This is a genomic window from Desulfosoma sp. (genome assembly GCF_052743555.1).
The window spans coordinates 123326-179254 of sequence record NZ_JBRAHS010000001.1; the positions used below are offsets into that span (position 1 = coordinate 123326).

Annotated in this window: 55 protein-coding genes, 2 pseudogenes and 1 riboswitch (1 of these 58 running past the window's edge); of the genes and pseudogenes, 26 read left to right on the forward strand and 31 right to left on the reverse strand. The window is 57.0% G+C overall.

Annotated elements, in window-relative coordinates:
• Positions 1-73 precede the first annotated feature (73 nt).
• Positions 74-316 carry a hypothetical protein gene (locus tag ACUVSA_RS00565; RefSeq protein ID WP_445893394.1) on the reverse strand — a complete coding sequence of 81 codons (243 nt, stop codon included), beginning with the start codon at positions 314-316 and terminating at the stop codon, positions 74-76.
• A gap of 132 nt (positions 317-448) precedes the next feature.
• On the opposite strand from ACUVSA_RS00565, the gene ACUVSA_RS00570 reads away from it, so the two are divergent.
• The 7 genes from ACUVSA_RS00570 to ACUVSA_RS00600 all read left to right on the forward strand — a co-directional run bounded on the left by ACUVSA_RS00570 (position 449) and on the right by ACUVSA_RS00600 (position 7938).
• A complete protein-coding gene (locus ACUVSA_RS00570) occupies positions 449-868 on the forward strand; it encodes a hypothetical protein (protein ID WP_445893395.1) in 420 nt (139 codons plus the stop codon).
• Positions 869-949: 81 nt separating this feature from the next.
• Positions 950-1495: a metal-dependent transcriptional regulator gene (locus ACUVSA_RS00575; protein WP_445891357.1), complete on the forward strand. Its 546-nt coding sequence runs from the start codon at positions 950-952 to the stop codon at positions 1493-1495.
• 24 nt (positions 1496-1519) lie between these two features.
• Positions 1520-1738, forward strand: a complete 219-nt coding sequence (locus ACUVSA_RS00580) for a hypothetical protein (RefSeq protein WP_445893396.1) — start codon at positions 1520-1522, stop codon at positions 1736-1738.
• A gap of 275 nt (positions 1739-2013) precedes the next feature.
• On the forward strand, positions 2014-3105 hold the full coding sequence (hrcA, locus tag ACUVSA_RS00585) for a heat-inducible transcriptional repressor HrcA (protein ID WP_445893397.1): 1092 nt from the start codon (positions 2014-2016) through the stop codon (positions 3103-3105).
• A gap of 101 nt (positions 3106-3206) precedes the next feature.
• Positions 3207-3818 carry a nucleotide exchange factor GrpE gene (gene grpE / locus ACUVSA_RS00590; RefSeq protein WP_445891354.1) on the forward strand — a complete coding sequence of 204 codons (612 nt, stop codon included), beginning with the start codon at positions 3207-3209 and terminating at the stop codon, positions 3816-3818.
• 104 nt (positions 3819-3922) lie between these two features.
• The gene (gene dnaK / locus ACUVSA_RS00595; protein ID WP_445893398.1) at positions 3923-5842 is read left to right on the forward strand and encodes a molecular chaperone DnaK; all 1920 of its coding nucleotides are present in this window, start codon (positions 3923-3925) and stop codon (positions 5840-5842) included.
• 173 nt (positions 5843-6015) lie between these two features.
• The gene (locus ACUVSA_RS00600; protein ID WP_445893399.1) at positions 6016-7938 is read left to right on the forward strand and encodes a penicillin-binding protein activator; all 1923 of its coding nucleotides are present in this window, start codon (positions 6016-6018) and stop codon (positions 7936-7938) included.
• Positions 7939-7976: 38 nt separating this feature from the next.
• Here the strand turns inward: ACUVSA_RS00600 and cobT are convergent, their stop codons facing one another.
• The 3 genes from cobT to ACUVSA_RS00615 all read right to left on the reverse strand — a co-directional run bounded on the left by cobT (position 7977) and on the right by ACUVSA_RS00615 (position 10182).
• A complete protein-coding gene (gene cobT, locus ACUVSA_RS00605; RefSeq protein ID WP_445891351.1) occupies positions 7977-9041 on the reverse strand; it encodes a nicotinate-nucleotide--dimethylbenzimidazole phosphoribosyltransferase in 1065 nt (354 codons plus the stop codon).
• Between the two features lie 102 nt (positions 9042-9143).
• A riboswitch (cobalamin riboswitch) is annotated at positions 9144-9339 on the reverse strand.
• Between the two features lie 294 nt (positions 9340-9633).
• A complete protein-coding gene (locus ACUVSA_RS00610) occupies positions 9634-9780 on the reverse strand; it encodes a hypothetical protein (RefSeq protein ID WP_445891350.1) in 147 nt (48 codons plus the stop codon).
• Positions 9781-9906: 126 nt separating this feature from the next.
• The gene (locus tag ACUVSA_RS00615) at positions 9907-10182 is read right to left on the reverse strand and encodes a DUF3303 domain-containing protein (RefSeq protein ID WP_445891349.1); all 276 of its coding nucleotides are present in this window, start codon (positions 10180-10182) and stop codon (positions 9907-9909) included.
• 188 nt (positions 10183-10370) lie between these two features.
• Between ACUVSA_RS00615 and ACUVSA_RS00620 the strand changes: the two genes are divergently transcribed.
• The gene (locus ACUVSA_RS00620; RefSeq protein WP_445891348.1) at positions 10371-10820 is read left to right on the forward strand and encodes a cytochrome c3 family protein; all 450 of its coding nucleotides are present in this window, start codon (positions 10371-10373) and stop codon (positions 10818-10820) included.
• Between the two features lie 349 nt (positions 10821-11169).
• Here the strand turns inward: ACUVSA_RS00620 and ACUVSA_RS00625 are convergent, their stop codons facing one another.
• From ACUVSA_RS00625 to ACUVSA_RS00650, 6 genes are all read right to left on the reverse strand, one after another.
• The gene (locus tag ACUVSA_RS00625) at positions 11170-11355 is read right to left on the reverse strand and encodes a ferredoxin (RefSeq protein WP_445891347.1); all 186 of its coding nucleotides are present in this window, start codon (positions 11353-11355) and stop codon (positions 11170-11172) included.
• A 271-nt stretch (positions 11356-11626) separates the two neighbouring features.
• Entirely contained in the window at positions 11627-11944 is a 318-nt protein-coding gene (locus ACUVSA_RS00630; RefSeq protein WP_123289833.1) for a TusE/DsrC/DsvC family sulfur relay protein, read from the reverse strand.
• 40 nt (positions 11945-11984) lie between these two features.
• Positions 11985-13445, reverse strand: coding sequence for a cobyrinate a,c-diamide synthase (locus tag ACUVSA_RS00635; RefSeq protein WP_445893400.1), 1461 nt, complete (start codon positions 13443-13445; stop codon positions 11985-11987).
• A gap of 54 nt (positions 13446-13499) precedes the next feature.
• Positions 13500-14600 carry a dissimilatory-type sulfite reductase subunit beta gene (dsrB, locus tag ACUVSA_RS00640; protein WP_445891344.1) on the reverse strand — a complete coding sequence of 367 codons (1101 nt, stop codon included), beginning with the start codon at positions 14598-14600 and terminating at the stop codon, positions 13500-13502.
• Between the two features lie 11 nt (positions 14601-14611).
• Positions 14612-15886: a dissimilatory-type sulfite reductase subunit alpha gene (gene dsrA / locus ACUVSA_RS00645; RefSeq protein WP_445891343.1), complete on the reverse strand. Its 1275-nt coding sequence runs from the start codon at positions 15884-15886 to the stop codon at positions 14612-14614.
• Positions 15887-16018: 132 nt separating this feature from the next.
• Positions 16019-16255 carry a dissimilatory sulfite reductase D family protein gene (locus ACUVSA_RS00650; protein ID WP_445891342.1) on the reverse strand — a complete coding sequence of 79 codons (237 nt, stop codon included), beginning with the start codon at positions 16253-16255 and terminating at the stop codon, positions 16019-16021.
• Positions 16256-16703: 448 nt separating this feature from the next.
• Between ACUVSA_RS00650 and ACUVSA_RS00655 the strand changes: the two genes are divergently transcribed.
• Both ACUVSA_RS00655 and ACUVSA_RS00660 read left to right on the forward strand, forming a co-directional pair.
• Positions 16704-17348 carry a tetratricopeptide repeat protein gene (locus ACUVSA_RS00655; protein WP_445893401.1) on the forward strand — a complete coding sequence of 215 codons (645 nt, stop codon included), beginning with the start codon at positions 16704-16706 and terminating at the stop codon, positions 17346-17348.
• A 25-nt stretch (positions 17349-17373) separates the two neighbouring features.
• Positions 17374-17877, forward strand: coding sequence for an FKBP-type peptidyl-prolyl cis-trans isomerase (locus ACUVSA_RS00660; RefSeq protein WP_445893402.1), 504 nt, complete (start codon positions 17374-17376; stop codon positions 17875-17877).
• 357 nt (positions 17878-18234) lie between these two features.
• On the opposite strand, the gene ACUVSA_RS00665 is transcribed toward ACUVSA_RS00660, so the two are convergent.
• The gene (locus ACUVSA_RS00665; protein ID WP_445893403.1) at positions 18235-18588 is read right to left on the reverse strand and encodes a hypothetical protein; all 354 of its coding nucleotides are present in this window, start codon (positions 18586-18588) and stop codon (positions 18235-18237) included.
• Positions 18585-19577, reverse strand: coding sequence for a siroheme decarboxylase subunit alpha (gene ahbA / locus ACUVSA_RS00670; protein ID WP_445891338.1), 993 nt, complete (start codon positions 19575-19577; stop codon positions 18585-18587). The genes ACUVSA_RS00665 and ahbA overlap by 4 nt, the downstream gene beginning before the upstream one ends.
• Before the next feature lie 114 nt (positions 19578-19691).
• Between ahbA and glgA the strand changes: the two genes are divergently transcribed.
• Positions 19692-21152, forward strand: a complete 1461-nt coding sequence (gene glgA, locus ACUVSA_RS00675) for a glycogen synthase GlgA (RefSeq protein ID WP_445893404.1) — start codon at positions 19692-19694, stop codon at positions 21150-21152.
• Between the two features lie 192 nt (positions 21153-21344).
• Here glgA and mgtE read toward each other — a convergent pair whose 3' ends face one another.
• A complete protein-coding gene (gene mgtE / locus ACUVSA_RS00680; protein ID WP_445893405.1) occupies positions 21345-22706 on the reverse strand; it encodes a magnesium transporter in 1362 nt (453 codons plus the stop codon).
• Between the two features lie 229 nt (positions 22707-22935).
• Between mgtE and ACUVSA_RS00685 the strand changes: the two genes are divergently transcribed.
• Positions 22936-24012 carry a 4Fe-4S dicluster domain-containing protein gene (locus ACUVSA_RS00685; RefSeq protein ID WP_445893406.1) on the forward strand — a complete coding sequence of 359 codons (1077 nt, stop codon included), beginning with the start codon at positions 22936-22938 and terminating at the stop codon, positions 24010-24012.
• A 506-nt stretch (positions 24013-24518) separates the two neighbouring features.
• Here ACUVSA_RS00685 and ACUVSA_RS00690 read toward each other — a convergent pair.
• The 3 genes from ACUVSA_RS00690 to ACUVSA_RS00700 all read right to left on the reverse strand — a co-directional run bounded on the left by ACUVSA_RS00690 (position 24519) and on the right by ACUVSA_RS00700 (position 26708).
• Positions 24519-25217, reverse strand: coding sequence for a hypothetical protein (locus tag ACUVSA_RS00690; protein WP_445893407.1), 699 nt, complete (start codon positions 25215-25217; stop codon positions 24519-24521).
• 96 nt (positions 25218-25313) lie between these two features.
• Positions 25314-25640 (reverse strand): zinc ribbon domain-containing protein, encoded by a 327-nt coding sequence (locus ACUVSA_RS00695; protein ID WP_445891333.1) that lies wholly within the window; start codon positions 25638-25640, stop codon positions 25314-25316.
• A gap of 24 nt (positions 25641-25664) precedes the next feature.
• Entirely contained in the window at positions 25665-26708 is a 1044-nt protein-coding gene (locus tag ACUVSA_RS00700) for a DUF933 domain-containing protein (RefSeq protein WP_445893408.1), read from the reverse strand.
• 101 nt (positions 26709-26809) lie between these two features.
• On the opposite strand from ACUVSA_RS00700, the gene ACUVSA_RS00705 reads away from it, so the two are divergent.
• Positions 26810-28312 (forward strand): hypothetical protein, encoded by a 1503-nt coding sequence (locus ACUVSA_RS00705; RefSeq protein WP_445893409.1) that lies wholly within the window; start codon positions 26810-26812, stop codon positions 28310-28312.
• Positions 28313-28695: 383 nt separating this feature from the next.
• Here the strand turns inward: ACUVSA_RS00705 and obgE are convergent, their stop codons facing one another.
• The 3 genes from obgE to rplU form a co-directional block, all read right to left on the reverse strand.
• Positions 28696-29772, reverse strand: a complete 1077-nt coding sequence (obgE, locus tag ACUVSA_RS00710; protein WP_445891330.1) for a GTPase ObgE — start codon at positions 29770-29772, stop codon at positions 28696-28698.
• Between the two features lie 248 nt (positions 29773-30020).
• Positions 30021-30290 carry a 50S ribosomal protein L27 gene (gene rpmA, locus ACUVSA_RS00715; protein ID WP_445891329.1) on the reverse strand — a complete coding sequence of 90 codons (270 nt, stop codon included), beginning with the start codon at positions 30288-30290 and terminating at the stop codon, positions 30021-30023.
• A 3-nt stretch (positions 30291-30293) separates the two neighbouring features.
• On the reverse strand, positions 30294-30695 hold the full coding sequence (gene rplU / locus ACUVSA_RS00720; protein WP_445893410.1) for a 50S ribosomal protein L21: 402 nt from the start codon (positions 30693-30695) through the stop codon (positions 30294-30296).
• Positions 30696-31105: 410 nt separating this feature from the next.
• On the opposite strand from rplU, the pseudogene ACUVSA_RS00725 reads away from it, so the two are divergent.
• Positions 31106-32452, forward strand: a pseudogene (locus ACUVSA_RS00725) (aspartate aminotransferase family protein).
• Positions 32453-32609: 157 nt separating this feature from the next.
• On the opposite strand, the gene ACUVSA_RS00730 reads toward ACUVSA_RS00725, so the two are convergent.
• From ACUVSA_RS00730 to ACUVSA_RS00740, 3 genes and pseudogenes are all read right to left on the reverse strand, one after another.
• The gene (locus ACUVSA_RS00730) at positions 32610-33251 is read right to left on the reverse strand and encodes an amino acid ABC transporter permease (protein ID WP_445893527.1); all 642 of its coding nucleotides are present in this window, start codon (positions 33249-33251) and stop codon (positions 32610-32612) included.
• A 35-nt stretch (positions 33252-33286) separates the two neighbouring features.
• Positions 33287-34041, reverse strand: a pseudogene (locus tag ACUVSA_RS00735) (amino acid ABC transporter ATP-binding protein).
• A gap of 21 nt (positions 34042-34062) precedes the next feature.
• On the reverse strand, positions 34063-34725 hold the full coding sequence (locus ACUVSA_RS00740; RefSeq protein ID WP_445891326.1) for an amino acid ABC transporter permease: 663 nt from the start codon (positions 34723-34725) through the stop codon (positions 34063-34065).
• A 400-nt stretch (positions 34726-35125) separates the two neighbouring features.
• Between ACUVSA_RS00740 and ACUVSA_RS00745 the strand changes: the two genes are divergently transcribed.
• The 4 genes from ACUVSA_RS00745 (at position 35126) to murJ (ending at position 40733) form a co-directional block, all read left to right on the forward strand.
• Positions 35126-36115 (forward strand): TAXI family TRAP transporter solute-binding subunit, encoded by a 990-nt coding sequence (locus ACUVSA_RS00745; RefSeq protein ID WP_445893411.1) that lies wholly within the window; start codon positions 35126-35128, stop codon positions 36113-36115.
• 105 nt (positions 36116-36220) lie between these two features.
• Positions 36221-38278, forward strand: coding sequence for a TRAP transporter permease (locus ACUVSA_RS00750; protein WP_445893412.1), 2058 nt, complete (start codon positions 36221-36223; stop codon positions 38276-38278).
• 30 nt (positions 38279-38308) lie between these two features.
• Positions 38309-39157, forward strand: a complete 849-nt coding sequence (locus ACUVSA_RS00755; RefSeq protein ID WP_445893413.1) for a 3-keto-5-aminohexanoate cleavage protein — start codon at positions 38309-38311, stop codon at positions 39155-39157.
• A gap of 31 nt (positions 39158-39188) precedes the next feature.
• Positions 39189-40733, forward strand: coding sequence for a murein biosynthesis integral membrane protein MurJ (gene murJ / locus ACUVSA_RS00760; RefSeq protein ID WP_445893414.1), 1545 nt, complete (start codon positions 39189-39191; stop codon positions 40731-40733).
• Here murJ and ACUVSA_RS00765 read toward each other — a convergent pair.
• Genes ACUVSA_RS00765 through ACUVSA_RS00775 form a run of 3 tightly spaced genes read right to left on the reverse strand, consistent with a single transcriptional unit; the run spans position 40678 to position 44267 of the window.
• Complete coding sequence (locus ACUVSA_RS00765) at positions 40678-42639, reverse strand: molybdopterin biosynthesis protein (RefSeq protein WP_445893415.1); 1962 nt, start codon at positions 42637-42639, stop codon at positions 40678-40680. The two genes, murJ and ACUVSA_RS00765, sit on opposite strands and share 56 nt — an antisense overlap.
• A gap of 19 nt (positions 42640-42658) precedes the next feature.
• Positions 42659-43471, reverse strand: a complete 813-nt coding sequence (locus tag ACUVSA_RS00770; RefSeq protein WP_445893416.1) for a carbon-nitrogen hydrolase family protein — start codon at positions 43469-43471, stop codon at positions 42659-42661.
• Positions 43472-43481: 10 nt separating this feature from the next.
• Positions 43482-44267, reverse strand: a complete 786-nt coding sequence (locus ACUVSA_RS00775; protein WP_445893417.1) for an endonuclease/exonuclease/phosphatase family protein — start codon at positions 44265-44267, stop codon at positions 43482-43484.
• A 339-nt stretch (positions 44268-44606) separates the two neighbouring features.
• Between ACUVSA_RS00775 and ACUVSA_RS00780 the strand changes: the two genes are divergently transcribed.
• Positions 44607-44732 (forward strand): hypothetical protein, encoded by a 126-nt coding sequence (locus tag ACUVSA_RS00780; RefSeq protein WP_445891458.1) that lies wholly within the window; start codon positions 44607-44609, stop codon positions 44730-44732.
• Between the two features lie 111 nt (positions 44733-44843).
• Positions 44844-45206 carry a hypothetical protein gene (locus tag ACUVSA_RS00785; RefSeq protein WP_445891457.1) on the forward strand — a complete coding sequence of 121 codons (363 nt, stop codon included), beginning with the start codon at positions 44844-44846 and terminating at the stop codon, positions 45204-45206.
• Positions 45207-45272: 66 nt separating this feature from the next.
• Here the strand turns inward: ACUVSA_RS00785 and ACUVSA_RS00790 are convergent, their stop codons facing one another.
• Positions 45273-45464, reverse strand: coding sequence for a hypothetical protein (locus ACUVSA_RS00790; protein WP_445891456.1), 192 nt, complete (start codon positions 45462-45464; stop codon positions 45273-45275).
• Positions 45465-45721: 257 nt separating this feature from the next.
• Between ACUVSA_RS00790 and ACUVSA_RS00795 the strand changes: the two genes are divergently transcribed.
• The 3 genes from ACUVSA_RS00795 to ACUVSA_RS00805 all read left to right on the forward strand — a co-directional run bounded on the left by ACUVSA_RS00795 (position 45722) and on the right by ACUVSA_RS00805 (position 47473).
• Positions 45722-46336, forward strand: a complete 615-nt coding sequence (locus ACUVSA_RS00795; protein WP_445893418.1) for a YceI family protein — start codon at positions 45722-45724, stop codon at positions 46334-46336.
• Positions 46337-46383: 47 nt separating this feature from the next.
• Positions 46384-47067, forward strand: coding sequence for a transglutaminase-like domain-containing protein (locus ACUVSA_RS00800; protein WP_445891454.1), 684 nt, complete (start codon positions 46384-46386; stop codon positions 47065-47067).
• A gap of 88 nt (positions 47068-47155) precedes the next feature.
• Positions 47156-47473 (forward strand): AF1514 family protein, encoded by a 318-nt coding sequence (locus ACUVSA_RS00805; RefSeq protein ID WP_445893419.1) that lies wholly within the window; start codon positions 47156-47158, stop codon positions 47471-47473.
• 15 nt (positions 47474-47488) lie between these two features.
• Here ACUVSA_RS00805 and ACUVSA_RS00810 read toward each other — a convergent pair whose 3' ends face one another.
• The 5 genes from ACUVSA_RS00810 to ACUVSA_RS00830 all read right to left on the reverse strand — a co-directional run bounded on the left by ACUVSA_RS00810 (position 47489) and on the right by ACUVSA_RS00830 (position 52816).
• Positions 47489-48280 carry a S1 family peptidase gene (locus tag ACUVSA_RS00810; RefSeq protein ID WP_445891452.1) on the reverse strand — a complete coding sequence of 264 codons (792 nt, stop codon included), beginning with the start codon at positions 48278-48280 and terminating at the stop codon, positions 47489-47491.
• Between the two features lie 89 nt (positions 48281-48369).
• On the reverse strand, positions 48370-49155 hold the full coding sequence (locus ACUVSA_RS00815) for a histone deacetylase family protein (protein ID WP_445893420.1): 786 nt from the start codon (positions 49153-49155) through the stop codon (positions 48370-48372).
• Positions 49121-50098, reverse strand: coding sequence for a sugar phosphate isomerase/epimerase family protein (locus tag ACUVSA_RS00820; RefSeq protein ID WP_445893421.1), 978 nt, complete (start codon positions 50096-50098; stop codon positions 49121-49123). The genes ACUVSA_RS00815 and ACUVSA_RS00820 overlap by 35 nt, the downstream gene beginning before the upstream one ends.
• A gap of 2 nt (positions 50099-50100) precedes the next feature.
• Complete coding sequence (xth, locus tag ACUVSA_RS00825) at positions 50101-50901, reverse strand: exodeoxyribonuclease III (protein ID WP_445893422.1); 801 nt, start codon at positions 50899-50901, stop codon at positions 50101-50103.
• Between the two features lie 13 nt (positions 50902-50914).
• Complete coding sequence (locus ACUVSA_RS00830) at positions 50915-52816, reverse strand: ATP-dependent helicase (RefSeq protein WP_445893423.1); 1902 nt, start codon at positions 52814-52816, stop codon at positions 50915-50917.
• A 177-nt stretch (positions 52817-52993) separates the two neighbouring features.
• On the opposite strand from ACUVSA_RS00830, the gene gatC reads away from it, so the two are divergent.
• The 3 genes from gatC to ACUVSA_RS00845 all read left to right on the forward strand — a co-directional run.
• A complete protein-coding gene (gene gatC / locus ACUVSA_RS00835) occupies positions 52994-53281 on the forward strand; it encodes an Asp-tRNA(Asn)/Glu-tRNA(Gln) amidotransferase subunit GatC (RefSeq protein WP_445891447.1) in 288 nt (95 codons plus the stop codon).
• A 28-nt stretch (positions 53282-53309) separates the two neighbouring features.
• On the forward strand, positions 53310-54761 hold the full coding sequence (gene gatA / locus ACUVSA_RS00840; RefSeq protein WP_445893424.1) for an Asp-tRNA(Asn)/Glu-tRNA(Gln) amidotransferase subunit GatA: 1452 nt from the start codon (positions 53310-53312) through the stop codon (positions 54759-54761).
• Between the two features lie 137 nt (positions 54762-54898).
• Positions 54899-55929, forward strand: the 5' portion of a protein-coding gene (locus ACUVSA_RS00845; protein WP_445893425.1) for a flagellar assembly protein A. The gene runs 1054 nt beyond the window's last position; 1031 of the gene's 2085 nt are visible here — the first part of the coding sequence; its start codon is at positions 54899-54901; the stop codon falls past the right edge of the window.

A 55929-nucleotide genomic window follows, 5' to 3' on the forward strand; every position in this document is an offset into this window, starting at 1 on the left:
TTGAAGGAAGGGAGCACGGCGCGCCCGATGGCGGCTTAGGCCGATTCGACAAAAGACATTGTCGATGACGCGCCTAAACCTTCAGGGCTCCTTGGCGTTTCAGATCTTTCCATTCCCGGCGCGTGATGGGACGAAACTGGGCGCTCTTGCAGCGAGGACAGCCCATGTAGCGCCCGTCACTGGACAGGCGCCACAGGGTGTAGAGAAGTCCGGGTAGGAAAAGACAGCACCACAGGGCAATTTCTTTGGACCGCGAACCCTTCTGAAGCACAGCGGCTTCACCGACATAGTCACACGCAGCGCATTTGATCTTCATCGATTCTCCTTCCTTTGACGCATTGGCGCCCCTTTATAATTCCTGTTCACTGTGATATCAACCGCCAAATGGTTTTTTCGATGACCTCGAGCCCCCACGGAAAGGACAAAAACCCAAGACGGGAGAAAACGGATGCGGTCGGCCCTGCAGAGGCTCAGCGCGGTTTTTGCCGGAGGATGCCTGGGCGCTTTGGTCAATTCATGGCTGGCCTGGTATGCGGGCCAGGCAGGCGTTCCTCAGAAACTGGGTGTGGCCATGGCTCCCGTGTGGAGCAAGGCTTTCGTATACCCTCGAATTGTCTGGGGCGGTCTGTGGGGTTTTCTGTTTCTCCTGCCCCTGTTGCGAGGAGGCTTTCTCGTGGGGGTTTTTAGCCGATGCATTCTGTGGAGCCTGGGACCGACGGCCGCTCAACTGCTGTATTTTTACCCTTTCGTTTTTCATAAGGGATGGCTCGGCTTAGGCCTGGGATCCCTTACGCCTCTGTTCGTCTTCGCCTACAACGCCGTGGGGGGACTGTGCGCCGCATGGTGGATCTGGACGGCGGAAAAATGACTTAAATGCTCCTGCGTTTCTTGACCGGAATGTCTGTGCAAGGTATTTTCGGGCAAAAAACCAGGTGAGGATTGATGACCCATGTCCAACGACGCCGTGGAGGGGCTCTCAGCGAGCTTGGAAGACTACTTGGAGGTGATTTTCCATCTGGAAAATGCCCATCAAGCCGCTCGAGCTAAAGACATCGCTGATCAAATGAGCGTCCAACGCGCCTCCGTGACAGGGGCCCTGCGCGCTTTGGCGGGCCGAGGCCTTATCAATTACAGCCCCTACAGCAACGTGACCTTGACAGCCAAAGGGCGCCACGTGGCCCAGCAGATCATTCGGCGTCATGAAATCCTGAAAGATTTCTTCACCATGGCTTTGCGCCTTAGTCCCGAACAGGCGGAAGCCAATGCATGTCGCATTGAACACGCCATCGGGCCCGTAGCCTTTGAGCGGCTCGTGCAGTTTTTGGAATTTCTTAGGACCTGCCCGAGAGCCGGCCAGGACTGGCTTCAAGCCTTTGCCTCCTTTTGCCAAAAGTCGAAAAATGCGCCGGATTGCCCGGCCTGCGTGGCAAGATGTCTGGAAAAGCTGCGTGGGGAACAGCCCCCTCACGACCATGAACCTCTAAGAACCCCTTGAGACCGGTCGCCCAAAGGAGCTCGTATGAAAAAAATGTGGATTCAGCTGAAGCCCGATTGCGATGAGAAAAGAGTCCTTCGAGATCTGGAGGAAATCGGCCGCATCGAAAAAGACGCCTCCATTCCGGGAAAAATCATTATGACTTTTCACAACCAGTCTGAAGCCGGCATCAAAATGAGCAGTTTCAAGTTGCAGGAAGATTTCATTCACCTTTTTGAAGATTTCGATATGGTGCGACCGTAACAGCTGCAAGGCCCATAGCCGGTTTTGGTACCCCCTATTTCGGCCGCGGCGTGAGATCACCGCCTCCTGTAAGGTCCGGATTTCCGCCTTCCGTAGAGGCCATGAACACGCCTTGCGGAAATAAGACGGTATCTGCGTTTCCCCGCCATGCCTCGTACAATGGCTTCGCACAGGTCAAAGCTCCCTTCCGCCTCGCGCTTCTCGGTGATCTTACCTTGACAACATCACGCGATAACTCTATGTTCGTTTAGCACTCATTGACATGGAGTGCTAACATGAAACGGGATGCGCCAAAGATGAAGCTCAGCGAAAGAAATCAAAAGGTCCTCGAAGCCGTCGTTTCGGGCTTCATTCGCAGTGGGGAACCTGTGGGGTCCCGCACGGTTTCCAAGCACTACGGGCTCAACGTCAGTTCGGCCACGATTCGCAACATCATGGCCGACCTGGAAGACCTGGGCCTCTTGCACCAACCCCATACGTCCGCGGGGCGCGTGCCCACGGACAAGGGCCTGCGCCTGTACCTAGATTCCATCTTGAAGATCCGCAACCTGGAAAAGCGCCAGCAGGCTTTGATTCGCAAGGCTTTCAGTCCGGGGCGCGTGGACATCGAGGACCTGTTGCGCCGCACCAGTCAAGTGCTCTCGAGGTTTTGCCGACAGGTGGGCATCGTGTTGTGGCCCAGGTTGAGCGCCACACGCTTCAAGCACATTGAATTCGTGCGGTTGCGAGCCCGGCAGATTCTGGTCATTCTCATCACGGCCTCCGGGCTGGTGCAACACACCCTTGTGGAATGGGATGAGGACATCCCTCAGGACAACCTGGACAAGTATTCTCGTTACCTGAACGAGATCCTTGAGGATATTCCGTTAAGTCGCGTCAAGGAATGCATCCTTAAGGAAATGGAAGGGGAAAAGGCCCTGTTCGATCAGTTGTTCACTCGAGCATTGGAAATGAGTCGAAGGGCCTTGCAAGATGCCTTGGAAAACACGGATCTCCATATTGAAGGGCATAAGCATTTGCTGAGTAATCCCGAGTTCGCCGATGTGGAGCGTATGCGGCGCATTCTGGAAGCTTTCGAAGACAAGTCGCGCATTGTGCGATTGTTGGATCGCACTCTGGACCCGTCTCGGCAGGTGCAGATCATTTTGGGAACCGAAAGTGACATCAGTGAACTGCGTGAAATGAGTGTGGTGTCCTCGCCTTATGGTAAAGGCGAAACGGTACTGGGCGTGCTAGGAGTCATCGGGCCGACGCGGATGGATTATTCGCGCATTATTCCCGTGGTGACTTTTACGGCATCTTTGCTGAGCCGTTTCTTGGAAGAACCGGAGGACACTCACTTTTCCCAACACAGCGGCTCTTCGTAAAAATCTCAACACACACCGGCATCGGGTGCTGACAGGCGCCATGGGCATGATTAGACATAAGGCATCGTGGAATGCCGGGTATGGATGGAGGATGAAGCTTTATGAAGGAAGAACAGAAGTCGGGGACTAAGGACGAACCCATGGTGGAGACAGGTGCTGACACAACGGTGCCCTGCCATGAGGAATCAGCCCAAGAGGCCCCGGGCGACGGCGATCTAAAGGCTCTCTTGGAAGCCAAGGAAGCGGAAATTCAATCGCTAAAAGACAAGATTCTCCGCCAGGCTGCCGACATGGAAAACACGCGTAAGCGTTTGGAGCGGGACCGCTCCGAAGCCATCGCTTATGCCAATGAGAGCCTCATTCGCGAGCTTTTGTCGGTGGTGGACAATCTGGAACGGGCCATTCAGCACGCGGAACAAGACAGCGACAGCCAAACGCTTTTGGAAGGGGTCAGGATGACCCACAAGCATTTCCTGGATACTTTGGCACGGTTCGGATGTAAGCCCTTTGAATCGAAAGGCAAGGATTTTGACCCGTGTTTTCATGAGGCGATCCTTCAGCAGGACTCCAAGGAATTTCAACCCAACACGGTGATTCAGGAATTTCAGAGGGGCTACACGCTGCATGATCGGCTGCTTAGGCCGGCGCTGGTGGCCGTGAGCAAGGGCACACGAACGGCATCCTGTTCTCAGGAATCGGATAGTTCCGCTTGAGACTCCTGCACGGTTCGTGATGGAAAAGAATTTTTTCTCAGCCATAGTATTTCTTTACCAAATGCATTGGATGATATCGATCTTTCCTCAAGGAGGCACAGACAATGGCAAAGGTTATTGGTATCGATCTCGGCACAACCAACTCCGTTGTGGCCGTAATGGAAGGCAAAGAACCCAAGGTGCTGACCAATGCAGAAGGGGGCCGCACGACGCCATCCATGGTGGCTTTTACGGACAGCGGTGAGCGGCTTGTGGGCCAGGTGGCCAAGAGGCAGGCCATCACCAACCCGGAGAATACGGTCTTTGCCGTCAAAAGGCTCATCGGCCGCAAGCATAAGTCCAGAGAAGTCCAGCGGGATCTGGAGATTCTACCTTACAAGATTGTGGAAGCCAATAACGGGGACGCGCACATCTTGATTCGAGGGCGCCAGTACAGCCCCACGGAGATTTCCGCGTTCATCCTTATGAAGATGAAGCAAACGGCGGAAGATTATTTGGGCGAAAAAGTCACCGACGCGGTCATCACCGTCCCTGCCTACTTCAACGACAGTCAGCGGCAAGCCACCAAAGATGCTGGTAAAATCGCAGGGCTGAATGTGCTGCGCATCATCAATGAACCCACAGCTGCGGCATTGGCCTACGGCCTGGACAAGAAGAAAGACGAAAAAATCGCCGTCTTTGACTTGGGTGGCGGCACATTCGACATTTCCATTCTGGAAATCGGCGACGGCGTCTTTGAGGTCAAAGCCACCAACGGGGACACGCACCTGGGAGGGGAGGATTTTGATCAACGCATCATTGACTGGTTGGCGGACGAGTTTCGAAAAGACCAGGGCATTGACTTGCGCAACGACAAGATGGCCCTGCAGCGTCTGAAGGAAGCGGCCGAAAAGGCGAAAATCGAACTGTCGTCCACAACTGAGACCGATATCAATCTTCCCTTCATCACCGCGGACGCCAGCGGCCCCAAGCACCTCAACATGAAGCTGACGCGCGCCAAGCTGGAGGCGCTCACGGAGGACCTCATCGATAAGCTGGTGCCGCCCATGCGTCAAGCTCTTCAAGACGCAGGCCTCACGGCCTCGGACATCGACGAGGTGATCCTGGTGGGCGGCATGACACGCATGCCTCGCGTGCAACAAAAGGTTCGCGAATTCTTCGGCAAGGAGCCTCATAAGGGGGTCAATCCGGACGAAGTCGTGGCTGTGGGTGCCGCCATTCAGGGAGCAGTACTTTCTGGCGAAGTCAAAGACGTGTTGTTGTTGGACGTGACCCCGCTTTCGCTGGGCATCGAGACGCTAGGTGGCGTCATGACCAAACTCATCGAACGCAACACCACGATTCCCACCAGAAAGAGTCAGATTTTTTCCACGGCCACGGATAATCAGACAGCGGTCTCCATCCATGTGCTGCAAGGGGAGCGGCCCATGGCCGCGGACAACAAGACCCTTGGACGCTTTGACCTTGTGGGGATTCCGCCGGCACCCCGCGGCGTGCCGCAAATCGAAGTGACTTTTGATATTGACGCCAACGGCATTGTGCACGTCTCGGCCAAGGACCTCGCCACGGGCAAAGAGCAGTCTATTCAAATCACCGCCTCCAGTGGTTTGTCCCAGGAAGAAATCGAAAAGCTGGTCAAGGAAGCCGAGATGCACGCCGAAGAAGACAGAAGGCGTCGCGAATTGGTGGATACGCGCAACCAAGCCGATGCCCTGATCTACAGCACCGAAAAAACGCTGAAGGATTTGGGCGACAAGGTGGATGCGGCCACACGCAGCCAAATAGACACCCAGATCGAAAAGCTTCGCAAGGCCATGGAAGGCGACGACAAACGCGCCATCGAAAAGGAAATGGAGCAGCTGACGCAGGTTTCCCATAAGCTTGCCGAAGAAATGTACAAAAGAACGGCTGAGCAGCAAGGCCAGGCAGGCTCGCAGGAAGCCGCCGCAGGTTCTTCCGCTTCAGGTCGCAAGGCCGACGACGACGTGGTGGACGCCGATTTTGAAGAGGTCAAGGACAAGTAAGAGGACTCGCGGGGCCGGGTAGGCTCTTGTGCTACCGGCCGAATTTTGATAGAGAGCCAACGGCACAAGGGGCACGTGAAGACCGCGTGCCCCTTGTGTTATTCAGAGTTCAGAGCGTCGCAGGGATTTTTCGCCATTTCCCCTTGCACCATCTCTTCACATGAAGGTGGACCATGACCGCCACACACGCGTCACGCTTCCTCGCCTGCATGTTTGTGCTTTCCACTTTTGTGCTGAGCTGCGCCCCTCGACAACAGGTGCGCGTCCAAATTCCCGAAGCCGTCTTTCATCAACCGCCCCCGGCGGAAGCCCAGGCCCTGTGGAAAGAAGCCGTGGCCCTACGAAATGCCGGGCGCTTGGATGCGGCCCTGGCCGCTTTCCAACGCATCGCAACCTTTTTCCCTTCCAATGCCATTGCCCCCGCAGCCCTTACGGCTCAAGGCGACATCTGGCTTCAAGCCCAGAATCCCAAGGCGGCGCGCCAGACTTACGAAGCCGCCCTTAAGGAATTTCCCCAATGGCGGGAGGCCGTCACGGCCCGCATCGGGCTTCTTGAAGCCCGGTGGTCTGAGGGCGAAAACCGCAAGAGACTCATTGAAGAAGCCCAGGCCTTGTGGGAGGCCACGGCGCCACAACCCGCATGGAGACAGAGACTGATTCGCCTCTTGGTGGGCCTGAATCGAGACGCCGGCCATGTGGACGCCGCCGTTTTCTGGCTCGACAAAGGCTACGCCGCACAACCTGCCATTGAAGATCAGAGACTGCTCGACCAGGAAGCCTCTTCCCTGATCTTGACCTTGGACGGCCCCACCGTGGAACGGGCTCTGCACACCTATGGAGCGGAACGCTTGGTGCCCTTTTTGCTCTACCGTCGCATGCAGCTGGCGCCTCCGGAAGGGCGTCGCGACGCGTTGCTCAAGCTGATGGCCCAGTATCCACAACATCCCATAGCCCGCAGCATTGAAGAAGAACTGCGAGGAGTCATGGGACCTTTACCTCAGGCGGATCCTGACAAATTGGGGTGTATGGTTCCTTTGAGCGGGCCGCACAGCGCCCACGGCCGGCGGTTGGTCAAAGGTGTGGCCCTGGCTCTGCGGCACTGGGAAAAGCTCTTTCGAGGAACTCCGGCTCGATTGGTTCTGGCGGACACTCAAGCCAACCCGAACGTCGCGGTGAGCGCCCTAAGCCACCTGGTGCAGGAGGAGCGTGTTCTGGCCGTGTTGGGGCCGTTGAGTCCGAAGAGTGTCGAAGCGATTCTTGCCGCGGTCAATGAAAGAGGAATTCCTGTGATCAGCTTCACGGAAAAACGCCGCGTCACCTCCCAAACCCCTTTTCTTTTGCACGCCTTCTTGGATCACCAGGACATGATCGCGGCGCTGCTCACCTATTGTCGAAACGCTCTAGGGTTTCAAAACTTCGGCGTGCTTTACCCGGAGGAACCCTACGGCCGCGCTCTGAGAGAGATCTTTCTCCGCACGGTTCAAGAGCTTGACGGAAAAGTCGTGGTGGATACGCCCTACACTCCGGGCATGACCGATTTCAAAGGTCCCATTCACACTCTCGCGCACCACGTGCCAAAGGGATCCGGAGCCGAGGTTTCCGACACACCCTTGGATGCTCTCTTCATTCCCGACGCCGCCGAAACCATTGCCCTGATCGCTCCGCAGCTGCCTTATTACAACGTGGTAGGCGTGACGCTTCTGGGCACAAATCTTTGGGAAGAAAAGTCCCTGCTGTCCGCCGGCGGCGTTTATCTGGAAGGCGCTCTGTTTCCATCAGCCTTCCAGCACGAGACTTCCCGCATGGGGGATTCCTTTCAGGACGCCTTTACACGAGACTATCGGGAAACATACGGAGAAGAACCCGACTTTTTGGCCGCTCAAGGCTACACGGCAACCTTGCTGGCACTCCAGGCTCGAGAACAAACGCTCAAAGAGGGCCAGGTCGATCGCCTGCGCTTTCGACAATGGCTCCTTCGAGTGGAACTGCCCACGGGACCTCTCGGCCCTGTTCGGTTCGCTCCGGACGGCCACATGGAACGCCAGTATCCCATTCTTCAAATCAAGGGCGGGGCGGTGGTGCGGGTGGACCAATAGGCCATGACCACACCACACTCCATGTCGCCGTGGCCGCTTCAATGGCCGGTGTCCGTGACGCCGGCTTCTTCAAAGGTCTTGATATCCCGAAGGACGCGTGCCGAAGCTTCCACCAGGCTCATGGCCAAGGCCGCCCCCGTGCCTTCTCCCAGTCGCATGGACAGGTCCAACAGGGGGGGGCGTTCCAAAAGCTCGATCATGGCTTGGTGGCCCACTTCCTGACTGCGGTGTGAGACGAAAAGGTAATCCTTGGCGAAAGGAGCCAGCTGGCAGGCAATCAAAGCTCCTGCCGTAGCAATGAAGCCATCGCAGACCACGGGCACACGCACGGCCGCGGCTCCAAGAACCGCTCCGGCAAGCCCGGCGATTTCGTAGCCACCCACTTTCGCCAGAACATCCACCGGATCTGTGGGATTCGGGCGGTTGACGGCCAAAGCCTTTTCCACGGCCCGCACCTTGCGGCACCAGGCGGCATCGTCAATGCCGGTCCCTCGGCCCGTAAGGTCCTTAACTGGCTTGGTGCTCAAGGCCGCCACAATGGCCGTGGACGGTGTCGTGTTCGCGATGCCCATGTCTCCTGTCCCCACAAGTTGAAAGCCTTCCTCCTGAACGGCAGCCATCACAAGGTGAGCCCCTTCTACAAGGCCACGGACGGCCTCGTGCCGCTCCATGGCCGCCCCTTGGGTCATGTTGCGGGTCCCTTTGCCGATCTTTCGCCGAATGACGGCCCAGTCCTCCGGAAGATCGGCCGCCACGCCGAAATCCACCACGCGCACCTCAGCTCCCACATGGTCTGCCAGGACATTGATCGACGCCCAGCCATTGAGAAAACTCCAAACCATCTGAGCTGTAACTTCCTGCGGGTACGCGCTGACACCCTCTTCAGCCACACCGTGATCTCCGGCCATGGTGAAAATGATTTTTCGGCTCACATTGGGCGTTAAACTCTTGCAAATGGCCCCCAGTCGAGCGGCCATCTCTTCCAGCCGCCCCAAAGAGCCTCTCGGGCGGATTTGCGATCGAAGTCTTTCCCAGGCAAGCTTTTCCCAATGGGAATCCACCGGCTCAATGCTCTCAAGAAGGCTTTGAAGCTCTTTCTCCATGAACATGACGCTCCTCTCGTGGTTTAATGCTTTCCCAACAAAAAAGCCTTCGTGGTCCCACGACCTCGAAGGCTCACCCTAGGCACGGGTCAACTTTCGGTCCGCTCAACGTCCGGGTGGCAGGTCTTCTGACTCGCGGATCCCTTGCCTCTTCGGGCCTTCCCATTTCCCACGCGGAAACAGTGGCTCTGCTCCGAAGGCATCCCCGCTTACAGCGCCGGCCCAGCGTAGCGGCTTTGCACCGCCTTCCCTATTCTCCCCGCATGCTCTTCAGGGCACCACCCCGGACCGCACCCAATGATAGCTTCGTAAACGACGGTTGCTGTCGCTCCTTTCTTGCTTCTTCAGGTCAAGTCTCGCCCACGCACCATTTTTCAAGCAGGTTTTTCCTACCTGCATCAACTTCATTTGTTCAGGCGGACCCCCATCCGTCCGATGCCATGACGCAACATGCGCGGCTCCAGCAGCCTCCCCTAGCCGCTATGCCTGCCTGTCTAAAAAAGCTCAGGCTTTATTCCGCAACGATCCCGCACGGCCCTGTCCTCTTTCGCCCATGGCGCCCCTCCCGCACGTTGCCCGCAGGCACAAACTCTCAGAGCATGACCACGAATGGCTTTTCTTGGCCTTCCTGCGGGTTCCATTGTCCCAGAAGAAGGACCGCTTCCCAGCGCTCCGCCAAATGGCGCAAGCGCCGCAGGGTGTCCTTTTCCATGCCCGCGCTTCGATCCCCAATCCCCATAGTGGGATCAGCCCCTGCAGGTCTGCGCGATCGGGGACGGCCAAAAACCCGCCCCTTCAAGAACAAGGGCCTGCATATCGTCCACGCGAGCGCCGGAACCCTCGGGCCGCATGTTCGGCCCCGCTCTCAAGCTTTCTTAGATGTTCGGCGCAGGAGCTTCAGTGCCTTTTTTGTCTCCATCACGGGCACCACCTCTGCAACCCCCAAATCGGTCCACTGAAAGACCGCAGCCGCCAGGTGCGCTTCGTCTTCGGCTTCGAAAAGCCGAAACACGCGATGCCCCGTCACATCGAACCATTCCCCCTTCAGGGCCGTTCCCGGCACTTCGGGAAGCTGTTCCGTGCGCTCGATGACGCGGTCGCGATCTTCCGGAGTGTAGCTGAAGATGGCCATAAACAGCATAACGCGCCTCCTTGTGTGAGCTCCCGCCCTGTCAACCTTTTCGATCTTTATACTCCAAGGCGTTCATCGTCTGTCAAGGGACGATTTCGCGCCCGAAAAGCCTTGACACTTTCAAGACCAGCTCACTACAACGGCTGCCGTGAATGGAATCACAATCTCAACCTGCATAACAGAAAGGAGGTGACACGGTGAGAGGTAAGCATTGGTTCGTCCCGTCGGTTTGCATCGCAGCGGCTCTGTTTGTGGGAGCCCTCATTGCCGTGGCGGCAGATGCCCCGGATGTCATCACCATGAACTCAACCCTGTGGCCCAGCCACACCAAAGCCAATGTGCAGTTCACGCACAAGAAGCACGCCGAAGAGTATAAGATCGCGTGTACCGAGTGCCATCACAAATACGAGGGCGGCAAGAACGTGTGGAAGCAGGGAGATCCTGTACAGAAGTGCCAGGAGTGCCACAACGAGCCGACCATTGAAGGCGAAAAGAAGCTGCCTCCGGAACAACAAAAGCTGAACTTGAAACTGGCCATGCACACCAATTGCCAGGAGTGCCACAAGAAGCTGAAAGCTCAGAATCCTCAAACCGCCGCTCCGACCACGTGCGTGCAGTGTCATCCCAAAAAGGAAGGGCAAAGCTAGGAAAGCCTTTCCGGCGACATGTGACGCCTAACCCTCTCCGCCGACCCTTTACGGGGGGAGGGTTTTCTGTCGGAATCTACCCTGGCAGCCGCAGGTCGTAGCCAAAGAAAAAAACCCGAGAGATGCTTCATCTCCCGGGTCTTTGAACTTGAGCCTGCTTCAGAACGCTTTAGGAGGAAAGGATAAAGCCACCGAAACGGCCATCGCGCCTCGCTGCTCCGATCTCGCTTTATGCCGAAGGTCCAGCCCCCCCCTTCAAGGGTACGGGCAGCAAAGGATTTTGACCCTTAGCCGAAAAACCCCTTGAACCCGTTCTCGGACACAATCTGGAGAAGAAATCAGCGGCGCCTTAGACTTCTTCCACCGTAATGGCGTCGTTTTCGCAAACTTCCACGCAGCTTTCACAGCCGAGGCATTCGTCTTCATTGACGGGCTCGGCCTTACCATCCACGAGTTCGTAGACGTCCACGGGGCACACATCCACGCACTCGCCGTCACCAGTGCATTTGCTCTTATCTACAGTCACTTTAAACATCGCTCGTCATCCTCCTCATGTGATCTTGTGGAATGTAACCGACAGGCCAAAGACCCGTCCATCTCGCTTGGCTCATGCCGCCAAGGCCTTTACTGACTGCCTAGGGCAAAGTCAAGAAAAAAGGTGCGCCTTGAAGCAGGCGCAACCATTCGTGCTTGTTTTCTCATGCCCAGGGACCAAATAAGCCCGCCGGAATTTCCAAGGGTTTTAAGGCGTGCGTCGAGGTGTTTCCGAGGGGGATTCAGCCCCCTCGGATCCTTCTTAGCTCGACTTACACGCAGCCCGTCGGTTTCGGCAGGCCAGCCATCTTACAAGCGCCCTTGCCCGGTCCGCTCGGAAACAGTTCATAGATGTATTTCAGCTTGTAGCCGGTCACCTTGGTCAGAATCCGCACCATGGGAGCAATGCCGTGCTTACGGTAATAGTCCTGGAGGACATGGATGACTTTCCAGTGTTCTTCGGTCAGCTCCTGGATTCCTTCCGATTCCTTGACATACTCGACCCATTCCGGGCACCAGTTGTCAAAGCTGTCGATGAATCCATCTTCATCGAGGTTAAACACCTTCCCTTTGTACTCGATTTGTGCCATGGAAACATCCTCCTTTGTTTTTTATCTTCCGCAGACACACTCATGCCGGACTCTGTCCAACGAGCGCCCGAGAAGCCTCAAGGCCACTCACTTCCTTTCTCTCCCGAGCCATTCGGTATCGCCAACCCGCACCCACAAGCCCCGGCGCCCATGTCTGGCACCCCACCGCATGGAGATGCGTGTAAGTCGCCAACACATTTCTATAGCACACACCGTCCTGACCTTCCAAGACCCCACATCCCTTTTTCACGCGAAAAGCCAACGCCACGGGGCCGTCCACATCCACCACCCGGGAATAATGAAACTCGTGCCCTTTGAGCACGATTCCCCGGGGGAAAAACGGTGTCTCGCCAACGACCTCCACAATGGTGTAGCCATGGCCTTGAGGCCTCTTGCCCATGCTGACATGAAACGGCAAGACCCCCACCATGGGGTGAAGACCCTCAGGCATTCGGATCCCGCGGCTCAAATACATGAGGCCGCCGCACTCGGCGTAGACGGGCAACCCGTCTTCCACCGCGTTGCGGACCGAGGCTCGAAAGCTCTCATTGGCGACCAGTGGGGAAAGATGCGTTTCCGGAAACCCTCCACCAATGTACAAGGCATCCAGCTCGGGCAACACGGGCGCGCGCGTGCTGTCCACAAACACGAGTTCTGCGCCGGCTTCTTGAAGAGCTTCCAAGTTTTCCGGGTAGTAAAACTGAAACACTCGATCCTGAATCACGCCGATGCGCACGCACGGCCGCAATATACCCCGGGGCCTTCGACCCTCAGCCTCAGCGGCCGGCCGCCCCAAGGGTTCTGCTGCCTGCGCGATGCGGTGCAACGCCTCCACATCCACATAGCGCAGCATGCATTCGGCCAACAAATCCAGCGTTCGCTGCACGCCCGCATGCTCATGCACCGGCACAAGGCCCATGTGCCGCTCCGGAAAGGCAATGCCCACATCCTTGGGCAAGGCCCCCAGCACCGGAACATCGCACACTTTTTCAATGGATTCGGTCAGAACCCGTTCATGACGGCCCCCGGCCACACGATTGAGGATGACGCCCGCCACACGGACCTGGATATCCAGGTGCTGGCACCCTAAAATCATGGCGGCGGCGGTGCGGGTCACCTTGGTAGCGTCTAGCACGAGGACCACCGGTGCTTTCAAGAGCTTGGCCAGTTCTGCCGATGCACACGTCCCATCGGCGTCTACACCATCGTAAAGCCCCCTGTTTCCCTCAATGACGGCCACGTCGGTCCCTGCGGCTCGATCCACAAAAGACCTGAGCAGGTCGGGGAGCGGCATCATATATGGGTCCAGGTTATAACAGGACGATGCTGCCGCGCAGCCGAGCCATCCGGCGTCGATATAGTCCGGCCCCTTTTTGAAGACCGCAACGCGCAGCCCCTTGAGGCGGCGAAAAACCGCGGCAAGGCCGGTCGAAACAAGCGTCTTGCCGGCGCCTCCTCGAAGCGCTGCAATCATGAGACGCGGTGTGCGGTGCAGCATCATAGGGTCACCAAAGGCCTCGCCGACCCTTCTCAGAGTCGGCTGGCCCGTTTACTCCTACCATTTGAACTGCGTCGTGGTCCGCCACGTGGTCATGGCAAGCCGGTAGTCGTCAATGTGCTCATGGCGGAACTCGAGTCCTGTCTTTTCAAAGAACCGTTCCCAACCGATACGCTCAATCCATTCCCCGACTCGTTCATAGCGGCGGGCATCGGAGGCGTAGGTCTGGAGGATCTTCTTGATCGTCTGCACCGTGGTGGGCCAACGCGGTGGCTCGTTGGGAATGTAAGGCACCGCGAGCTTGGAGAACATGGGCGGAACGCGGGAGTTGGACACCTTGCCGCCGACCCACAGAGCGATGCCGTCGCCTTCGCCGTCCGCCAAAGGCAACGCCGGGCACATGGTGTAGCAGTTGCCGCAGAACATGCAACGGTTTTCGTTGATTTCGACGCTTTTCAAATCCCCCACCTTTTTGGGTTTGATAGCCGCTGTGGGGCACGCCGCGATGACCAAGGGGATTTCACACACGTTTTGCACACGCTCATGTTCGATAATAGGCGGTTTACGGTGCACCCCCAGAATGGCAATGTCCGAACAATGCACGGCGCCACACATGTTCAGGCAACAGGCCAAGGAAATGCGCACCTGGGCCGGCAGTTTGTGGGAGCCAAAGTATTCGAACAGTTCATCCATAACCGACTTGACAATGCCTGAGGCGTCGATGGCCGGGGTGTGGCAGTGCACCCACCCTTGAGTGTGAACGATGTTGGTGACACTGGCACCGGTGCCGCCGATGGGAAACCAGTTGCCACGGCTCTTTAGATCGTCCATGAGGGGTTTCAGTTTGGACTTGTCGTCCACCATGAATTCCACGTTGTTGCGCGTGGTCCAGCGCACATAGCCGCCGCAGTGTTTGTCGGCGATATCGCAGATTTCACGAATGAGATCCACGGACAGAAGCCGGGCAGCGCCGACGCGGACCGTGTAGACTTCAGCTCCTGTTTCGGACACGTGGACCAAAACACCCGGTTCCAAGATTTCGTGATATTTCCACTTGCCGTAGTTGTCCTTAATAAACGGTGGGAAAAACTTATCATATTTCGGAGGACCGATGTCGGTAATGCGGTCTTTCATAATGTCGGTGGGATCGAATGGCATGGTTTCACCTCCTATGCATGATGCCGTTCACGGAAAGACTTCGCGTCGCGTTCCCAACCGCCGGGAACGTCCGCCGGGTCGTAGAAGATATACGGGTTATAGCGCGTGGTATTGATCATGCGCGGATCAGGCTGCAACTCCACGGCCTTGAGGAACTCGCGCAGACCGAGGCGCTGAATGAGCTCGCCCAGCCGCTCGCGGTTCTTGCCGTTTTCCATCCACCAATCCCACATCTTTTCCACGAATTCGTGGAACTCTTCGTACGGCGGCTCCATCTTCATGAACGGAATGATAACACTGGACAGCTGCGCCCCTTCCAGAATCGGCGCCTTCGCACCACAAAGAATGGTGGCTCCCACGTCGGTGCCCGGCCGCAAAGCGCGCGGCATCACGTTGATGCAATGCATGCACCGAGTGCAGTCTTCATCCCAAATCTTGAGATTCTTGCCGTCCCATTCCATGCACCGCGTCGGGCACAAATCGATCACTTCCTTTTGAATGTCCAGCTTGCGCTTTTCAAAACCATGGGATCCGCCGTTGGGCACCAGTTCGCCGCCCACATAGGCCCGCACGGCTTCCTGGTCAATGCGGATTTTATCCCGCCAGGTGCCGATGATAGAGCAGTCGGCACGGGCGATGGCCGCCACGCAGTCGTTGGGACATCCCGAGGCTTTAAACTTGAACTTGTAGGGGAACATGGGACGATGCAGCTCGTCCTGGTAGCGCATGGTGATATCATAAATGATGTCCTGAGTGTCCAAACAGGACCATTCACATCGCGCTCGACCCACACAGCCTTCAGGCGTCCGCATGTTGGACCCGGAACCGCCCAAGTCCATGCCCATCTCGTGAGTCAACCGATAAAAAATGGGTTCGAGTTGGTCCGTGGTGGTGCCCAGAAGAATGATATCACCCGTGGAGCCATGCATGTTGGTCAAACCGCTACCATGTTCCTCCCAGATGTCGCACAATTTCCTGAGAACTTCCGTCGTGTAGAACTTGCTGGCCGGCTGGTTTACGCGCATGGTGTGGAAATGCGCCACGTTGGGGAAAAGATCCGGACGGTCGCAATAGCGCCCAATCACGCCCCCGCCGTAACCGAACACACCGACGATGCCGCCGTGCTTCCAATGGCCTTCCTTGTGCTGGTAGGACATTTCCAGGAGCCCCAGAAGGTCTTCGCACATGGGTTTTCTGGCCGCCACTCGCTTAATGTCGCTGATAAAGCTCGGCCATGGACCCTTTTCCAGTTCATCGAGCATTGGGGTCGCATGCTTCAAAGCCATCCTTTTACCTCCTTGAAAAATGGTGAAAACTTCACTGAACCTTGTCCTTCCTCATTGGCAGGCTCCGCCGGTGCCGCTTCCCTGCGCTTAGACCTGCGACCCCACCCTAAGGAACGGACACATCCTTAAACCCTATTTCATCTTCTCCTCTTCGGCAGCCACGTCGTCCACGCCCGGCAGCATGTAAAGAGTGGTGCTTCCACTGGACCAGTATTTGACCTTCCCTTCCTCCACAAGCTCGTTAATGACCTTCTTGGCTTCTCGCATCTTGAGCTCGGGAACGGCCTTGCACAGGTCATTAAAGTAAAGCTTGGACTTTTTTTGGCTTTTCATGTACTCAAGGATCTTGGCTTTGGCCTCTTCGCTCATGGTTCTCTCCTTTGTGAATGAAACATGGCCACACCGAGCGTTCCAACACCCCCGCCGATTCGTTACCCAAGGTATGTCACATGAGAAAGTGAATCTATTCACTCGCATCGCAAACCTCTATAAACTTAGGCCTCAAGCTTTGTCAACTCAAAACCCGGCAGAGCCCCCGCGCGCCATGAGGCCCTTTCCTTGGCCTGTTGCGGGACTCCGTCGGCACGCAGCCGTCTGAAGGCCTTCGCCGTGTGGCGGAAATGTTCTCTTGACGCCTTTCTCTTTGCACTGGCACCTCACGTCCTGGCCTTTCTACTGAACGCCCCTTCTTGACACCGCCTGAAGGGCTTGTTAAGTTCCGGTCGCCAAAGGAAAAGGCGGCGTCCTGGACACATTTATCAGCGTCGTCGTCCATCCACCATCTTATGGGGGATCATCCACGGGAACGAGGACAATTATGACGGATCTTTCCAGTGACTTAAAACGGCACGAATTGGAGCTCAATCAATATATTCGATACCTTCGCGAGCGTCTTTTTTTTGAGCCCCAGTCCCCCATTTTTCATTACAACCTGGGTCTTGCCTATGCGCGCAAGGGACAGCGGGCTGAAGCCATCGCGGAGTTTCGCCAAGCCATCGCGTGCGATCCCTCCATGGCGCAAGCCTACGTCAACTTAGGAGGGCTCTATTTTCAGGAAGGGGATCTGGACAAGTGCATCGAGGCCAACCAAAGGGCTTTGGAATTGGACCCGTCCCTGGCCATGGCCTACAGTAACCTGGGCTTTGCGTATCTGCAAAAAGAAGACCCCGAGGCCGCCATTGCCGCCTGCCAGAAAGCCGTGGCTTTGATGCCCGACCTTTTGCAAGCCCACAACAATCTGGCCGTCGCCCATTTGCAACGAGGCGAATGGCAGGAAGGGATCAAGGCTTCCTTGAAAGCTTTGGAGATCAAGCCCGACTTCGCCCCCGCCTATTTCAACCTTTCTGTGGCCTATGAGGCTCTAGGGGACGAGGACCAGGCGGCCAAGTTCCGTCAACAGGCCCAGGCCCTGGGATATCCCGCGGAAGCGGAAAGCCTCTCCGAGTCATCACGAAAGTGTTGAGGCGCTACACAGAGGAGAAAGTCCTGTGATTTCGGCTATGGAAGAGCCGCTGGAAGTTTTCAAAGACCGCTGGGTCGTTTTGGAATATCGCGTGAGCCTTGAGGATGGCACCGTGGTTCTTGGTGGAGACGAGCCGGCAGCGATGAATTTCGCGGTGGGCTACAATCAAGTCCTTCCGGCTCTAGAAGCCCGCTTGCTGGGCCACAAGGCCGGTGAAACGCTCCAGTTTGTCATCCCTGCAGAAGAAGCCTTTGGGGCTTATGATCGTCGCCAAGTAAAGCGCCGCACCTTTAAAGAGTTTCCTCAAGGCCGAGCTCTGGAGCCGGGCAGATGGGTCGTGGCTTCCAACGACCGTACAGGCGCTCAATACGCTTACTTTGTCCAGTCAAAGGATGAGGACGGCGTCACTTTAGATTTTAATCATCCGCTGGCCGGAAAGGACCTTTACTATCGCCTGCGCATTGTCCAGGTTCGGGACTTAACCCCGGAGGAATTGATCGAGCTGCGCCCGTGCCGAACCTCGTCATGAGCATGCGGGCGGCCTTTTCGAAAATGAATTCGATGGAGCCTCGGGCTGGAGCATGTTCCACGCTTTCATCGGCAGAGGCCTTTGGCCTTCCGCCAATGTTTGGACCGCGGGAACGTGCTCCCTTGTCGAAACTCTCAGCCCTAAGGGGCCTTTCACGAGTGGTTGTCCGTGAGCCTGTTGGGGCCGCTTCTCCGAAAGGGGTCCTGGAGTTGATGCTGCAGGAGGCCGCACGGCGCGATGGGATTTTGCGCCCGGCAAGCTCCTCCAAGAGCAATCTTCTCACAGCAGTTGGCGGCGATATCCTATGTCGTGATGGCCCCTTGGGGCGGATTCCGTGCCTTAGCGGTGCACGGCTTCTCAGTCTTTTTTCCATGGCGTGCGTTCAAACCAACAGCAAAAAGCCTTGACGGCCATGGCTCTCGGGTCTTGGCGCAGCAAACCACGACACAGATCCATCAGTTCCTTGTGGTGGCTTCGGAGCCGTTTTTCCTGCCCTTGGCTTTGAAAGAATTCGGCCAAAATCATGCCAGCTTGCACGGCCGTAGCGCTGCGGATTTGTTCCCGAGGATCCTTAGGTTCCTGAAAAGGGTCCCAGTTTTCATAGCCCGTTTTCAAGATACGCTGTTGGCCGCGCGCCGACATTTGATCAAAAATGGCTTTCTTGCGGCGTTCGTATTCTTGGCGATCTTCCATAAACCCCACTCCTGTCATGGTTCATTCCAGAAGAGTTTGAGTCGGACTTTCTTGAATTCCCGCGTGCTGAAAAGGATGCGGTATTCGCCGATGTCAACGGCTTGTGCCAATCGTGCGGCGATTCGGCGGCAATCGTCTTCGGTTTTTCCATGGATCATGGCGTAGAGGTTATAAGGCCACTGGGGATGGGCCGGCCGCTGGTAACAATGGCTAACTTCTGGAAATGCCGCCAAAACGGTCCCGGCATCATCGATGCGCGAGGGCTCGCATCGCCAGACCACCATGCCGTTGCCACCGAAACCCACCTGCCGGTGATTCAGCACGGCAGCGAAACGCCGTATCCACTGACGAGCAAGCCATTGGCGAATGAGTCCCATGAGATTGTCGCCGCCCATGGTCAGGTCCTTGGCCAGGGTGTGGAAGGGGCGGGACTCCAGGGGCAGATCCTCCTGGAGGCATCGAACCAGCCGAATGGTCTGCTCGCAGACCTGAAAGCCTTGGGTACCTTCCAAAGAAATTGCCGACGACTCGTTGGAGACCGTGTCCGCTTCGGCATCTTCCAAGACATCCAGTACCACGGCCAATTTGTATTTTTTCACCGCAGGCAAAATGAGGGTCGGCCATTCTCCAGCCTTGCGGCTCAGGTGCGCCACCACCTGGTTCAGACGCTTTCCGGGAGGCACCGCGATGGTAAACCACAGGTTGAAGGTCGCCGGACGAAGGTAATTGTGGCTCACCCCCGGATATGCGCTCACCACTTCAGCCGCCCGTTCCACAACAGGTTCCGGGACGGCCATGGCCACTAAGCTGCTTTGGTAGCCCAGGGCGCCCGTATTGAAGATCGCGCTGATTTGCCGCACCAGCCGCCTGGCCTTGAGGGTCCCAATGCGCGAAAGAACGTCTTCTTCTCGAAGCCCGAGCCTGTCTGCCAACACGGCATAAGGGCGTTCTTCGATGGGAAAAGAGCGTTGAATCTGGTCCAGAAGGCGCCGATCGATGGTATCCAAGAAAACCCCCTTTCAGGACAAAGCTGTCGCAAAACGCACTTTGGCATCCTCAAGGATGCATGATAAACGTTTTGCGCCATTGGCGCCAAAACCTTTCACGCTCGGGAGACACCCATGCCGTTGAAAATTCTCTTCTGCGCTTCGGAAGCCACCCCTTTTGCCAAGACGGGCGGCCTTGCCGACGTAGCCGCGTCCCTACCTGAGGCGCTCAGCGCCCAGGGATGTGACGTACGGCTTTTCTTGCCACTTTACCCGTCCGTTGAGCGGAACACCCAGACGATCAAGGTTGTAGCCGAGTGGATTCCCATTCCCGTGGGTGTGCACACGTACCACGTACATTTTTGGCAGTGGTTAGGGCCTTCGTCCTACCCCGTCTACTTCATGGAAAAGGATGAATTCTTTCACCGACCTCATCTTTACGTGCATCCCCTACGCGGAGACTATGAAGACAACGCGGAACGCTTTATCACCTTTTCCCGTTCTATCTATGCACTGTGCAAGCATCTGGACTGGATCCCTGATATCCTTCACCTGCACGATTGGCAAGCGGCCTGTGGGGCCGCCTATCAGCACTTTCACTGGCGTTACGATGCCGCCTTTTCCCGCGTCCGCACCTTGCTCACCATCCACAACCTCGCCCATCAGGGCCTCTTTCCCGAAGCCTATTTCGGCCTCACAGGGCTTCCTTCGCAAGCCTACTCCATCGAGGGCATGGAATTCTTCGGCCAGTGCAACTTCCTCAAGGCCGGTATCGCCTACAGCGATCGAATTTCCACCGTGAGCCCGAGGTATGCCAGGGAAATTCTTGAACCCAAACAGGGTTTTGGCCTGGATGGCCTTTTGCGCCGTCGCCAAGACGCCCTCATCGGCATCCTCAACGGTATCGACACCACGCGATGGAATCCATCCCAGGATCCGCACATTCCGGCGTTTTTTGACGCCGAAAATTTGAGCGGCAAGGGCGTGTGCAAGGAAAAGGTTCTGAAAGCGCTCGGGTTTCCCGAAGCTGTTCGCCAAAGTCCTTTGTGTGTTGTGGTCAGCCGTCTGGTCCATCAAAAAGGCATTGATCTCATTCTGGACGCCCTGGACGATATGATGGAGCTTTCCGTGTGCCTGGCCGTCTTGGGCACCGGGGACCCTCACCTGGAACGGCTCTTGCTCCAGGCCCAATCGCGTCATTCCGACCGAGTCCGCGTGGTGTTGGCTTTTGATGAAGCGCTGGCCCATCGACTGGAAGCCGGCGCCGACATTTTTCTCATGCCCTCTCGATACGAACCCTGCGGTCTGAACCAGATGTACAGTATGCGTTATGGAACCATCCCCATTGTGGCCGCCACCGGGGGGTTGGACGATTCCGTGGAAGACGCGGTGCAAAATCCCGAAAAGGGTAACGGCTTCAAGTTTTATGAGCACACCAAGGAGGCTTTTCTCGGCGCGCTGAAGGCGGCCTTGGAGGCCTATCGGGATTCGGAAAAGTGGCGTCGGCTGCAGCAAAGAGCCATGCGCGAGGACTTCAGCTGGGATCGAGCGGCGCGGACCTACATCGCCCTCTATGAGGCCATGCTCGTGGGATAGCTTTGCCACTGACAACGGCCTTAGGCTTCATAGGGCGAGGTCGCCCCAGGGCCCCCGTGGGTTTTCCAGGCATGGCCTGTTCTTATCCGTTGGCCTTTGGCACAGGGCGCTTTTACGAGCCTGTCCAAGAATGGCTTTAGGGGGCCGTTTTCGTTTCATCCTGTGGGAAAGGTGTTTTCAGACACACTCCTTTTAGGCCCCGTGCGTCAGAATGCGGTCCATGAACAGGGTCGACAGCCCAAGAAAGAAGAAGAAGCCTCCCGTGTCTGTGGCGGCGGTGACAAAGATGCTGGATCCCAAAGCGGGATCCAGTTTGAGCTTTCGCAACATGATGGGAACAAGGGCCCCCAAGCATCCCGCAACAATCATGTTAAAGATCATGGCCAGCCACATGATGAGGGCGAGCCACGCATTATGATGCCATGCCAGAGTGATCACGGCCAGCAGCGCCCCGCACAAGGCGCCGTTGCATAGACCGACCGTCATTTGGCGCAACACGACCATCCATTTGCCTCTGTCCACGATCTCTCCCAGGGCAAGAGCACGCACCACTACAGTCAGCGACTGCGTTCCCGCATTGCCTCCAAGGCCGGCCACTAAGGGCATGAGGGACGCCAGCACGACGAAATGCGCAATGGTCTCTGAGAAGAGACTCACCGTATAGGAGGCAATGAGGGCCGTGCCCAGGTTCACAAAAAGCCACGGGGAACGCAGCTTGACGGAGCGCATGACGGGCGAGGAAACCCGCTCATCCGTGTCCAAGCTGGCCAGCAGATACATGTCTTCTGTGGCCTCTTCTGTAATGACGTCAAAGATGTCGTCGTAGGTGATGATCCCGACCAGGCGATTTTCACCGTCTACCACGGGTATGGCCAAGAAGTCGTAATGGCGCATGTCCTTGGCCACCAACTCGATGTCCATGTCCACAGGAACGGAAATGACCTGGCGGGACATGATTCGCTCCACCGTACTATCCGGGCGGGCCATAATGAGGTCTCGCAGAGACACGATGCCGATCAGATGACGCGACTCATCCACCACATAGGCGTAGTAAATGGTTTCTTTCTTAGGTGCCTGCAGGCGCAATTCATCTAGGGCTTCTCGGACCGTTTGGGTGGCCTTGAGGGAGGCATAGTCGGTGGTCATGTAGGCCCCCGCGCTTTCCTCCGGATAGGTGAGAAGTTTGAGTAAATTTTGCCGCTCCGCTTTGATCAGCAAGGACAGCAGCCGGTCTTGGAAATCCTCGTCCAGCTCCTCCACCAGGTCGGCTCTCTCGTCGGGCCGCATCAAAGAGATCAGACGAACAACGGTGTCTCGGCTTAGATGGGGCAAGGTTTCCTTTTGAATTTCAAAAGGAAGAAATTCAAAGGCGGCCAGAATCTGCTCCGGGCCCAGAATCTCCACGATGCGAGCGATATCCTGCGGTTTATATTGGGCCAGGCGCATGGCGGCATCGGCCGGATGCACGCTTTCCAGAGCCTGGCGCACCGCTTCCCAAGGCTCCCCGCTCAGTCCTTCATGCAGCAGACCGTCGGCGTTTTCTTGTAAAGTCATGGATCCACCTCTTCGGTTTTTTCCCTATCCGCGTCTTTTGTAAAAGCTCCGCTCTGCTAACAGAATCTGCGGATCTTTTCAATGGCCCTTGCACGCATCAGCGAAAAATGCTTGACAGGACTCAGGACGCCTTCTAATGGCTGCGTGTTTTGGAAGAAAGAAAATCCATCGCCAAACAACTTCGACCATCACCGCAGCCCAGAGGCATCCCGGCAAAGGAGACGTGACAATGAACGACATCAACGCCTACGAACGGCTTGCCCGTCATCTCGATCGACTACCCGCAGGGTTTCCCCGCACGGAATCCGGCGTAGAATTAAAAATCCTGCAAAAGCTCTTCACTCCCCAAGAAGCCCAACTGGCTGTATTGCTTTCCTTGAAGCCCGAGTCGGTGGAAGACATAGCCGAACGCGCCCAGATGCCGCCCGAAGAACTCGCGCTCAGACTGGAGGAAATGGCTCGCAAAGGCCTCATCTTTCGCCTGCGCAAGGGTTCGGAAGCCCGTTACATGGCGGCTCAGTTCGTCATCGGCATCTGGGAATACCACGTGAACGCCTTGGATGAAGAACTCATCGCTTTGGTCAACGAATACATCCCGGTGTTTTTCAAAAAAACCCTAGCCCTTAAAACCCCCCAGTTGCGAACGATTCCCTTACCCCGCTCCATCACGCCGGAACAGCACGTCATGCCCTACGAAGAAGCCCGCCGTATCATCGAGGAGCAGGATAAGATCGTCGTGGCCCCTTGTATCTGCAGAAAGGAGCACACGATGGCGGGAAAAGGCTGCCAATGCCCTCTGGAGACCTGCCTAGTCTTCGGCGCCGGCGCACAGTACTATGAAGACAACGGATTGGGACGCCCCATCGATCGAGAGGAAGCTCTGAAAATTTTGCACATGGCCGAAGAACACGCCTTGGTCTTGCAGCCGTCCAACGCTCAGAAAGTGATGAACATCTGTCTGTGCTGCGGATGCTGCTGCCAGGTTCTCAAGAACTTGAAGAAGCTTTCCTCGCCTGCCGAGTACGTGGCCAGCAACTATTTTGCGCGGGTCCGCCAAGAAGACTGCATCGGGTGCGAGACCTGTGTGGAGCGCTGTCAGATGGAGGCCATTGCCATGGTCGAAGCAACGGCACACGTGGATGCAAAACGGTGCATCGGCTGCGGCGTGTGCGTCCCCACATGCCCTCAAGAAGCCATCGTCTTGGAAGCCAAATCTGAGGATCAGAAAAAGACGCCACCGGCTCATCCTTTTGACTTGTACAAGATCATGGCGATGCAGCGCCTGGCCTCTAACCTCGACCCATGATCAAGGGCGCTTTTTCCTCGGGGCACGGTTCGCCATCCCCCAAAGCGCACCGGGGGTGCCTGAGCAGGCCGCCCGCAAATGTCCTTTCCAACGCCGGTGCCATGGCGTGAAGAGGTTCCGGGAGAAGAAGGGATCCTTGGCTCCGTGGACGCCGGGCATGGCCGCATGCCGGGTGGTCCACCCAGCACAAGGCGTCACAGGAAACCCGTAGCTGAGTCAGGAACGCCTCAGCCCATCGTCGATGGCGCGCCTGCCCCGCAGGCACGGAACGGCAGGACGGCCAGGTGGGTTGTCAAACGTCTTGCCTTCCGCCTGCTCGGGAAAGGGCTCATGGGCTGTTCCCCAAAGCCCGCAATCCAGAAATCGGTCTGTAAAGGTCCTTGTGGCTTAGAGGAGAAGAAGGGTTGCACGGCGCCATAGGAGTTCGCCGCTCGCGTTACGCCTCCAATGGGCCTTCCAGGGCATGCCTCACGACCTCCAAGGCCTCAAGGAACACCTGTGGCGGCTCAAAGAGGGTACACGTTTCCTGACTCGAGAATTCTCCACCCGCTTCGCGTCTCGCCCAGCAGCAGGTTGATCTGCCAGCCCACTTTGCAGTGGTCCGTAATGATCTTGGGGACCTTGACTTCCAGGGAGCCCGTTTCCAGAGTCACTCCGGAAAGAACAAGAACTCCAGGCCGAATTTCTTCCACGACAAAATAATCATCCAATTCATCGTCCCAGGTGCGGGGCGGATGGGTTTGGGAAAAGTCATAAAGGAGTCGAGCCAACCGTTCGGCGGCGGGTAGCTCCCGGGACGCCTCACCAGCCAGATCCATGGCCTTGCGAGCCTCTTCCTTGGGAGCATACTCCTTGGCCACCAGCCATTTCATAAGGGCCTTGATCACTGTTCCCGCCGCTCGCAGCAGCGATTCTGAGGCCATAACCTTGCGGATCATGAAAAAGGTCAGAAACGTGGAGACCCCGGAGGAAATCTTTTCAGGACCGAAAATGGCGCAAAAGGTCTGGTCCTTATAGTCCACCAGCCGCCGATACAAAGTGTTTTCTCCGGCCGTGGGCAGTTCCTGGTAACCGTAAAGATTCAAGGAGGTGTGAAACAGCGAGATGACCTCCTCGTAACGGCGAAAGGTCTGAGGTTTCAGCCGCCTTTTCTGCTCCGCAAGGAACTCCGCAAAAATGTCTTCAATGTTGGGTTTCGCAATCATCGGAAAGGAAATGATATTGCCTCTGGCTTCGTTTTTCTTCATCGATACCCCACACCAGCTCTGGGAAGTGACAACCTGCCCGGAAGGGCTGGCCGCTTATACCTTTTTTCCGCAATAAGGGCAATACGCAAAAGAGGGCTTCAGGGTCTTGCCGCACGATGGACACCGAACCGTAATCGGCGGTGTCACCACATCAGTCGGCCTTTCATGAAAAGTCTGTTCCGGTGGCGCCGCGTAGCCGCACCGATCACACATGAGCAAGGGTTCCCCCTTTTTAACCGGAAAAAGGGGAATGAAAAACAGGCTGAGGTAATGATCGATGCGTTTGAGGCGCGCTTGAGCCAGCCCACAGGCCGGACACAAACGCGGGGTTTCGTCCAGTGTCTTGGTCCTGGGTTGAATTCCTCCGACGAAGAAAAACACCCTCCTCCACCCTCCTAGAACTTCTCAGACATTGAAACGAAAGTGGACAATGTCCCCGTCCTTAACCGGGTAATCGCGGCCTTCGAGGCGGACCAGGCCCTGTTTTCGAGCTGTGGCATAGTCGCCGACTTTCTTGAGATCTTCGTAGGCCACCACTTCCGCGCGAATAAAACCCTTTTTCATGTCCGAGTGCACCACGCCTGCGGCCTCCACAGCGTGAAGGCCATAGGGAATCGTCCAGGCCTTGACCTCGTCTTCTCCGACCGTGAAGAAGGTCCCAAGGCCCAGGAGCTGAAAGGAGCGCCGAATGACACGGTCCATGGCCGATTCACCGATGCCATAGTCCTGACGAAAAACGGCCGCATCGGCTTCACTGAGTTGAGCCATTTCCATCTCCAAGCGTCCTCGAATGACCAGGACATCCTCCATGCCTTTCAAATCCTCAGGAATATCGGCAGTGTCATCGTCGTTGTTGACAATCACGAGGATCGGTTTGGCCGACAGGAACGTGTAGCCCTTGAGTTCCGGCGCGCTGGCCAGGCTCGGCTCGGTGCGCAAGGGTCGCTCTTGGTTAAGCAACTCGGCACACCGCTGCAGGAGTTCCATTTCCTGGGCTGCCGCTTTACGGCCTTTTTTCAGTTCCGCTTCGATGCGTTCCAGACGTTTTTCCACCGTGGCCAAATCGGCCAAGAGAAATTCCTCCTCCAATTCCCGAAGGTCTCGAGCCGGGTTTGGTGCGCCGAGCACAGGATCCGAAAAATTACGAACCACCACAAGAAACGCTTCCACCGGGCGCATGTGGGTCAGCAGCAGAGCCATGTAGTCTTTTCGCTTCTCGGCAACGCTGGCAATTCCTTGAAGGTCCGTGTAGATCACCTGGGCCGGGGTTCTCTTGCGGGGCTGATACAGGGCGGTCAGCCAGTCGAGGCGGGGATCGGGAACCGGCACCACACCCAACACCGGCACTACCTGGCCGGAAGCGGCGCCGGATTCGGCGCTGCGCTGCGTCAGCGCGTTAAAAACGGTGGTTTTTCCAGATCTGCTCAGACCCACAATGCCCAGTTTCATGTGCATGCCCCTCGGTCTTGCCCTGCCAGGTGCTTCCTTGCATAATTCTGCTTATGAAGACCCGTACTCCTTTCATACACCTTTCGTCGGACTCGAGCAATGTGTTGCTCCGAGCCGCCGCCTTGATGGAGGCGGAAGGGACCCTGGACGGCCCGGCCCGACACCAAGAATTCGATACCCTGCTTCGACAACGGAGCAAGGATGCCGGGGCCGAGTCCGAAGGGGGGTGGGAAGGCTTTTTCCGCACCGTGCCGGCCTGGTCCTCGACACCCCGAAGAATTTTTGCTAAGGCGCAAGACTACGTCCACACCTGGCAATCCCTGGGCGTGCAGGTGGTGGGCTGCCGGTTTCCCTCCGGCCATGCCTTGAAAACCTGTCCCAGATACCTCTTTGCGTTGGGAACGCCTCCAGAACCCACGACCATCCTCTGTGCAGCCTTCAATTCTCGCAAGGGCAAACACACACGCCGCCGGGATCTATGGGTGAGAGCCCTGCACCAGGCTTTTGACCAAACCGCCGACCAACCGGTAGGCTGGGTGAGCAGTCTCGGCACGCCGGTTTACGACTTGACCACCTGTTGGGCGCACGCGCAGCGAAAACCCCTGGTTTTGGTGGCCATCCCTTCCCGCTCCCGGCCGGCCGTCTTCGAAGCACTGAGCTATTTTCCGGATCTCAAAACCGCATGGATTCTAAGTTGTCTCCCTGGCCGACCAGCCTGTCCCCCCGCTCGTTACGTGGTCTGCCGGGATCGCCTCGTCGCCGCTGTGGCGGAACATTTCTTCGTCCTTGCCATCCGCCGTGGGGGCAACCTCTTTCAGGTCCTTAACGACGAATTGCAGTCCCATTCCAAGCCCACCTGGATCTTCAGCAGTGCTCAGGAATCGCCGGAAACGGAAGGAAACCGAAAACTTCTTCACAACTTTTCTCACTGTGCGCGTGTGTGGCCTGAACAGGTGACAGGCCTCGCCCACGACCACCACCCTGATCCTGTGCGCGACACCTCGCCTCCCTTAGCCTTTGAGTTCACAGCTTTTCTTTATCATTACACCCGTTCTTGTCCCGGGCCGTGGCCTGGCCAAAGCCGGTGTGCATGGGCAGAGGATCTCCTGAAAGACAGGCCGTGGGCCGATCACATGGCCCTGGACACTCTGTGGCGTATTCTCTGGGAAGGGCGTCTTCGCGCCAGTGGACGTCTGATTCGGCAAGGAATTCCCGTGGTGTCCTGGACACGGGTTCCTCCTTTGAACCTCCTGCAGCTCACTCGCTGGAACCCCGCACTCATTCGATGGACCTTTGAACCCTACGGCCTGGCGGTGAGAAAAGACGTCCTAAAAAGCCTTGGAGCCAGACCTGTTATCTATGCGTGCGAAGCGGGTTTTGCCAAGATCGCCCCAATGGACCGCTTTCGGTTTCAGCTGCACCAACCCGGCCGGGTTTCATGGAAAGCAGAGAGGGAATGGCGCCTCCCAGGGGACTTCATGCTGGATGCACTCGATCCCGACGCCTGGTGGGCCTTCGTGCCAACGGCCGAAGAAGCCCGCAGGCTTCAGGAAAACGTCGGCCGCCTCTGCCGTATCGTTCCTTTGACCACCTTGACCATCTAGTCTTCAGGATGATGACAAAGGTGGCCTTGTGCGGTTTTCTCGCCACAGCGCCAGCAGCCTCTAGCGCGATCAGCCTTCACGGCTTGCGGCGCTTCATCATGGCCATGGCCGCAGAGCCCCTGCTTTGAGCGTCAAAGCGCCGAAAAGCGCGTTCTGACTTGGTCCATCTTCGTCACACGTCAGACCCGAACCGGTTCACCTGAAAATTTTCAATGTTCTCGGCGTACGGCCTCGGTCCCTAAAAAGAATGATGAGCATCGAGTGAAACATTTGTGGTGAAGAATTAAAACCATCCTTCCAGCGATATCAATATGTTACGTAGAAAAGTGGCAAACTTTCGTTAGCGCTGGCCCATGGGTGCGAGAAAACGACCTGACGCTGAATTAAGAGATGAGCCTCGAAGGGCTGTTTTCAAGGAGTGTCTCTTGGGAATCGGGAATGTCCTTTTCAAGATCTTTTCGAGTCTGTTCCAGGACCTGCACGATGGCCTTGAGGAGATCATCGAGCCCTTGTCGGGTGAGCGCGGAGATGGCCACGGCGGAGTGCCCCAGGCTTTGATAATGCCGGAGGAGGCGTTCACGATCCTTGGGATCATCGAGCAGATCCATTTTGTTCAGGGCGAGAAGGCGTGGTTTGTGTGCAAGTTTCTCAGAGTAACGCTCAAGCTCTCTTTCGATGACTCGGTAAGGGGCCAGAGGATCTTGGCGGGGCACGGCCGCTGCGTCCACCACATGAACCAGCACACGGGTTCTTTCGATGTGCCTCAAAAAGCGAAGGCCCAAGCCCGCCCCTTGATGGGCTCCCTCAATGAGGCCCGGAATGTCGGCCATGACAAATGGGGGAGCATCCCTAAAGGCGACCACACCGAGATGGGGAACCAGAGTGGTGAACGGGTAATCGGCGATCTTCGGGCGAGCTGCCGAAACGGCGGCGATCAACGTGGATTTCCCGGCATTGGGAAATCCCACAAGGCCCACGTCGGCGAGCAGTTTCAGCTCCAGAACAAGTTCCCGGAACTCACCTTCCTTGCCTTCTTCGGCGATGCGTGGCGCCTGCCGAGTGGAGGAAACGAATCGAGCGTTTCCCCGCCCGCCTTGGCCGCCTCGAGCTGCCGTCCATCGCATGCCTGGGCGGTTCAGGTCCGCCAAAACCTCACCAGTCAGGGCATCCTTGACCAAAGTCCCCACTGGCACCATCAAGATAAGATCTCCTCCACTTCGACCGTGTCTGTCTTTCCCCTGGCCGTGGCGTCCTCTTTGAGCTCGATAGGAACGCTTGAAGCGAAAATCCAGCAGAGTCTGCTTGCGCTCCGTCGCCTCAAAAACGACGTCCCCGCCCTTGCCGCCGTCGCCTCCGTCGGGTCCGCCTCGAGGCACATACTTTTCACGTCGGAAACTCACACACCCATTACCACCGCGTCCGGCGCGCACTTCGATTCGGACTTCATCCACAAACTTCACAGTCTGCTCCTGACAAAAACACAACGGGGGAGCCATGCCCCCCCATTTGGTGTTTCTTCTTTCCAAGGGAAAATGCCGCCTTCGCGCTTCTTGAAAGCCCGTAAAGCTTCTGTCGTCGTGCCGCCGCCGTACGTTCGAGGCCGGCGCATCGTCTGAGCATGCCTTATGGAATTCGCTTGGGCTCCACAAGGCGGGAGCGGTGCAAAGCGGCCTGGCGATGTGCGCCTTGCGCCACTTCAAACCTTTCCTTAAGTGGTCTGCGCCGCCACGGGATAGACACTGACCTTTTGGCGCTGCTTGTCCTTGTACTCAAAGGCCACCACCCCGTCAACCAGCGCAAACAGGGTGTAGTCCTTGCCCATGCCCACATTTTTTCCCGGATGGAATTTCGTGCCCAGCTGCCGAACCAAGATATTGCCGGCACGGACAAACTGCCCCCCGTACCTCTTGACGCCTCGCCGTTGCCCGGCGCTGTCTCGACCGTTTCTTGAACTGCCGCCCGCCTTCTTATGTGCCATGGCTTATGCCTCCTCACTCCCGGACGCCTTCGAATCCACTCGAGCCTCCTGTGATGCCATCGGCACACGGTCTTCGATCCCCTCGATCTTCACCGCGGTGTAAGCCTGCCGATGCCCTTGCTTTTTCCGGGAATCCTTGCGTCGCTTATATTTAAAAATGATGATCTTGCCGCCCCGTCCCTGCTCTACGATGCGCGCCCGCACCACCTTGGCCTCCACGAGGGGACGCCCCACATGGATCTGGTCTCCATCGGCCACGAACAACACGCGATCCAAAAGGATCTCGTCGCCGGCTTTTCCGGGGAGTTTTTCCACCTTAAGCAACCCACCGGGCTCGGCTTTGTACTGTTTTCCTCCACACTCCACAATGGCGTACATCGGCTCGTCCTCCGCCCTGACCCTCATTCAGCGCCTCCGCTCTCAGCCTGCCGCGACAAAAAGAGCGGCCCCAGGCCGCTCGGTGACCGGCAGCCGGAGCGCCATTTTATCCTCGAGCGAACGTGCCTTTCCGTGTGAGCCTTTCCTGGAACTCTCTCAGCTTCTCACAACCTTCCAGGCACTTGTTCTTGTCCCGGTCCTTCTTGTCACAGTCCAGACAAGGGCTTCGCATGCGCATACCGTGCGGGCTCCTTCCAGAAACGACGTAATGGGGTCTTATAAATGGCCATTCGGGAAGCTGTCAAGGCTTTTCCCACAGGCAGCATGGATGACATTGGCCTTCACAAGTGCTGCGGATTAGCATAAAGAGGTTTTGTTTTCTTAAGACAACAGGGCGTGGCGGCTTTTCACTAAAAAAGGAAAGAGGGCATTTCGTGATGACTCGGTACCAGAGCTCTGAGCGCGTCTTTTACCGAAACCTTCGCAAGACCTACCCCGTGGTCGATCGCGGAGAAGGCATCTTCATTTGGGATAAGGAAGGCCGCCGTTACGTCGATGGTTCCGGTGGTGCATGCGTGGTGAGCATCGGCCATGGCGTGCCGGAGATCTTAGAGGCTATGAGGGTTCAAGCGTAACGCATCTGCTTTGCGCACAGCAGCCACTTCACCAGTGAAGCCGCCATCGAATGCGCCGAGCTTCTGACCGACATGGCCCCGGATCCTGCACTCAACCGTGTGTTTTTTCTCTCCGGTGGATCGGAGGCCGTGGAAACCGCCGTCAAGGTTGTGCGGCAACATTGGAGAGAGATCGGACAACCGGACAAATACAAGGTGATCAGCCGATGGACCAGTTTTCACGGGAACACCACCGGCGCTTTGGCCCTCGGTGGGCACACCGGCCGGCGGCGCCATTATCTTCCCCTGTTCCTGCACACGCCGCACATTGAGCCGGCCTACTGCTATCGGTGCCCTTTCGGACAAGAGCCCGAATCATGTCACCTGGAATGCGCCGATCAGTTGGAACGCACCATCAAGTATGAAGGTCCAGACGCCGTTGCGGCCTTCATCGCCGAACCCGTAGTGGGTGCCACAGCAGGCGCTCTGGTACCCAAGGACGGGTACTGGCAACGCATCCGCGAAATCTGTGATGCCTACGATGTGAACCTTATCGCCGATGAGGTCATGACCGGCGTGGGGCGAACCGGCCGACGATTCGCCTTGGACCATTGGGGCGTCGTTCCGGATGTTATTGTCACGGCCAAGGGACTGAGTTCCGGCTACACGCCTTTGGGCGCCGTGGTGGTCAAAGAAGAAATCCACGAAGCGATTCGCCAAGGGACAGGAGCTTTTGTGCACGTCCACACCTACTGCCAGAATCCCTTGTCCGTGGCCATCGGTGCGGCGGTGCTGCGCTACATTCGGGATCACCAACTCGTGGAGCGGTCGGCGGCCATGGGGAAGGTCCTGTCGGACCACCTTCAAACCCTTCGAAAACATGCCATTGTGGGCGATGTGCGAGGCATCGGCCTTTTTGCAGGCATCGAACTGGTGCAAGACCGAAACACGAAACAGACGTTTCCTCCGGCCTTGAAAGTGAACGCTCGAGCGGCCCAGGAAGCCTTTCAACGCGGACTGATCACCTATCCTGGATCCGGAGGAGCGGATGGGATTCATGGGGATCATCTTCTGCTGGCACCGCCTTTTGTCATCGACGAAGAGGGCATTGCCCAGATGACCCGCATTCTCGATGAGGCCCTCGCCGCCGTGACCTCACAGGTTCTCTGATTCCGCTCAGGCGTTGTCCACAAGAAGCGCCCAAAGGTTCACAGGGGGCACGCCACGCGTGCTCCTCGTTTCGGGCGTGTCACTCCACAGACTCGGGTCGATGAGCCTTGCTTTTCACTAGCCTTCTTGGCCGGCCCAAAGTGGTTGAGGCCGGCTGTCAGATTCGATGAAACTCGGATCCGGGAAGACTCAGGCGTTTCTCCAAGGCTTTCAGAACACCTGTGGCGAGGCTGACGAGTAAGAGATACACGAACCCCACGGCGGCAAAAACTTCGGTGTACTTGAAGGTGGAGGAGGCGATGATTTTTCCTTCGCCCGTCAGTTCGATGCACGTCACCATATAAGCCAGGGACGAGTATTTGATCAGGTAAATCCATTCGTTGCCACAGCCAGGCAGGGCGCGCCGCACAGCTTGAGGCAAAATGATATGCACGACGGTCTGCAGTCGGCTCATGCCAATGGCGTGAGCGGCCAGAATTTGCCCTCGTTTGATGGATAAGAGGGCGCCTCGAATGTATTCGGAATGATAGGCCCCGCTGCAGAGGGTAAAGCCCAGAACCGCGGCTTGATAGGGTGTGAGGTACACGCCCAGGCGAGGCATGCCGAAATACCAGATGTAGAGCTGAACCAGCAGAGGAAATCCTCGAAAGACAGCCACGTAGAGATCAGCCAACCAGCGCACGGGAGGCGTCGCGTAGACACGGCACGAACCCGCCAGCACACCACAAACAAAGCCCAAGACAGCTGAAGGAAGAATCAGCTGCAGCGATACGGCGGCGCCTCGAAGAAGCGCGGGCATCAGTTCACCGTAAAGAAAACCCAATTCCGCGGAAATCAAGGCCGCGCACCCAGTTGGTCGATTTTGGCGCAGAACTCCCGCGTGCGGGCGCATCGCGCCTCGTCAAGAATGACGTTCGGGGGCCCCTGTTCCACGATCCGGCCGTCTTCCATGAAGATCATTTCGTGAGCCAGAGCGCGCGCAAATCCGATCTGATGGGTGGCCATGATCATGGTCATGCCGGAAGCCCCCAGATCGCGAATCACCGCGTGCACCTCCCCGATCAGCTCCGGATCCAAAGCCGAAGTGGGTTCATCCAAAAGCATTACCTTGGGGTCCAGAGCCAAGGCTCGGGCAATGGAAACCCGCTGCTTCTGCCCCCCCCGGAAAGCTCCGCCGGATATTTGCCCGCGTGCTCCGCCAGCCCCACCCGGTCCAGTTCGCTCATAGCCCGCCGACGGGCTTCTTTTCGGCTCATTTTCTTCACATGCACCAAGCCGATCTCCACGTTCCCCACGGCCGTGAGATGATCAAAGAGATTAAATTCCTGAAAAATCATTCCCACCTGCTGGCGATAAGCGCACAGTTCCCTTTTTCGGCCGGGATCGATGCGGCAACCTTCCAGAAGGATGTTTCCCTGGTCGGGCATGACAAGGAAATTGATCATCTGCAACAAGGTGCTTTTGCCTGCGCCGGAAGGGCCGATGAGTACCTTGATTTCGCCCCGCCGCACCGAAAGGGAAACACCCCGGACGATTTCCTTGTCCCCGTAGTGTTTGCGAATCTCGCGCACCTCAAGAATGGTTTCCATGCTCTCTCTTCGTGCCGCTCTTTATGCATAACCTTTGAGGCGCACCCTTTTGTGCACCGCTCCCATCAAGCGCGTCCCCAACCACGTGAGAACCATGAAAAGGAGACCCGCGCTGACGTAAATGGGCAAATGTTGATAGGTGCGGGAGGCCACGTGATGGGCGCGCGCCATAATCTCAGCGACCCCCAGAGCATAGGTCACGGCGGAGTCTTTGAGAAGAATCGCATACTCATTGGACCAGCCCGGAACGGCCAGGCGCAGGGCCTGCGGCAGGACCACAAAGACCACTGCCTGCAAATCGCTCATGCCCACGGCACGCGCCGCCTGCATCTGACCCGCGGGAATGGACAAGATGGCACCTCGAAGAATCTGCGATTGATACGCTCCACTGATGCACCCCAAGACAACGACGGCGACGGAAAACGCCGAAAGTTCCAACCCAAAGAACGGAAAGATGCCGAAATAGAAAAGGAACAAGAGCACCAGCAAAGGAACGCCTCGAAAAAACCACACATAGACACCGATAAACCACCGAAGCCACTTCGGCCCATAGACCAAGCCCACGGCCAGCGGCAGCCCGACGGCGAATCCCAAAGTCAACGCCCCCGCCACCACCACAAGAGTGATCCAGGCGCCTTTGAAAACGTAGGGAAGCCCTTCTTGAAGAACCGCGATGGATTCCATCCTCTTGGCCAACCTGCCATTTAAGGGTTGCATCGCCCCCGCCGCGCCGGCGGGCGATGGATAAACTGCCGCACAAGAGCCGTTACAGATACCATTCTAAACACTTTGTTGCAAGACACCCGAATTCCCGGTGCTCCTCATCGCCCCACAGAGAGCGGCCCCGGGCTTTGGCCCCAAATCCTTTCACATAGGGTTGCGCAGAGCCAGGTTTTTTGCTAACGGCTGAAAAAATTTTGCGAGGGTTTCATGCGTGGGCGGCCTTTTGGAGAAGTTCTGGGCAGTGCGTCGTGCGCCACCGAAAGCATGCCGAGAGTGGGCCGCCCGGCCCATGTCCCTCGTCACGGGAAAAGCCACAGGTTCTCATCGTCAACGGTCTGTGGAAGAAAAAAGGAGGATTGTGATGAAGCGTACCGGATTGTTTCTTGCCACGGTCCTTTTGCTGGGAACGGTTTTGGTCGCCATGGGTTCGACGCCCTCTCAAGCCAAGACGGCTTTTGTCACCATCGGCACCGGCGGCATCACGGGTGTCTACTACCCCACCGGCGAGGCCATCTGCAAAATGATCAACGATAAGAAAGACACATACGGCATTCGATGCACTGTGCAAGCCACTAGAGGATCCGTATTCAACATCAACGCGGTCCTGGCTGGACACCTGGAATTCGGCATTGCTCAGTCGGACCGGCAATATCAGGCCGTTCAAGGCGAGGCGGAATGGAAGGACAAGGGCCCTCAAAAGGATCTTCGAGCCGTCTTCAGCCTGCATCCTGAAGCAGTGACCCTGGTGGCGGCGGAAGACGCCGGCATCAAGAACATGGCGGATCTCAAAGGCAAGCGCGTCAACATCGGAAACCCTGGTTCCGGGCAGCTGCAAAACTCCATTGACGTTCTGAGTGCCTTTGGCCTGAATTGGGAAAAAGACATTAAAGCAGAACAAGCCAAGGCGGCGGAAGCGCCGGGGCTGCTTCAAGACGGCCGCATCGATGCTTTCTTCTACACCGTGGGGCACCCCAGCGGGGCGATCAAGGAAGCCACCGCCGGTCACCGTAAAGTACGGTTCGTCCCCATTGAGGGCGCATCCGTCGACACCTTGCTCAAAAAGTATCCTTACTACGCCAAAGCCGTAATCCCCATCGCTTTATACGAGGGAGCTCTCAACAAGGAAGACGTGCCCACGGTAGGCGTCAAAGCCACTTTCGTCACTTCCGCGAAAACACCGGACGATGTAGTCTACGCCATTGTGAAGGAAATCTTTGATAACCTGGAAAGCTTCAAGACCCTGCATCCGGCTTACGCCGTTTTGACCCAGCAAAACATGCTGGAAGGCTTGTCCGCGCCGCTGCATTCCGGTGCGGCAAAATATTTTAAGGAAACCGGACTGCTGAAGTAATCCGGTATGCTGCGGCGGCGCTGGGCACGGCGCCGCCGTTTTACAGTGCCGCGATCCACTCATAGCTTTCGACGCAAAACCTGCATTGCCCTTGAAGGATGTTGCATGACATCGAATGCCAAGGTTGCGGAGCGCGGTGTGACCATCGCCCGGAAACTGGCCGAAGAAGCCCGCACAGGGCGGGTTCAACGCGGTATTTCGAAGATTGTCATCACGACCGTCGCCGTTTGCTGGTCCCTTTTCCAACTGTCCATCGCTAGTTGGCTCATTTTAGACTCCTGGTACATTCGAGCGGTTCATCTGGCCTTTGCCATTTTCATCGTCTATGCCAGTTTTCCCATGTTCCGAAAACCTCGCCTGGGAATTCGGTATTGGGCCGCCACGGACCGTGTCCCCGTGCTGGATTGGGTGCTCGCTCTTGCCGCCGCCGCTGCCGCCCTTTACGTGGTTCTGGATTACCGCGGCATCATCAGTCGATACGGTGCCCCCGTTCCTCGCGATATCTTCATGGGGTTTCTCTTGATCGTGCTGCTCCTGGAAGCCTCCCGGCGCGCCATCGGACCGGCTCTCACGGTCATTGCCACGGTTTTCACTTTCTATGCCTTTTTTGGACCCTACATGCCCGACGTCATCGCTTTCAAGGGGGTGTCCATGAACCGGTTTGTCGGGCAAATGACCATGTCCACGGAAGGCATCTACGGTATTCCGTTGGATGTTTCGGCCACCATTGTCTTCCTGTTCGTTCTTTTTGGCTCCATGCTGGAAAAGGCGGGAGCCGGTCAGGTTTTTATTCAACTGGCCCTGAGCCTTCTCGGAGGTCACAAGGGCGGTCCTGCCAAGGCTGCCATTTTGAGCAGCGGGCTAATAGGAATGGTCTCCGGATCCAGCATCGCCAATGTGGTGACCACGGGCACCTTTACCGTTCCACTCATGAAGCGGCTCGGCTATCCGCCGACCAAGGCCGCGGCCATTGAAGTGGCGGCGAGCACTGACGGCCAGTTGGCGCCTCCCATTATGGGCGCCGCCGCCTTTATCATCGCCGAGTATGTGAGCGTGCCGTATGTTGAAGTGGTTAAGGCCGCAACCATACCCGCTTTTGCTTCCTACGCCGCCCTGCTATTCATTTCCCATATCGAAGCCTCCAAGCTGGGTCTGCAGGGGCTTCCTCGCGAGGAACTGCCCCCCTTTTTCAAAACCCTTTTCGAAGGGCTCCAGTACCTCATTCCCCTTGGAATGCTCATTTACGAACTCGTCGTCTTTCGGCACACACCCCAAATGTCCGCTTTCAACGCCATTTGGGTTCTGGCCATTCTCATGGTCGCGCAGCCGTGTTTAAGGGCGGCTCAAGCCAAGCAATCCATTGGCGCCGCTTTAAAGAAAGGTTTACTAGACATCCTCGCGGCTTTGGATGCCGGCGCTCGAAACATGGTCAGTGTGGCCATGGCCACGGCCGCCGCGGGCATCATCGTCGGCGTGGTGGCCATGGGGTTGGGCGGGTTGGTCAACCAGGTGGTGGATGCACTCGCCGGAGGCAATATTTACTTGCTCTTGATCATTACCGCCATCGCCAGCCTCATTATCGGCATGGGACTCCCCACCACGGCCACCTACATCGTCATGGCGTCATTGACAGCACCAGCCATCGTCACAGTGGGAGGATCCTACGGATTTGAAGTACCGCTCATCGCCGCGCATCTTTTTTGTTTCTTTTTCGGGATTCTGGCGGATGACACGCCTCCCGTGGGCCTTGCGGCCTATGCCGCTTCGGCCATTGCCAAGTCCGATCCCATTCGCACCGGACTGCAAGGCTTCATGTATGACATCCGCACCGCCATTCTTCCCTTTATGTTCATTTTTAACCACGATCTTATTCTTTACGGTGTCACCAGCTGGTTCCAAGGGCTACTTATTTTCGCCATGGCGTGTCTCGGCAACTTCGCCTTTGCCGCCGCCACACAAGGCTGGTTCATCGCGCGAAACCGTATCTATGAAGTGCCTTTGCTGCTGGGCGTCACTCCCATCATGATGCGCCCGGATCTCATCGCGGCTTGGAGCGGCCTCGACTACGGGCACCGTCATTGGATGTACCTCGCCGGCCTAGCTCTTTTCGGCTTCATTTACTTGGTGCAGAAACTTCGAACCTCCAAACATCCAGCACAGTGAAGGTTCCTTAAGGAAGAAAGACTATTTTACATGGAAAAACTCATCATCACCGTCGCTTTGACCGGAAATGTTCCTACAAAGGCCATGAATCCCCATGTGCCCATGACACCGAAGGAAATTGCTCGGGATGTGCGCCAATGCGCCGATGCGGGGGCGGTGCTCTTTCACGTGCACGCCCGAGACAACAACCAACGCCCCACGTTGGATATCGGCCGTTATAAGGAGAACGTTCGGCGCATCAAGGAAACGGCTCCTGAGGTGATTCTGCAGTTGTCCACTGGAGCGCGCGCGGGCAGGGACTGGGAAGCTCGAGCCAACCCTGTCAGGCTGTTTCCGGAAATGGCGTCTTTTACGACAGGATCCAACAACTTGCCTGACATTGTGTATGAAAACTCTCCCCAATTCATTGAATTTCTGGCGGGCGTTTTCAAAGAAACGAGCGTCAAACCCGAGATCGAGGTCTTTGAAGCGGGTATGATTAACAATGCTCTTTATCTTCAACGCAGAGGCCTCATTTTCCCGCCGTTGCACTTTGACTTCGTTCTCGGCGCTCCGGGATCCATGCCGGGGTCCGTCAAGAACCTCATGTTTCTATCGGAAAGCAATCCCCCCGGATCCACCTGGAGCGTGGCTGGCATCGGCAAGGCGGAAATTCCTCTGGCCACCGCCGCCATTGTCATGGGAGGCCATGTGCGGGTCGGCTTGGAGGACAATCTTTTTATGCCGGACGGCTCTCCGGCCACCAATGTCAAGCTGGTGGAAAAGGTCGTGCGGATCGCTCGAGAAACAGGGCGCGAGATCGCCTCGCCGGAGGAGGCTCGAAGGATCCTTTCCCTGGACCCTGCCCGAAAGGACCGCATTGTGAGCATGCTGGACTAAGCCCATGTCCTTTTGGGGACGTCGACAAGCCATGGGTTGGGCCGCCGCTTTGCTGGGCGGCAGTATTTTGCTGTCCCGGTTCATGGGATTGGCCCGGGACAAAGTCATTTCCTACTATTTCGGGGCGACCGAGGAATCGGACGTCTATTTTGCGGCGTTCGTGATCCCGGACTTCATCAACTACCTTTTGGCCGGCGCTTATTTTTCCATCACACTCATTCCTTTGCTGACCGAACTTTTTCGAAAAGACGAGGAAGACGCCTGGCGCTTTTTTTCGGCTGTGGCCCTTTGGACCGCCGTGATGAGTTCGGCCCTGTGCGCTGCGGTCGTCCTTTGGGCTCACCCTCTGGCCCGCTGGGCCGCTCCGGGTTTGAGTCCCCAGGCGGCGCAGCGTCTCGCCTTTTTCCTTCGCATTGTCGCTCCGGCCCAAGTCTTCTTTCTTTTAGGCTCTTGCTTCAGCGCTGTTTTGTATCTTCGCAAACAATTTCAAGCACCGGCCCTGACACCGCTCATCTACAATGCCTTGATCATCGCCCTGGGCGTCCTGCTACGCGGATACGGCATGTCCGGTTTTTGTTGGGGTGTGCTGCTGGGCGCTTTCTTGGGTAACTTTGTCCTGCCGGTGATGGCCGTGCGCTCAGGAGGGGGTCTTCGGTGGCGTTGGACCTTGTGGCATCCTGCATTAAAAAGATTCCTTGCACTGGCCCTGCCCCTCATGGTGGGACAATCCGTGGTGGTCCTGGACGAACAGTTGGTACGCGTTTTCGGGTCCCTTGCGGCCGTAGGCACCATCAGCTGGCTCAATTATGCACGACGCATCATGCTGGTTCCCGTGGGCGTGGTGGCGCAAGCCGCCGGAACGGCGTCTTATCCCTTTCTGGCCGAAACCTACAGTGCCGGCCACATGGATCAATTTTTTACAACGCTCAAAACCGCCTTTCGCAACACTTTGGCCGTTCTCATTCCCTTGTCGGTCTGGATGATGCTCACCGCCAGGCCCACCATCGTGCTGATTTTTCAACAAGGCCGGTTCGGCACGGCGGACACGGTGGAAACCGTGTGGGCCCTTCGTCTTCTCTTGTCCGTGGTTTTTTGTTGGGGCATTCAGCAGATTTTGGGCCGCGCCTACTACGCCCGCCAGGACACGCTCACCCCCGCTCTTATCGGCACGCTGTGCACGGTGGCCGTGATTCCCCTTTATTACGTCGGTGCCACGCACGGAGGGGCGCGAGGGGTGGCGGCCGCGAGCGCTTTTTCCGTGGCGCTCTACACCGCGCTTTTGGGCCTGTGGTGGCAACGTCGGCTGGGGCCTCGAGCCTTTCAGGGCCTGCTGACCTCTTCCATAAAAATCACGTTCGTGACCCTCGCCGCCGCCGCGCCTTCCGCCGTGGCTCTCACCTGGCCCACGCGATGGCACCTTGCCAACGTCTACCTTCAAGCAGCTTTCGAATTGATGCTGTCGGGCGTGGTGTTCGCTGCGGCTTTTTTCGCCTTGGGCAGGCTCTGGGCCAGAGATCTCGTCATGCCCCTGTGGGATCGTCTGCCCCTTGCCACCCGTGGCCGTTCCAGACGCTGACGACAGTCCCCGAATGAGAAGGGTCGTAGCCGCCCATGGCTGCCACAAGTCGGCGAAACCTTTCGGACACGATGACCTGCAACAGGGTTTGGATCTTGGTGTCGTTCCAACAGGCCTCGGGCACCACCAAGTCGTAGCGTTCCTCACAGACAGGAAGAAAATCCAATCCCAGAGCCTTTGCGGCGGCATAGATAGCCATGCCGCAGTCGGCATTGCCGCTCAGCACATTGACCGCCACCGCCATGTGCGTGTATTCCTCCCAGTCGTAACCCTGAATGCCTTCGGAACTTCTTCCGATTTTCGCCAGCTCATAATCCAAAAGAATCCGCGTGCCCGACCCCGCTTGCCGGTTCACAAAACGCACGTCGGGTCGAAACAAGTCCTGAACGCTTCGAATGTTTTTCGGATTCCCTGGCGCCACCACCAGCCCTTGGCGACGCCGAACGAGCTCAACGAGGCGAACGGGAAGGCCTCTGAGGTAGCGTTCCACATAAGAACGGTTGTAGTCGCCCAAACTTGGGTCCAAGAGATGTACTCCCGCACAATGCGCCTGGCCTCGCTTTAAGGCCAGCAGCCCTCCCAAACTGCCCACGTTGCTGGAAGAAAGATGCAGCCGAGGGTCAGCCCGTTTGAGTTCCGCCGCCAGCACATCCAGCGTGTTGTCATGGCTGCCGATCATGACCAGGGTATGTTCCAAGTCTTCTTCAGCACGCAACAGGCGCACTCGTACGGATTCCCCTTCATTGATCCCTTCGGACTCCTGGGGAATCTGGACCAGCCCATCCGCACGAACCAATGAGGTGATGACCCCCGCTCCCTTTTGCAAAGGCATCGCCACAAGGCGGTCTTGCACACGGCCCACAATGACCCGAAGGAATTCCTCCAAGCCCAACTTGGAAGGCATCTTTCGGCCCATGACGGCGTCCACTGTGGTCCAACCCGGTTCGGCCAGGCCCTGCATCCAGTAAATCAAAGGCCGAACAAACTGCTCAAAAGCCATGATGGCCGAGACGGGGTACCCGGGCAGCCCGATAAAGGGCTTGCCCTCCAGGATTCCCAGGATCACGGGTTTTCCAGGCATCATGGTCACGCCGTGGACCAGCAGCACCCCCAAATCCTGAATCAGAGAAGCCGTGAAGTCCTCCGACCCCGCGGAAGATCCTGCATTAAAGACAATGAGATCAGCCTCGGAGGCGGCGGCATGCTGCATATGCGCGCGCAGGGTCGCCGGGTCGTCGGCAATGCCAGGCTGCAACAAGGCAAGGCCTCCTTCCTGCGTCACCATGGCGGCAATGACCGTGCCGTTGAATTCCACAATTCGTCCTGGTGCCGCCTTTGCCGCCTCTTGGGCCGGAACCAGTTCCGACCCTGTGGGTTGAATCCACACGCGAGGCTTGGCATACACAGAAACCGTGGACACACCGGCTGCCAGCAAGGCCCCTAAATCTGCCGGGCGCAGGCGATGCTGCTGAGGCAAGAGCAATTCCCCGGCTACGATGTCTTCTCCCACCTTGCGTACATGCTGCCAGGGAAAGGCCGCAGTTCGAATCTCAAGGGTGCGTTCATCCACGTGGTGCACGTGTTCAATCATGATGACCGCATCGGTCCCTTGAGGCAATGGATCACCTGTGTCCACGGCAAAGGCCTGCTGCCCGATGGTGAGGTGCTGGGGGCGCACGGCGCTGGCCCCAAAGGTTTCTGAAGCCTTGACGGCATAACCGTCCATGGCCGCCCCGTGATAGTGGGGCACCGACAGGCGGGCGGTGACAGGATGCGCCAACACGCGCCCTAGAGCTGAAAACACAGACAGTTTTTCCACCGCCGTTCGCCGCTCCTGCACCGCTCGGCGCCATTTGTCCCGCGCCTGCGCCAGGGTATGCATCTCCAAGTAAATTTTTCTTTTCATGAAAGCTCTCGGCCTTTGGTTACACGCGTTGAAAACCAAAACGATTCCAAAACTCTCGGCGATACCGTCGCACAGATCCCAGATGCACTTCGGCCACATGCACCTGTTCCAACGCGTCCAGCTCCACCGTCACCCAATCCTCCAAAGAGTCCAGACTTCGAAACCAGCGTCGAAAAGACGCCTTATCCAAGAAGCGCGGCGGTTGGATGACAAAGCTTCCTCCGCCGTGTTGATGATAGCGTCGACCACCGATCACGGCGTTGTAATCCGCCGTGTTCACGCCCACGACTGCGAGGAAATTGTCAAAGGCCCGCACCAGAGCCCCCGTTTTCCAGTGCCCCCGAAGAATAGGAAAAATGCTGATGTTAAAAACAATCTCCACGCCTTCATTGGCCAGCTGGGTAGCGGCGTCGGGTTGACCCCAAAAATCGATGCAGACAGGCAGACCGATTTTTCCAAAATCCACCGGAAAGGCTCGAAACACGCCATCGCCCGGCGTGATATGCCAATGATCCCGTTCCAAAGCCCCCACGTTGGCCTTGCGCTGCCGGCCCAGAAGCCGCCCGCAGCGGTCAAAGAGGGTGGCCGTGTTGTAAAGGCGGCCGCCATCCTGTTCCACCAGACCCGCCACGATGTAGGCTTGTAAATCGCGGGCGGCTTCGGCCAACATCTCTTCCCCGGCAAAGGGAAAGTATTCCGGAAAACACACCATATCCAGCTGATGTCCTCGAATTCTCTCCAAAAGATGCAGGCCGTGAGCGATATTTCTTGGATCGTCAAATTCCGCGTAGGGCTTGGGCTGCACAAGAGCCACACGAATAGTGTCTTTCATCACTGCTCCCTCAAAGCGTTGCGGTCGAAGATGGAGAACCTGCCCATAGCAGATCGACGTAATAGGGAAAGTGATCGGACGGATACCGGCCTTCAAAATGATCCCTCACAATGTGCGCTTCACGCACGTCAAACTGACGGGATACCAAAATCCAGTCCATGCGACTCTTTTGCGGCACCCCGGAAAAACCATGATGCGTTTTCTCCGCTTCCCCTTCCCCTTTTCCCGCAAGGAGCCAACTGTCCTGCAGGCCTACATAAGCGTCCGTTAAGAGGCGGTGAACCGGGGATTCGGGCCCGTCGTTAAAGTCCCCCATCACGATATGGGCTCCGGGATGTTCCTGCACCCAACGGGCCAGGATCCGTGCCTGTTCCACGCGGGCTCTGGCACCCACATGGTCCAGGTGCGTCACGGAAATCCATAGCTTGGTCCCCGTGCCCGTTTCCTGGACCTCGGCCCAGCTCATCATGCGCGGAAAGGCGCTGTCCCAGTCCTTGCTGCGATGCACTTGAGGGGTTAGAGACAACCAAAATTCGGCACCGTCCACAACCGTGCCCCAATCCTTGCGCAGAAAGAGGGTCGGATACTGGCATGTGTCATCCAAAACCCGCTGTGGTGCATGGATGGCATAGTCCTCGAGGGCGTGCGCCAAATACTGCAGCATACTCCAGCGGCCCTCTTGGGTTCCCAAAACGTCAGGCCGATATCGGCGTACGATGGTGGCCACCCACTCGCGGCGGTAGATCCAACTGTTCTGCCCGTCCTGGTCGTTTTCAAAGCGCAAATTGAAGGTCATGACACGCATGGCGTTCCTGCCGTTATTTTTCTCTTCGGCTACAGGCTTTTCCCTGTCCAAGATGGCAGATTCCGCAACGGCTGACAACCCAATTCCACGTATTTTCCATTCATGTTTTCCTCTTCATGTGCCGATGGGACAAATGGATAGGCAAGAGAATTGCACTAGACAAAAACACCGAACAGGGTCAGGCATCATGCCGCAATGGAAGCTTCGCCTTGCGCATTCTGGAATCCAGGGTCCGGCCACGACATGTCCGGCGCGCTCGTGCTCTCAGCACCGCGGCACAGCCCGCCCCAGGGCGATGGTCCCTTTCGGGCACACTCAAGGAGGCAAAACATGGAGGCGACCATGAGTGTGGGCACTTGGTTTGGCTGCTTGTTTTTGTGGACCTTAGGGTTGACCGCAGCCGTGTGGGCGGCTCGAAGGCTTGCCGTGGAGCAACGTCCTTCACACCGCCGGTGACGGTAAAGAACCGGCCGAGGGGGGGGCATTGCAGCGCCTGGCCGCGGCAACGAACCGAGTCTGCGCACTCGCGGAACACCTCCAATGCCTTGTCGCAAAGGAGGTCTCATCATGGATTCCCGCCGAGACTGCACAATCTGCCGTCACGAAACGTCCGAAAATCTTTTTGTGGACGATCTCTTTCGCCGGGAAAAGGATGGCACCCAAGGCCAACCCAACCCACGCTACGGGGACAACCGCGACCAACTTTTTGCAAGGTTCCGATTGCGCCTGGATCCGAGCCACCAAAAGTATGTGGCCGGCTACCAATGGTTTTGTTGCGTGTGTGGAAGTCCCAGCGCCAGTGAAGAAGTGTGGTTCCCGTGCCGTCAAAAATTCGTCACCGTCAAAGTGATATGCCATTTGGGCTGCCACAATCACTGGCGCCTCAAGATTGACGCGCACAAACCCATGAGCCTGGCCGGCGCGTGCTGACGTTTTGAAGACCACCCCTGCGCCTGCACTTCAGGGCCAGGATGCCCTTGAAGCCGTTTTCAGGGGTCAGGCTTCGGTTCGGCCTTTGGCTTTGTAGAAGTCCATGAGGAACTGCGCCTCGATGGGCGAAAGATCGAAGCGCAGAATAGCCTCGTGAACAATCTTTTGCACGGGTTTGTCCGGGTCTTCCTGCACACAGCTGGAGACCCATTTGACGGCTTTGCGGATCGCTTCCCCTTCGGGCATCACGGTCGTCATGAATCACGTCACCTCTCTCGGCATCCTTGAAAATATTCCCGATAACGCTCGGGGCCATTTGCGCCTTTTTTCACCCAATCTTTACCATTCCCCGAGCCGACTGTCATGTCTATTTCGCCGCAGTGCATCAAACCTGACCGGCGGCCTCTGGACCCGAACAGTTTCAAGACCTACTATAGAAGAGGCCCGTCGCACCTGAAGGTCGGTTGCTCGGGGAAATTTCATAAAAGCCGTCCGATGGCATAGAGGAGTGGAAGATGAAGAAAATACTAGCCGCGTGGATGATGGTGACGGTGGTGTGCGGTGCGGGGTGGACCGCCGCGGCACAGCAGGACGGAGCCTGGTCTTTTGATCCCTCGCACACCAGTGTGACTTTTACCATTCAGCACATTTTGGCAAAGGTCGCCGGAACCTTTGACGAGGTGCAGGGGCAGGTGGTTTTTGATCCGGCACAACCGGAAAAGGGAGCCGTGAGGGTCGTTATTCCCGTCGCATCCATCAACACGCGGGTTGAGAAGCGGGACGCTCACTTACGATCTTCGGATTTTTTTGATGCCGAAAAGTTTCCGGTCATGACCTTTATGAGCACACACATTTTTCCCGGAAAAACGTCCGCCGACTTCATCGCTCAAGGCACCCTCACCATAAAAAATATCAGTCGCCCTCTGGATCTGCCTTTCATACACTTGGGCACCAAAGTGCACCCCATGGATCCATCCAAAGAAATCATCGGGTTTGAAGCGCATGCGACCATCAACCGACTGGAATTCGGCGTGGGCAACGGTCAGTTTTTTCAAAAGGGCCTGATCGGCAAAGAAGTTTTTATATCAATCTATGTGGAAATGCTTCGGGACCGGGCACCAATCACGTAGAGCCGGCAGGGCATCTGCGCTGAACGACAAGGTTTGAAGGACCCACAATGCAACAATACTTGGAACCAACGGCCATTTTGGACTGGAAGCATCCACGAGTTCTCGAGTTTTCGCGCCAAGCCGTCGGAAAGGCCAAAGACGCCGTGGAAAAAGCCGTTCGACTGTACGAGGCGGTGCGCGATCAAATCCGCTACGATCCCTATTCACCTTTCTATCGGCCGGAGCACTACCAGGCAAGTGAGGTCCTGAGGCGAGGCCGAAGCTTTTGCATCCCCAAAGCAGGTCTTCTTTGCGCGCTGGCGCGCTCCCACGGCATACCCGCTCGCGTAGGGTTTGCCACCGTCAAGAATCATTTGGCCACGAAGCAGCTTCTGGAATACCTGGGCTCAAACCTCTTCGTCTTTCACGGTTATACAGACCTTTTTCTTCAGGGCCGCTGGGTAAAGGCCACCCCGGCCTTCAACAAAGAACTGTGCCTGCGCCACGGCATAGATCCTCTGACTTTCGACGGTCTAAAGGATTCCCTGTTTCATCCCTACAACAAACAACAGCAAAAATTTATGGAATACGTAGCATATCATGGAGAGTATGCTGACATTCCAGTATCCGTCATCGTGGAGGCGTGGAAAGCCGCTTACGGAGCGCAAAGGGTTCAGGGGTGGATAGACGCTATGGAAAAAGCCGACTCCGAGGCGTTGCGACTTTTTGAAAAGGAAGATGTGGTCACATGACCCTGCGCTTTCCAGGCACAAAAACGCCGCTGCACGTTCACCGCGTGCATGAAAAGTGAAGAAAGGACCAGCGCTCATGACAGGTCCCTTGGCTAACACATGTTTTCCCCTGGAAAAATCGATGCTGGAAAACCCCGTAGAGCTCACCGACCAGCCGGGAACCCTCACCTTTGACGACGCCCGCCGATTGGCCGACCGCGAAGCGGAAACGCGCTTGAAAAATCCCATGCTTCTTGCCTGGTACGATGGTCGCCGAGGGTTTTTTTCACCCAACGTGGCATGCTGTGACCCTTCCAAACCAGCTTGGCTCGTTTATGCTCAATCCCGTGGGGCGGAGTGTACCATTGCCATCAACGGCTTGGATTATGTGTTTCTCTATCGGTCCACAGAGCCGGACCATGGTTGATGAAAAGGATGACCTTTAAGGGGACACGCCGGCTTTTTGCATCAAATTGACAGCATGCACGATGGGAACGGCAAAACTGATACCGCTCGGGGTTTCTAAAACTTTTTCTTTGCCTTGGGTCAGCAGAACCTTGTTGACGATTCCCAGGACTCGGCCCGTGTCCGGCTGAAATAGTGGGCTTCCACTGTTTCCCGGATACGCCGTAGCATCCAATTGATAGACATCAAAGGGGTTTTTGAGACGTTGCACCAGATCACGGCTCAGGGACTGTCCGGATTTGACGGGGATCACCATTGGGCTGACGGCGGATATGATCCCTCGGTGGGTCACAGGATAGAGGCCAAGCACCATGCCGATAGGAAATCCCGTAAAGGCGATCTCCTGCCCTTCTCGAGCCAACGACGGGTCCAGTTTCAGGGCCGGCAAGGGGTCTCCGTGCATGCGCAGAAGCACCACGTCGTGCTCCTGATCCCGAGCCACCTCTTCCAGCTCCCTCCAGTGCACTTGGGAACCCCGACCGACAAAAGCCGCAAGAACTTCACGGTGCTCTTTATCCAGCGCTTCCGGTAACACGTGGGCATTGGTCAAGATATGCCGCCCTTGGGCCACGACAAATCCCGTGCCCAAAAAGACCGACGGCGGGCGCCGCAGGGGCTGATGCGTGCCGACCGCAACAATGGAGGGACGAACCCGTTCCGTGGTTTCGGGAAGGCCGCCGAAAGCCTTGTCCAGACCAAGGGCCACAACCAGCAGCAGCACCAGCCCATGCAGGCAATTGCTCCAGATCATGCGCTTTGGATGAACCATGCCCTCCACCCCAAAGGCACCATGGACAGCACGCACCTGCAAGGCACGTCGCCGTCTACGTGCGGCTACTGTTTTTTTGCCGAGAACTTTCATGCCCTTGACAGAAACGGCTCTTCTCGGCCGAGAAGCCCCAACAGAAAGGCTCGAACATTTTTTCCAAGCACTGCGTGATTGTATCCCCCTTCAAGCGCGGCGAAACATCCGATGCCCAGACGTTCACAGGCCGCATGTATCATGAATCCCAGGGCCGCATAGTCTTCGGTCAAAAGCACGCCTCCCCAGTCTTGTTGATGCGCATCAAAGCCCGCCGACACTGCGATGATAGTGGCCTGAGCTTCGGCCAAATCCTTTTCCACCTGTCGAAGATACTCTTTGCGGTCCTCGGTCTGCGGGTTCAGGATCGCGGCGTAACCTCTTTCCGCCAAAATGTTGACGGTGCCGTCTCCGTAGTGAAGGTCGAAATCCAGCACATAGGCCGTACGAATATGACCATGGTGTTTGAGGTGTTCCAGGGCGATGGCCACATTGTTATAATAGCAAAAGCCCCAGGAACTGTCCGCAGAAGCATGATGTCCGGGAGGTCGCACCAAGGCAAAGGAAGGCCCTTGCAATCCTTCCACAGCGGCCATCACGGTGGCTCCTGCGGCCAACGACGCCACAGGATCCAGCCCTTCTCGAATGACGTCTTGAATGTGCCGGGGCGTATGCACCCTTTGAATATCTTCCCAGGACGCCGGCAGCGCCTCGTGAAACTCGCTCACATCGGCAATGGCGTCGCGAATACACTCCAACCTTCCGGGCGCCGCCGCCGGATCCCGTGTATAGGATTTCCGAAAAAGATCATGTGTGAAAACAGGAATGCGATGTCGTTTCATGGGGATTCTCCACGGGTTCGGCCACGGTTTCCATGAACTTTCGCACATGATCCACGCCCGCCCGAAGGTCCTCTGTCTTCGTGCCGGCTTTCAGCTCCACGATCAAAGGACAACCCACGCGGCACGCGAGGCGGACGACGGATTCCAGCTGGATTCGGCCGAAGCCGGGCGGCAGATGATCAGTCTTTCCCTCGGCATCGTGCACATGAATCCCCGCGAGTTGATGTTGCCAAGCGTTGAGGATTTCCGTTGGGTTTCCCCATCCGAAGGTTTCCATGAGGTGTCCATGTCCCGTATCGTGCCAGTAAGCCAAGGGCGCCCCTTCCAACTCATGGAAGAGTATCTGATATTCCTCGGTGTTTGGCATTTCGTGGTAGTGGGCTCGATTTTCCAGGCCGAGAACAATGTGGAGCCGTTGCGCTTCTTGAGCCAGCCGGTCCAGGCTCCAGAGCAGCGCATCCAGGAAAGGCTTGCGCCGAGCCCGGCGTTCGGCCTGCTTGCGCTCCAAAAGCGCCTGGTATTCGGAGCCCTGCGCTCCGCCGGTTTCCCACAGGGCCATTAAAGTGGATAGTTCGGCATCCATGGCCACGCGACCGCAATGCAACACCACGAAAGGAGCCTCCAGGTCATTGGCATGCTCCATGGTCTTCACCGTCCATTGGACAGCTCGAAGGCGTTCCTCACGATCCGTGTGGCTTAAAAGAAACGGCTCGGCGCAGACCCGATCCCACGGTACCGAGTCGGGCACAGGGCAAAAATTGTGGAGACTGAAAACTTTCAGTTCTGACCCCCTTAACCCCGTCACTACCTGCCGAAACACGGGTGGGGGCAGCCGGTAGTCCAATTCCAAGCCGTCCACCTGCAATGCTTTGCAGGCTTCCACCACGTCCCGACCGTGGGTGATTTGGCCTGCCGCCCAAGAAGTGGAAACGCCAAGAACCATGGTTACGTCTCTCCGGGAAGCGAGCTCAGGTCAAAGACGGCCACCAAGGGCGTGTGATCACTCGGTTTGCTCTGCGCCCTTGGGCCGGGGTCCACAAAGCATTCCACACATCTATGCGCCATGGGCTCCGTCACCAGCATGTGATCGAGGCGCCAGCCCAGGTTGCGATCAAAGCTCTTGGGGAGTCGATAATCCCAGAAGGTAAACTGCTTGACCTGGGGATGCATGCGGCGAAAAAGATCCACCAAACCCCAGGCCATGATGTCCTTCAGCTTGGCTCGTTCCTCGGGATGAAAGCCCACTTCGCCTTCCAGCCTTTTGGGATCGTAGACGTCCATGGCTTCCGGAGCCACATTGAGGTCACCCGTCCACACTAGGGGATCCTGAGGGGAAAAGCGTTCCTGAATCCATCGGCCCACTCGATCCAAAAAATCCAGCTTATAGCGAAATGCGGGATCGTCAGGGGCGCGCCCTTGAGGCACATAGGTGTTGACGACCCATATGCCGTGCACCTGTGCGGCCAGGAACCGCGCCTCGCCGTCCACCACGGCATCCCCGGTTTTCATGATCACAGACTTCGGCGTCTTCCTCGTCAGCACCGCCACACCATTAAAGGATTTTTCTCCCTTAATCAGTACCTCATAGCCAAGCGCCTCCAAGGCCTGCCGAGGAAACACCGCTTCCTGGCATTTTGTTTCCTGAAGGCACAGCACGTGGGGATGCTGCTGGGAAATCCAGGCCATGAGCTGGTCCAGCCGCGCCCGCACGCCGTTGACATTGAACGTTGCCGCTTTCCACAACATTTTCTTCCCTCGCTCACCAACTCCGCCGCACAATACATTCTTCGGGAAGTTCCGACAAGAAGCGGCTCGGCTTCACCAGATCCCCCTTTCGAATCATGGCATGGGACAGATACAGTTCTCCAACGGCGCGGGTCATGGCCACATACAGAAGCCGCCGTTCTTCTTCAAGACCCTGAAGACTTTCTTCGCCCCGGCCTTCGACGGGCGTGCCTTCCAGGTGCAAGGAGCGCCAATGGGGCAGCAGACCTTCTTCAATGCCGATGACAAAGACCACCTGAAACTCCAGGCCCTTGGCCGCATGAAAGGTGGCCAGGCGCACTCCGGCTCCCGCTTCCGCATCGTCTTGGTCTTCGCGAATCAGCGCACACGATTCCAGATAGGATTCCATGTCTGAGGCTTGGCGCGCTGCATCCACCATCTGCTCGATGTTTTCTCTTCGCGCAATGAAATCGTCTTCTCCTTCGCTGATGCCCCTGAGGTAGTCTTCATACCGGCAGGTTTCGACAACGGCTTGTATGGCTTCATGGGGCTTGAGGCCTCGAAGGCGATCCAAGAGGCTCAAGAGCTCTTCCATGGCCACGGCCACTTTTTTGCCGAGCAGCCTCCGTTCCAGGGCACGTCGACATTTTTCCTGAAGCGGTGTGCCGGACCCTCCGGTAGCCAAAATCTTTTTCAGGGTGGCACTTCCCAGTCCCCTTCGCGGCACGTTGATGATGCGCTCAAAAGCCACATCGTCCTTGGGATTCACGGCGCTCATGAGATAGGCGTGAATGTCCTGCACCTCGCGCCGCTCAAAAAAACCGCGCCCTCCCATTATGGTGTAGGGGACTCCCTTGTGTCGCATGGCCCGTTCCAACACCATGGAACAGAATTTGGTGCGATAGAGCACCGCCATGTCCCGAAAGGGTATTCCCCGGTCTAAATGCAAAGCCCGGCAACGCTGCGCCACCCACTGGGCTTCGTCATCGTCGCTGGGAAACTGACGCACTTCCACGGGCTGACCGTTGCGACGGCTGAAGCATTTCTTTTCGATTCGGGAAACATTATGGGCGATGAGACCTTCAGCCGCCGCCACAATGGGGCGTGTGGATCGAAAATTTTCTTCTAGCCGAACGATTTTGGCCTGAGGATAATTCTTTGGAAAATGGATGAAAAAGGAGGGATCCGCGCCACGAAATTGGTAAATGCTTTGGTAGTCGTCTCCCACAGCCGTGAGATTGCCATCGCGCAGTAACAAATCCATGATGCGGCACTGCACGGCGTTGGAGTCCTGGAATTCGTCCACCAGCACGTAATCGAACAGGTTCTGGCAGCGTCGTCGCACGGCTTCGTTCGTGGTGAGAAGCTCTCGCGTTAGGGCCAGAATGTCATCGAAATCCACAGCATTATGTTGCGCCAAAATCTGATTGTACAATTCAAACACTTCCTGAAGGCGGAACAGGCGGCTTGATTGAGCCAAATAACCCCAAGGATCAACACTGTTCTTGGCTCGAGAAACTATGGCTCGATAGGCATTAAGGTACGTCGTATCAATGTCCAGTTCCGCCAGCGCCTTTTTCATGTCCATGCGCTGCTGGTGTTCGGTATGGATACTCAAAGGCCGCGTATAACCCAAGAGCTCACAGTGTTCTTTGAGAATGTGGAAACAGGCGCTGTGAAAGGTGCGCACCCAGGGAAAGGCTCGGGCAGGGCGCCCCGTCATGGCTTCCAGGCGCCGTTTCATTTCCTCGGCGGCCTTGTTGGTAAAAGTGATGGCCAGTATTCGCTCGGGATCGTACCCCAGGCTCTTGACCAAATAGGCGATTTTGGCCGTCAGAGTTCGCGTTTTGCCGCTTCCAGCACCCGCGGCGACCAAAACCGGCCGGCCGATGAATGTTACGGCTTCCTGCTGCTGTGGCGTGAGTGTGATGTCCATGAACCATCCTCAGTGCTCTTGTAACAGCGATCCTAAAACTTCAGGGACAAATCTTAGAGGTAACGGTGTCGAACTGCAACCCATCCTTGTGAGGGCGCCCGCGTTTGTGGTAGCATGGCATGCACGAAAACGGCATGGAGAAGAGCCGATCATGTGATGAACCGTGAGGGAGCACCTATGGATAAGATCACGTTGCAGGAAGTGCGTCATGTGGCGGAATTGGCTCGGCTCAGCCTAAGTGGCGAGGAGGAGACGGCCATGACGCAACATCTTAACATCATTTTGCAATACATGGACAAGCTCAACGAAGTGGACACCTCCAACGTGCCTCCCACAACCCATGCCATCAAGCAGGAAAACGTGTTTCGGCCCGACGAGGTCCATCGTTCCCTGGATCGGGATCGCGCTCTGTCCAACGCGCCGCAAAGCGACGGCGCCAATTTCGTGGTGCCCCGAGTCATTTGAATCCGGCAAAGGAAAGGAAGAGGCGTCCGTGACGCATCTGAGCATTCACGGGCTTCGAGAAGCCCTCTTGGCGAAGCGATGCAGTGTGACGGAAGTGGTTCGTGCGTATCTGGACCGCATCCAAAGGCTGAACCCTCACCTCAACTGTTTTATCACGGTCACGGCCGAACAGGCTCTTCAAGACGCCCAGGACTACGATACGGGCCGCAGAAGCCTTACCGATTTGCCTCTGGCCGGCGTCCCTTTGGCCGTCAAGGATGTCCTGTGCACCAAAGGCATTCGCACCACATGCGGATCCAAGATGCTTGAACATTTCAACCCTCCTTACGACGCCACGGCGGTCGAACGGCTAAGAGCGGCGGGAGCCATTCTATTGGGTAAAACCAACATGGATGAATTCGCCATGGGCTCCTCCAATGAAAATTCAGCCTTTGGCCCCGTCAAAAACCCTTGGGATATGAGCCGTGTGCCCGGAGGATCCAGTGGCGGGTCGGCCGCCGCCGTCGCCGCCGACCTGTGTGCTGCCGCTTTGGGAACGGATACGGGCGGTTCCATTCGTCAGCCGGCTTCCTTTTGCGGCATTGTCGGTTTGAAGCCCACTTATGGACGCGTTTCCCGTTACGGCCTGGTGGCTTTTGCCTCTTCCCTGGACCAAGTCGGCCCCATGACCAAGGATGTGCGCGATGCGGCTCTTTTGCTCGCCGTGCTGGCCGGCCACGATCCCAAAGATTCCACATCCATCGCCCAGTCCACGGAGGATTACCCGTCCGCGTTGACCTTGCCCATTCGAGGACTTCGTGTCGGCTTGCCCAAGGAATACGTCAACGAGGGCATGGATGCCGAAGTGGCGGCGGCCATCGAAAAAGCCTGCCGCATCTTTCAAGACCTCGGAGCCGACCTCCGGGATGTCTCCCTTCCCCACACCGATTACGGCGTGGCCGCCTATTACATTATTGCGCCGGCAGAAGCCAGCTCAAACCTGGCCCGTTATGACGGAGTCAAATACGGTTACAGGTTTTCCGAAGCACGCGACCTTCTCACTATGTACAAGGAATCCCGCCGCCGGGGATTCGGTACCGAAGTGAAACGACGCATCATGCTGGGAACCTATTGTCTGTCTTCCGGCTACTACGACGCTTACTATCGTAAAGCCTCCCAGGTGCGCACTCTGATTCGCCAGGATTTCTTCAAGGCCTTTGAGCACTGTGACGTGTTGCTGGCTCCGGTGTCCCCCACAGCAGCCTTTGTCCTGGGCGAGAAAACCCAAAATCCTCTGCAAATGTACCTCAACGACGTCTTCACTCTACCGGCAAGCCTTGCCGGCATTCCCGGCCTGTCCATTCCCTGCGGCTACACCGCGGCCGGGTTGCCCATCGGCGTCCAGATCCTGGGACCCCACCTGGGCGAAGCCACCGTTTTGCGAGCCGCATACCATTTCGAACAGGCCACCAAGGGAGAACGGCGCACCCTCACCCTCTAAATCCATGGCGTCAAAGCCTTCGCCGAACCATGGCCTGGGGTCTTTCCTTGTGTCAATCGCTTGACGTTTTGGTGACGATTCTGTAGCTGTAGAAAACGTCTTGGCGCATATGGTCCTCTCACAGCGAAAGGCTTGCCATGGCCCTTGAAAACAAGGATTTCAAGACGAATGCCCACTTTGTATTCGGCAAACTGGTGATACGGTACGGGCTGGCCACGAAGGAAATCGTGCAAAAGGCCTTGAAAACTCAAGAGGCTCTGGCAGCGGCGGGCGAGAAAAAGCATCTTGGAGAAATTCTCGTGGACATGGGGGTCATCACCCCCTCGCAGATGAAGGCGCTTCTCAAGCTCCAGCGTTTTTTCAAACTCCGAGACCAGGAAAGACCTCTTCTGCACTATGCGGTGACCAAAGGTTTATTGCTTCCGCGGGACGAGAAGCGTGCTCTTGCCCGCCAGATGGAACTCTTTAAGCGGGAAAGAAAATATTATGCCATTGAGCAGATCCTCTACGAAGAAAACATACTGGATCACAGCGCCATTGAGGCTTTAAAGGACGCTTTTGCGGCATCCACCGCTTCACCGACGAAGACGGCCGCCACTCCCGAAGCCCCCACGATGCCCCCGTCCACGGCGACGTTTATTTCGCCTGAGCGCCTTCAAGTCCTTGAGGAGGTTTTTGACGTGGTGGTGTCTTCGGACCGCTTGGAAGCGTCCCTGGTGTGGACGAAGAAGCCACCGCCGAATCTTACCCTGGTCGAACTGCGTGCCTTCATCGAAAAACGCGGCATCTGTTATGGCACCCTTTTAAGTACGGACATCGTGACGAAGATATGTGCCAAACCGGGTGTCAAAGGCTCCGTTGTGGTGGCTCGAGGCGATCCTCCCGTGCCCGGGCGCAATGCCTCCATTCAATACCATTTCGATACGGACCCTCTCAAGGTCGGCCGTCTGCGCAAAGGGGGATCCGTGGACTTTCGAGACCGAGGGGAAATTCCTCTGGTTCGCGAGGGGGACCTTTTGGCTGAAAGAATTCCTCCGACGCCGGGAACTCCAGGCACCGACGTCTTCGGTCATCCCATCGAACCGCCCAAGCCCATGGACATCATCCTGCGCTGTGGAAAAGGAGTGGTCCGTTCCGAAGACGGGTGTCAAGTTTTGGCAGCGCGAAG

Coding starts and splice junctions, on each gene's coding strand:
- ACUVSA_RS00770 (WP_445893416.1), bottom strand. CDS start 43,471: ATGAAAGACACTATTCGTGTGGCTCTTGTGCAGCCCAAGCCCTACGCG.
- ACUVSA_RS00755 (WP_445893413.1), top strand. CDS start 38,309: ATGGAAAAACTCATCATCACCGTCGCTTTGACCGGAAATGTTCCTACA.
- ACUVSA_RS00795 (WP_445893418.1), top strand. CDS start 45,722: ATGAAGAAAATACTAGCCGCGTGGATGATGGTGACGGTGGTGTGCGGT.
- dnaK (WP_445893398.1), top strand. CDS start 3,923: ATGGCAAAGGTTATTGGTATCGATCTCGGCACAACCAACTCCGTTGTG.
- dsrA (WP_445891343.1), bottom strand. CDS start 15,886: ATGGCTTTGAAGCATGCGACCCCAATGCTCGATGAACTGGAAAAGGGT.
- ACUVSA_RS00570 (WP_445893395.1), top strand. CDS start 449: ATGCGGTCGGCCCTGCAGAGGCTCAGCGCGGTTTTTGCCGGAGGATGC.
- ACUVSA_RS00810 (WP_445891452.1), bottom strand. CDS start 48,280: ATGGTTCATCCAAAGCGCATGATCTGGAGCAATTGCCTGCATGGGCTG.
- rplU (WP_445893410.1), bottom strand. CDS start 30,695: ATGAGGGTCAGGGCGGAGGACGAGCCGATGTACGCCATTGTGGAGTGT.
- ACUVSA_RS00745 (WP_445893411.1), top strand. CDS start 35,126: ATGAAGCGTACCGGATTGTTTCTTGCCACGGTCCTTTTGCTGGGAACG.
- ACUVSA_RS00575 (WP_445891357.1), top strand. CDS start 950: ATGTCCAACGACGCCGTGGAGGGGCTCTCAGCGAGCTTGGAAGACTAC.
- ACUVSA_RS00690 (WP_445893407.1), bottom strand. CDS start 25,217: ATGATTGCGAAACCCAACATTGAAGACATTTTTGCGGAGTTCCTTGCG.
- ACUVSA_RS00815 (WP_445893420.1), bottom strand. CDS start 49,155: ATGAAACGACATCGCATTCCTGTTTTCACACATGATCTTTTTCGGAAA.
- ACUVSA_RS00655 (WP_445893401.1), top strand. CDS start 16,704: ATGACGGATCTTTCCAGTGACTTAAAACGGCACGAATTGGAGCTCAAT.
- ACUVSA_RS00685 (WP_445893406.1), top strand. CDS start 22,936: ATGAACGACATCAACGCCTACGAACGGCTTGCCCGTCATCTCGATCGA.
- ACUVSA_RS00615 (WP_445891349.1), bottom strand. CDS start 10,182: ATGCTGTTTATGGCCATCTTCAGCTACACTCCGGAAGATCGCGACCGC.
- ACUVSA_RS00580 (WP_445893396.1), top strand. CDS start 1,520: ATGAAAAAAATGTGGATTCAGCTGAAGCCCGATTGCGATGAGAAAAGA.
- ACUVSA_RS00780 (WP_445891458.1), top strand. CDS start 44,607: ATGGAGGCGACCATGAGTGTGGGCACTTGGTTTGGCTGCTTGTTTTTG.
- ACUVSA_RS00600 (WP_445893399.1), top strand. CDS start 6,016: ATGACCGCCACACACGCGTCACGCTTCCTCGCCTGCATGTTTGTGCTT.
- hrcA (WP_445893397.1), top strand. CDS start 2,014: ATGAAACGGGATGCGCCAAAGATGAAGCTCAGCGAAAGAAATCAAAAG.
- ACUVSA_RS00785 (WP_445891457.1), top strand. CDS start 44,844: ATGGATTCCCGCCGAGACTGCACAATCTGCCGTCACGAAACGTCCGAA.
- ACUVSA_RS00700 (WP_445893408.1), bottom strand. CDS start 26,708: ATGAAACTGGGCATTGTGGGTCTGAGCAGATCTGGAAAAACCACCGTT.
- ACUVSA_RS00820 (WP_445893421.1), bottom strand. CDS start 50,098: ATGGTTCTTGGCGTTTCCACTTCTTGGGCGGCAGGCCAAATCACCCAC.
- ACUVSA_RS00650 (WP_445891342.1), bottom strand. CDS start 16,255: ATGAGCGAAGAGGCCAAAGCCAAGATCCTTGAGTACATGAAAAGCCAA.
- ACUVSA_RS00830 (WP_445893423.1), bottom strand. CDS start 52,816: ATGGACATCACACTCACGCCACAGCAGCAGGAAGCCGTAACATTCATC.
- rpmA (WP_445891329.1), bottom strand. CDS start 30,290: ATGGCACATAAGAAGGCGGGCGGCAGTTCAAGAAACGGTCGAGACAGC.
- ACUVSA_RS00800 (WP_445891454.1), top strand. CDS start 46,384: ATGCAACAATACTTGGAACCAACGGCCATTTTGGACTGGAAGCATCCA.
- ACUVSA_RS00635 (WP_445893400.1), bottom strand. CDS start 13,445: ATGATGCTGCACCGCACACCGCGTCTCATGATTGCAGCGCTTCGAGGA.
- dsrB (WP_445891344.1), bottom strand. CDS start 14,600: ATGCCATTCGATCCCACCGACATTATGAAAGACCGCATTACCGACATC.
- mgtE (WP_445893405.1), bottom strand. CDS start 22,706: ATGACTTTACAAGAAAACGCCGACGGTCTGCTGCATGAAGGACTGAGC.
- glgA (WP_445893404.1), top strand. CDS start 19,692: ATGCCGTTGAAAATTCTCTTCTGCGCTTCGGAAGCCACCCCTTTTGCC.
- ACUVSA_RS00765 (WP_445893415.1), bottom strand. CDS start 42,639: ATGAAAAGAAAAATTTACTTGGAGATGCATACCCTGGCGCAGGCGCGG.
- ACUVSA_RS00565 (WP_445893394.1), bottom strand. CDS start 316: ATGAAGATCAAATGCGCTGCGTGTGACTATGTCGGTGAAGCCGCTGTG.
- ACUVSA_RS00750 (WP_445893412.1), top strand. CDS start 36,221: ATGACATCGAATGCCAAGGTTGCGGAGCGCGGTGTGACCATCGCCCGG.
- ACUVSA_RS00740 (WP_445891326.1), bottom strand. CDS start 34,725: ATGGAATCCATCGCGGTTCTTCAAGAAGGGCTTCCCTACGTTTTCAAA.
- ACUVSA_RS00625 (WP_445891347.1), bottom strand. CDS start 11,355: ATGTTTAAAGTGACTGTAGATAAGAGCAAATGCACTGGTGACGGCGAG.
- ACUVSA_RS00610 (WP_445891350.1), bottom strand. CDS start 9,780: ATGGGGATTGGGGATCGAAGCGCGGGCATGGAAAAGGACACCCTGCGG.
- cobT (WP_445891351.1), bottom strand. CDS start 9,041: ATGGAGAAAGAGCTTCAAAGCCTTCTTGAGAGCATTGAGCCGGTGGAT.
- ACUVSA_RS00665 (WP_445893403.1), bottom strand. CDS start 18,588: ATGACAGGAGTGGGGTTTATGGAAGATCGCCAAGAATACGAACGCCGC.
- xth (WP_445893422.1), bottom strand. CDS start 50,901: ATGTTGTGGAAAGCGGCAACGTTCAATGTCAACGGCGTGCGGGCGCGG.
- ACUVSA_RS00730 (WP_445893527.1), bottom strand. CDS start 33,251: ATGCCCGCGCTTCTTCGAGGCGCCGCCGTATCGCTGCAGCTGATTCTT.
- gatC (WP_445891447.1), top strand. CDS start 52,994: ATGGATAAGATCACGTTGCAGGAAGTGCGTCATGTGGCGGAATTGGCT.
- ACUVSA_RS00790 (WP_445891456.1), bottom strand. CDS start 45,464: ATGACGACCGTGATGCCCGAAGGGGAAGCGATCCGCAAAGCCGTCAAA.
- grpE (WP_445891354.1), top strand. CDS start 3,207: ATGAAGGAAGAACAGAAGTCGGGGACTAAGGACGAACCCATGGTGGAG.
- ACUVSA_RS00630 (WP_123289833.1), bottom strand. CDS start 11,944: ATGGCACAAATCGAGTACAAAGGGAAGGTGTTTAACCTCGATGAAGAT.
- murJ (WP_445893414.1), top strand. CDS start 39,189: ATGGGTTGGGCCGCCGCTTTGCTGGGCGGCAGTATTTTGCTGTCCCGG.
- ACUVSA_RS00775 (WP_445893417.1), bottom strand. CDS start 44,267: ATGACCTTCAATTTGCGCTTTGAAAACGACCAGGACGGGCAGAACAGT.